Below are 53,999 nucleotides of genomic sequence, written 5' to 3'. Positions count from 1 at the left end.
CGGAGCAACTGGAGGCGGTTGCCCGCGATATCGGCGAGCACACCGTGCTGGCTCGCGCCGGCGGTGCGCCGACCCTGGCGGTGGGTATCGCGCAAATCCTGCACCAGGTGCTGCCGGGTGAAAACACCATGGCCTTCTGGTACCACTTCGCGATCCTGTTCGAGGCGCTGTTCATCCTTACCGCAGTAGACGCCGGGACCCGTGCCGGGCGCTTCATGCTGCAGGACCTGCTGGGCAGCTTCGTACCTGCACTCAAGCGCACCGAATCGTGGGGGGCAAACCTGCTCGCCACTGCTGGCTGCGTGGCCATGTGGGGCTACCTGTTGTATCAAGGGGTGATCGACCCGTTGGGCGGCATCAATACCCTGTGGCCGCTGTTCGGTATCTCCAACCAGATGCTGGCGGGTATCGCCTTGATGCTCGGCACCGTTGTGCTGATCAAGATGAAGCGTCAACGCTACATCTGGGTCACACTGCTGCCGGCCGTCTGGCTGCTGATCTGCACCACCGCCGCAGGCCTGATCAAGCTGTTCGACCCGAACCCGGCAGTTGGTTTCCTGGCCCTGGCCAACAAGTACAGCACCGCGCTGGATGCCGGGCAGGTGCTGGCCCCGGCCAAGGACATCGGCCAGATGCAACACGTGATTTTCAACGCCTACACCAACGCTGGCCTCACCATCCTGTTCTTGCTGGTGGTCTTCAGCATCCTGTTCTTCGCCCTCAAGGTTGGCTACGCCGCCTGGGGTCGCAAGGAGCGTACCGACAAGGAAACGCCGTTCCAGGCGTTGCCTGACGCGTAATCGAGAGGACTGCAGTTATGTTCAACGACCTGGGTCGACTGGGTAAATACCTGGGGCAGGCAGCCCGCCTGATGGTCGGCATGCCCGACTACGACAACTACGTCGAGCACATGCAGAAGACGCACCCGGACAAGCCGGTCATGACGTACGAGGAATTTTTCCGCGAACGTCAGGAAGCGCGATACGGTGGCAAGTCCGGGCCCAAGTGCTGCTGAACCTGGGGGCTGGCGCGGTCCTGTAGGAGCGGCCTTGTGTCGCGAAAGGGCTGCGGAGCGGCCCCAGGTTTCCAGCTTTGCAGCAAATATCGCCGGGGCCGCTTTGCGGCCCTTTCGCGACACAAGGCCGCTCCTACAGGGATCGCGCCACCTTCCAAATTCCCACTGCACAGGAGATGTTCTGCGTGCAGACGCCTATTCCCGTAACCGTACTCACCGGCTTCCTGGGTGCCGGCAAGACCACCCTGCTCAAGCACATGCTCAAGGCCGAGCACGGCCTGAAGATCGCGGTGATCGAAAACGAATTCAGCGAGGCCGGCATCGACAGCCAGCTGCTGGGCGACGAGCCGGTGCAGGTGATGACCCTGGCCAACGGCTGCGTGTGCTGCAGCATCCATGGCGACCTGACCCGCGCCTTGTACCTGCTGCTCGAACGCCTGGACGCCGGCGAAATCGCCTTCGACCGCCTGGTGATCGAATGCACCGGCCTGGCCGACCCGGCGCCGGTGGCACAGACTTTTTTCATTGATGAGGAACTGCGTGAGCGCTATATCCTCGACGGTATCATCACCCTGGTCGATGCCGCTCATGCCGAGGTGCACCTGACCCAGGCCATTGCCCAGGCCCAGGTCGGCTTTGCCGATCGCTTGCTGCTTAGCAAGACCGACCTGGTCGAGCCCGCTGCGGTCGAAGCTCTGAGCGACCGCCTGGTGCGTATCAATGGCAGGGCCGCTATTCGCACCGTCGACCACGGCCGCGTCGACCTGGCCGAGCTGCTGGATGTGCGGGGTTTCAACCTCAACCCCGACCTGGGCGCGAACCTGAAACCCACGTTACGCCCAGTACTCAAGCCTGCCATCCCGGACCGCATCTCTACCCTGGTGCTGCGCACAGAAACCGCGCTGGATATCGACCGCCTCAGCGCGTTCATGAACGAGCTGCTGGAAACCCACGGCAAACAGCTGTTGCGCTACAAAGGCGTGCTGAATATTGCCGGCGAAGACCGCAAGCTGGTGTTCCAGGGGGTGCTCAAGCTCTACGGCTTCGACTGGGACGCCGAATGGGCCGAAGGGGAAACACGCGAAAGCGTCATGGTATTCATTGCCGACGAACTGCCCGAAGCTATGATTCGGGCTGGGTTCGAGGCGTTGGCTGCGGGCTGATCCGGCGCGGCGTCTGCGCGGCGAACCACTGCGGCCATGAGCTGCGGTGGCGGGTTTGGACCTCGATGCACGGGATCAGGCGCTCGGTCAGTACGGCGGTTTGCCGCACCGCCTTGGCAGTGCGGTACTTGATGCTGTGTATGCACTCGCGGTCGCCGAACTCGCAGCGATTCAGCGCGGTCCCCCCGCAGGGGCCGTTGGCCAGGCCCTTGGGGCAGGATTCCGGACAGATATACAAGGTATCTTCCAGGCGGCAGGTGCCGCAGGTGTCACAACCCAGCAGCGGGCGCTTCACGCTGCGCTCCACACTGTGCAGCACTTGTGCGCCCAGGCGCGTTGCCCATAGTGGCTGGCTCACCGCCCAACCAAAAGCCTTGCTCAAGGCGTTGCCGCGGCTGAACAGCAGTGAATGCATGCCATGCATGAGGTGATAGCGCGCTTTCTCCTTGAATGAGGCATCGATCCGCGACTCGCCCGCGCGCCATGCGGCCTGCGGCGGATGGAAACTGACTGCCGGCAGACCGGGCAGCTGCCAGCTTTCGTGCCAGGCGGGTGCCCACTGCTCCAGCGTGTGGACCTGCGTTTGCCAGTGCTCGATGCGGGCCTCCAGGGCCAGCAATTGCTTGAGCTCATGAATTCCCGACAAGTGCACCCCGGCGTAGCCCATCAGCTTCACACCGATGATCTGCAAGGCCAGGCGGTCGACGCTGCGCGCCTGGGTAAACGCCTTGGACTGTGCCGCTTCGGCTTCGAGCATGTCACGCATGGACGGCGACACGGTCACGCCCGCCACGTGGTCGAGCATGGCCGCACGCCCATGGGTCAGGCTCATCAGGCAGGCGAGCATTGGCTTGGGCGAGGCCTGGCGGTTCATCCAGTGCATGGCTTCCTGATGCTTGTCGGCATCGAAGCCCAGTTGCAGGGTGAGAAAGTCGGCACCCGCCGCCAGTTTTTTCTCGGCCTTGAAATACTGGGCGCCGCCTTCTTCTTCGCAGTACTTGAACGGGTTGATCGCGGCGCCAAGCAACCAGTGTGGGCAAGCCTGACGGGCGATCTGCAGTGCGGCGACCGACTCCAGATAGCGTACCGGCCGCTGGCCTGGCTGGTGGCCGGGCAGGCGGTCGCCCGTGAGCAGCAACAGCTGGTCAAGGCCGGCAGCGTCCATGCGTTGCAATTGCGCGAGCAGGTGCTGGCGCTCGCGGTCCTTGCCGGAAAAGTGCGGCAGCACCGGCAGTGGCTTGCTGAACGAGGCGTGGGCGTCGAGCGGCGACATGTCCAGCGGGCTGCCGACACGGTCGCCAATGGCCACGGTCATCGGCCAGCCGCACAGGTGCGCACGGGCCATGATCGCCTCCATGGCGGCGAAGCGTTCTGCGGAAGGTTTGGGGACGAACTCCATGACGCAGACGAAGTGTTGTTCGCGCAGCGCGGTTTTCAGCAGGCTCATGGGGCCGGGCACCTGGTTTGGTCAGGGTGGCATTGTGCGGCAGAAGACGGGTCAGGTCATGTCCGGATGCGCAGGGTGGTGCTCTGAATGAGACACACAGGCCCGTACCGGTCGTGAAACATGATCATGAGAAATTCTTGAGTTCATCTCAAATTTAATGAGTTTGTTTCAAAAGGCCATCCGCCGGAAAATTCTCTTATTCATTTATGCAGGCTAAGGGACAACACATGGCACTGGCACACAACCTGGGCTTTCCACATATCGAAGGTGACCTCGAGCTGCGTGCGCGCCACTGGCAGATGCAGAAAGACGCCGGCATCGAGCTGCTGTCACTCGGCAACACGGCATGGGGCGATCACGTGCTGGCCACTGGGGATCAGCCGTTTGCCCTGAACTGGGAGCATCTCTTCGAAGAAGTGGAGCAAGCCAAGGCGCTTGGTCATACGGTCAAGCCGGTGCTGATCGGCCCTTTGACCTACCTGTGGCTGGGCAAGACCCACGGCGGCGACTGCGACAAGCTGGAGCTGCTCGATCGCCTGCTGCCAGTGTATGACCAGGCCCTCAACCGCCTGGCTGCCCTGGGCGTCGAATGGGTGCAGATCGATGAGCCGATCCTCGCCCAGGCGCTGCCACAGGACTGGAAAAACGCCTACGAGCGCGTCTACAACATTCTTCAGCGCGCTCCGCTGAAAAAGCTGATCGCCACTTACTCCGGTGGCCTGGATGGCAACCTCGGCCTGGCCGCCAACCTGCCGGTCGATGGCCTGCATATCGACCTGGTCCAGGCCCCTGAGCAGTACCCGACCATCCTTGATCGCCTGCCGACCTACAAGGTGTTGTCGCTCGGCCTGATCGACGGCGCCGATGCCGCACCTTGCGACCGGCAAACGACCTTGAGCCTGCTGCGTGATGCTCACGAGCGCCTGGGTGAGCGGCTGTGGCTGGCGCCCTCCTGCTCGCTGCAGCGCAGCCCGGTGGGGCTGGCCGTGCAGAAATGTCAGCAAGTGGCGGCGCTGGCGGCGGAGCTGCAGCAGAACCGCATCGCGGCTTGATCATGGGTGGCCAGGGCAGGCTACGTAAAACCCTTGGAATGCCGGCTCAAATCAATCCGGGATCAACGCTCGATCGCCAGAGCCACCCCTTGGCCACCGCCAATGCACAGGGTAGCCAGGCCTTTCCTGGCATCGCGCTTGATCATCTCGTGCAGCAAGGTCACCAGCACCCGGCACCCGGACGCCCCAATCGGGTGGCCGAGGGCAATCGCCCCGCCATTCACGTTGACCCGCGAAGCATCCCACTCCAGTGCCTTGCCCACGGCCAGCGCTTGCGCGGCAAAGGCTTCGTTGGCTTCGATCAGGTCCAGATCGGCCAACTGCCAGCCGGCTTTGTCCAGGCAGCGCTGGGTGGCCGAAACCGGGCCGATACCCATGATCGCCGGGTCTACACCGGCGCTTGCATACGCCGCCACCCTGGCCAGCACCGGCAAGCCCAACGCCTTGGCTTTGCTGGCACTCATCAGCAGCACGGCGGCGGCGCCGTCATTCAGGCTGGAAGCATTGCCTGCGGTGACGCTGCCATCCTTCTTGAACGCCGGGCGCAGTTTGCCCAGGGATTCGGCGGTGGTGTCCGTGCGTGGTTGTTCGTCACGGGCAAACACCTTTGGGTCGCCCTTTTTCTGCGGTAGCACGATTGGGGTGATTTCGTCATCGAAACGGCCAGCCTCGATAGCCGCCACCGCTTTGCGCTGCGATTCGGCGGCGAAGGCATCCTGCTGTTCACGGCTGAGGCCGTACTTGGCCACCAGGTTTTCGGCGGTGATGCCCATGTGGTAGTCGTTGAACGCATCCCACAGGCCATCGGTGATCATGCTGTCGATCAGCTGGCCATGGCCCATGCGCTGACCGGTACGGGCCGAGGGCATCACGTAAGGGGCCAGGCTCATGTTCTCCTGGCCACCGGCAATCACCACCTCGGCGTCACCGCAACGGATGGCCTGGGCCGCCAGGTGCAGGGCCTTGAGGCCCGAGCCGCAGACCTTGTTAAGGGTCAGGGCCGGCACGCTGAAGGGCAGGCCGGCCTTGATCGCGGCCTGGCGTGCAGGGTTCTGCCCGGCGCCGGCGGTGAGCACCTGGCCGAGGATCACTTCGTCGACCTGTGCCGGGTCCAGCCCGGTCTGCTCCAGCAGGCGCCTGATCACGGCGGCGCCGAGGTCTACCGCAGGCACAGTGGCCAGGGCGCCCTGGAAGCTGCCGATGGCGGTACGGGTTGCGGCGACGATGACCACGTCGTTCATGTTGTTGTTCTCCGTGCGATGGGCGTAATGCTCCAAGCATCGGCGGCTTTGGCTTATTTGTTAAGTTTGTTTTTCTTTGCGATTGATGTGAAAAACAAATGAATGGGCGCAATATGGCCACCCCATCTACGCTAATGGATGTGCTGTTTCAACCCAACTGAATGGAGCATATGCCCATGCGCATACTGATCGCTCTGACCCTCCTGATCGGCAGCAGCACAGCATTCGCCGCCACCCAGTGCACCACCGCTGAAAAGAGCACCTGGCAAGACCAGGGCAAGTTTCAGCAGCAGCTCAAGGAGCAGGGTTACAAGATCAACAAGTTCAAGGTCACCAAAGGCAACTGCTACGAGATCTATGGTTTCGACAAGGATGGCCGCAAGGTCGAGATCTACCATGATCCGGTGAGCGGCAAGGCAGTGAAGACCGAGTACCACGATTGAACAGCGCTGGCACGGTGCAGCTGTGGGACCCGCTCCTGCGGCTGTGCCACCTGTCGATCGCGGCCGTGTTCTTTGCCAACTACTTTTTCAACGAAGAGGGCGACGACTGGCATCAGTGGCTGGGCTACTACGCGTTGGCCTGTGTGCTCCTGCGCCTGGTCTGGGGTTTCGTCGGGCCGCGCAGTGCGCGCTGGGTCGATTTCTGGCCTACCCCGGCGCGGTTGGCATGGCATGCCCGGGCGCTGCTGCGTGGGGAGCCTTGCCACCGCCTGGGGCATTCGCCGATCGGCGCACTGGTGATGCTGCTGATGCTGGCCGGCATTGCCGGGCTTGGCCTGACCGGCTGGGCATCGCAGGAGGTGGATGCGCTGTGGGGCGCCGACTGGCCCAACGATGTACACAGCTGGCTGGCCAACGCCGTGCTGGCGCTGGTCTGCGTGCATGTGTCGGCGGCCATCTACGAGAGCGTGCGTCTGCGCGAGAACCTGCCGTTGTCGATGATCACCGGGCGCCGACGGCACCGCGATTGACTGTGCTAGACAGCCGGGCATTGATGGGTAACACAGTGAATCCCGCCACCCCCGGCAGCAATGGCATCAATGTCCAGCTGTACGATATCCCGCCCCGGATACAACGCCGCCAGCAGCGCCCGTGCTTTCTCATCCGCCGGCGCATCGCCAAACTGCGGCGCAATGACAGCGCCGTTGATCACGAAATAATTGATGTACCCCGCCGCAAAGTCATCATTGCCTTTGCTGAACCTGTTGCGTCGACCGCGCTGCGGCGGCGACACCACGTGTACCTGCAGTTTGCGACCTTCGGCATCGGTAGCCCGTTGCAGAATCGCCAGGTGCTTGCGCGTCACGGCGTAGTCATATGAATCCGGATCGTTGTCCAGGTTGGCAATCACTACCCCTGGCCGCACGAAGCGGGCATAAAAATCCACATGTCCATCGGTGATGTCTTGCCCGGCGATGCCCGGCAACCAGATGACTTTGCTCAGGCCCAGGCGCGCCTTGAGCTCGACCTCGACCTCAGCCTTGCTCCAGCCTGGGTTACGGTTGGCATTGACCCAGCTGCTCTCGGTCATGATGCCGGTCCCGTGCCCATCCACTTCAATGGCGCCACCTTCACCCACCAGTTCGCTGCGCTGGTAGCGAGCGCCAGCCAGGGTGGCAACGCGCTTGGCCAGTCGGGCATCGTTGCGGTGGCGCTGCTTGTTGCCCCAGCCGTTGAAGTTGAAATCCACCGCCGCCAGGGCGCCGTCATCATCGACGACGAAGTTGGCGCCGCTATCGCGCATCCATATGTCATCCAGCTCGCACTCGACAAAGCTTGTGCGGTGGCTGGCGCAGTGCTGCTCGGCCAGCTTGCGTTGGCTGGCCCGGCAGAACACCGTCACCGGCTGATAGCGGGCGATGGCTTGGGCAATCCGACCGAGGGTGGCTTGCACGTCGGCGGTGAAGTCCTCCCAGATGGCATCCTGGGCACCAAAGGCGATGAAGGCTCGCTGCTGTGGCTCGCCTTCGTCCGGCATGAACCAGCGCCCCGGTTGTTCAGCGCGGGCCAGGGCCAGCGGCAGGCCAAGGCCGGCGCCAAGGCCGGCAGCCAGCGACAGTTGCAGTACGGTTCTACGGGTTGGCATGGATCAGTCCTGTGCAGTCTTGAAACGCGTCCACACGCGCATGCGTGCACGCATGTCGGCCTGTGGGATATCGCGGCCCGGGATCAGCCGGGCATAGGTGGCTTGGTCGAGGTAGATGTCGGGGTTGTCACGCATCCGCGGGTCCACGGCCTGGCGCGCCTTGGCGCTGGCGGTGGGGTAGCCGGTGAAATTGCTGATGGCAGCCATGTTTGCCGGGCGCATGACGAAGTTGATGAAACGATAGGCGTATTCCGGGTGCCTGGCATCGGCAGGGATCGCCATGGTATCCATCCATACCGTGGTGCCCTGGCGGGGCACGCGGTACTGGAAGTCGAGGTGCTTGCCGGCGCCCTCGGCGGTGCGCTGCGCCTGGATCACATCGCCGCTGTAGCCCAGCGACAGGCACAGGTTCTCGTTGACCAGTTCGGTCACCGGTTGCGACTGGAACTTGCGCACGTACGGGCGGATGGCCTTGAGCAGTTCGCTGGCGGCAGCCAGGTCCTCACGCTTGGCACTGCGTGGCTCGCGGCCCAGGTAGTTGAGGACCACGGCCAGCACCTCGTCGGGCGAGTCGATCACCGAGATGCCGCAATCGGCGAACTTGGCAGCCAGCTCGGGCTTGAACAGCAGGTCGAGGTTGTCCAGCGGCGCATCGGGCATGCGCTCGCGTACTTTGTCGGCATTCACCGTCAGGCCGATGGTGCCCCAGGTGTAAGGGACGGTGGCCTGGCTGGCCTTGGGGTACTGGGCATGCAGTTTGCGCAGGCCTGGCTCGATGTCGTCCAGCGCTTCCAGGCGGCTGTGGTCCAGCGGCTGCAGGCTGCCGGCGCGCATCAGGCGCTCGGCCACGGTATCACCGGGGAACACCAGGTCGTAGCCGCTGCGCCCCGACATCAGCTTGGCTTCGAGCACCTCGCTGCCGTCCATGACGTCGTAGATCACCTGAATACCGGTTTCGGCTGTGAACTGCTTGAGGGTGTCCTCGGCAAAATAGTCTGCCCAGTTGTACAGGCGCAGCACGGGCTGCTCGGCCTGGGCCTGGCTGGTGCAGGCGACCAGCGCCAATGCGGCTAGAACGTGGCGTTTCATGCTCAGGCCCTCAGGGTGTGTGGGTGCGTGCCATCCAGGGTCAGCAGCGGGGCGTACATTTCTGGGCGGCGATCACGGTAGATGCCCCAGCTCAGGCGGTCCTCGCGCATGCGCTGCAGGTCCAGGTCGTGCAGCCAGATGCCACTGCTGTCGCGGTCGGCCTCGGCAAGCATGGCGCCCTTGTGGTCGCAGATGAACGACGAGCCATAAAAGCGCATGGCCAGCGATGTGTCGCTGGCTGCGACTTCCTCGCCAACGCGGTTGGCCGCGACCACCGGTAGCAGGTTGGCGGCGGCGTGGCCGCGCATGGCCACCTGCCAATGGTCGCGTGAGTCCAGTTCGGCGCAGCCGGGCTCGGAGCCGATGGCGGTGGGGAACAGCAGCACTTCGGCGCCCATCAGTGCCAGGCAGCGGGCCGTCTCGGGAAACCACTGGTCCCAGCAGATACCAATGCCCAGGCGGCCGAAGGCGGTGTCCCAGACTTTGAAGCCGGTGTCACCGGGGCTGAAGTACTCCTTTTCCTGGTAGCCGATGGCATTGGGGATGTGGGTCTTGCGGTAAACGCCGAGCAGGCGACCGTCAGCGTCGGCCACGCTCAGCGAGTTGAAGAAGGCATTGCCGGCGCACTCGTACCAGCTCAGCGGCAGTACCACGCCCAGCTCGCCGGCCAGCGCCGCGAAGCGCTGCAGGATCGGGCTGTCGGGGTAAGGCTGCGCCAGGGCCTGGTGCTGGTGGTTTTGTTCGATGCAGAAGTACGGGGTGGCGAACAGCTCTTGCAGCAGGATCACCTGGGCACCTTTGGCGGCGGCCTGGCGTACCAGTTGCTCGGCGCGCTCGAGGTTGTCGGGCAGGTTCCAGCTGCATGGCATTTGCGTGGTGGCCACGCGCAACAGGCTCATGGCTGCACCTGCGGCTGTTGCTGGGTGATGCAATGGATGCCACCACCGCCGTGGGCGATGTGGTCGATACGCACGGGCACGATCTCGCGGCCAGGGAAGGCGTGGGCCAGTTGCGCAGCGGCCTCCTGGTCGGCGGCGATACCGTAGGCGGGCATGATGATCGCGCCATTGGCGATGTAGAAGTTGGTGTAGGAGGCACAGAACACCTCGGCGCCCGGATCGACAGCATCGCTGGCCTCGTACAGGTCGAGCAGTTCGAAATGGCGGCCCCGGGCATCGGTGGCGAGCTCAAGGGCGCGGCGGTTTTCGCGCACCACTTCGGCGTACACCGAATGCGCGTCATGGGTAGCGTCGACCAGCAACACGCCTGGGCGGGCGAATGCGCAGACGCCGTCGACATGGCCGTCGGTCATGTCGCCGGTGACGTATTGCGGGTCACCCGGCAGCCAGATGGTCTTGCTGATACCCAGGTACCGGGCGAAGCAGGCCTCGAACTCAGCCTTGCTCACGCCTGGGTTGCGGTTGGGGTTGAGCAGCACCGACTCGGTGGTGATCAGCGTGCCTTCGCCATCAACATGAATTGCACCGCCCTCGTTGCACAGCGGCGTGCTGAAGCCGTCCAGACCCAGCTGGTCAAGGATGCGCCGACCCAGGCTGCGGTCATGGCCATGTTGCGACTTGCCGCCCCAGGCATTGAAACGCCAGCTCAGCCCGGCCAGGCCATGCTGCGGGTGCCAGATGAAGCTTGGGCCGCTGTCACGGCACCAGCTGTCGTCCACGGCCAGTTCGATCAGTTCGATATTGGCGCTGCACAGGGCACGCGCGCTTTCCAGGGCCGATGGGTCGACCACCATTTTTACCGGTTCGAAGCGGGCGATGGCGGCTGCGACCCGTGCATAGTCACGCTGGACGTCGGCCAGGGTCACCCGCCAACCGGCTTCCCACAGCCCTCGGTTGTGCGGCCAGACCATCCAGGTTGCAGCGTGGCGGGTCCATTCGGCGGGCATGCGCCAGCCGCTGTCGGGGGACAGGTGCATAGTGAACTCCAATCTATTAAGGATTTTTATCAACGAAGCCCGCCGTCGCGGGTGTTGATGTCCATGCTATGGCTAGGATTGCTTGGCGACAAACGATAGATTTAGCGCATATCTGATTAGCAGGGCTTATCAATAATGCTTAAACACTGGCCACCCCTGAATGCCCTGCGCGGTTTCGAGGCCGCAGCGCGGCTGGGCAGTTTTCACAAGGCTGCCGAGGCGCTGAACCTGACCCAGTCGGCCATCAGTCAGCAGATCCGCAGCCTGGAAACCTACCTTGAGCAGCCGTTGTTCCATCGCAGCGGGCGTAGCGTGAGCCTGACCGATGCCGGGCACGACCTGCTCAGCACCACGCAGTCGTTGTTGCAGCACCTGGCCGTGGGCATTCGCCGGCTGGACCAGTACCGCAAGCCCAACCAGCTGGTCGTCAATACCAGCCCGGCGTTTGCCAGGCACTGGCTGCTGCCGCGCCTGGCCGACTTTCACCAGCGTTGCCCGCAGGTCGACCTGTGGCTGTTCACCAGTTTCGAGGTGCCGGACATGGCCACCGAGACCATCGACCTGGCCATCCGCGACGACCTCAGCGCCCAGGCCGAATGCAGCTTCAGCGTGTTGCACCAGGACCTGCTGTACCCGGCCTGTCACCCTTCGCTGCTGGCGGCAAGCGCGCGCACCACCTTGCACGGCGAGCGGGAAATGGACTGGAGCCACTGGCAGCTGGAAGGCGGGGAGGATGTGGGGCAGCAGGGCAAGGGGCTGAATTTCTCCGACCCCGGGCTGTTGCTGGATGCCGCCAGCGAAGGGTTGGGGGTGGCTCTGGTCAGCCAGCTGCTGGCGCGGCGGGCGGTGGAGGAGGGGCGGTTGCAGGCGTTGTCGGTGCAGCGGGTGCGCGGGCCGGCGTGGGCCTGCCTGGTGCACCGGGATAGTCAGGATGACCTGTTGGCCAGGCAGTTTCTGGATTGGTTGAGGGGGGCTTTGGCCTAAGCGTGAGTTTGCCTGCACGGGCCCCATCGCCGGCAAGCCAGCTCCCACAAGTACCCAGCGGTGCTGAAGGTCTGCGCCGTCTTTGTGGGCGCTGGCTTGCCGGCGATGGGGCCGGTGCAGGTAAACCACTGTTTTGCATCCCTTGGATCACCCCGTAATATGTGTCGGATAACCTGCGGGGGTAGTCTCACCCTCTGATCAATCGGAATCGCCCAAGGTGGCGCTTCCCTGCATAAACCTGACGAGGTACAGACATTGGCCATCATTCATCCTAAGGTTCGCGGTTTCATCTGCACCACGACTCACCCGAAGGGCTGCGAGCTCAACGTCCGTGACCAGATCGAAGCCACCCGCAAGCTGGGCGTGCGCGAGGATGGCCCGAAGAAGGTCCTGGTCATCGGTGCTTCCAGCGGCTACGGCCTGGCAGCCCGCATCACCGCAGCCTTCGGCTTCAAGGCCGACACCCTGGGCGTGTTCTTCGAAAAGCCAGGCACCGAGACCAAGGCCGGCACCGCTGGCTGGTACAACTCCGCCGCCTTCGACAAGTTTGCCAAGGCCGAAGGCCTGTACAGCAAATCGATCAACGGTGACGCGTTCTCCGACGAAGCCCGTGCCAAGGTCATCGAGCTGATCAAGAACGAAATGGGCGGCAAGGTCGACCTGGTCATCTACTCGCTGGCCTCGCCAGTGCGCAAGCTGCCGCAGAGCGGTGAAGTGATCCGCTCCGCGCTCAAGCCGATCGGCCAGCCGTACAAGTCGACCGCCATCGACACCAACAAGGACACCATCATCGAGGCCAGCATCGAGCCGGCCACCGAACAGGAAATTGCCGACACCGTTACCGTCATGGGCGGCCAGGACTGGCAGCTGTGGATCGACGCCCTGGCCGGCGCCGACGTGCTGGCCGAAGGTGCCCGTACCGTGGCCTTCAGCTACATCGGCAGTGACATCACCTGGCCGATCTACTGGCACGGTGCGCTGGGCCAGGCCAAGCAGGACCTGGACGAGACCGCCCTGCGCCTGAACCAGAAGCTGGCCGGCGAAGTGAAAGGCGGTGCCAACGTGGCCGTACTGAAGTCTGTGGTCACCCAGGCCAGCTCGGCCATTCCGGTGATGCCGCTGTACCTGTCGATGGTGTTCAAGATCATGCAGGAGAAAGGTGTTCACGAAGGCACCCAGGACCAACTGGACCGCATGTATCGCGACCGTCTGTATCGCGCCGATGGTGCGCCGGCCGAAGTCGACGAAAAGGGCCGCCTGCGTCTGGACGACTGGGAGCTGCGCGACGACGTACAGAACGACTGCAAGGCCCTGTGGCCGCAGGTGACCACCGAGAACCTGTTCCAGCTGACCGACTATGCCGGCTACAAGAAGCAGTTCCTCAACCTGTTCGGCTTCGAGCGCGCTGACGTCAACTACGACGAAGACGTGGCCACCGATGTGAAGTTCGACTGCATCGAGCTGTAATCCTTTCAGCCTGTACCGGCCAACAATCCCATGTGGGAGCGGGTTCATCGAGGCGTCGAACCGCCGCGAAATGGCCGGTACAGGCTGTATGATTTTTGCTAGTTTTGGCGCACAACAACAGGGAATGCGCCATGAGTAGCCACACCCAACCCGCCACCCCGTTTCGCCAGGCCACAGCCGACGGCTATAACCTCGGCGGGTTCCGCTGGCGCCACGCCAAGCCTGACCCCCAGCGCCCGCTGGTGATCATCAACGCTGCCACTTCGGTACGCTGCCGCTATTACTCCCGTTTTGCCGACTACCTGTTCGCCCAGGGCTGCGATGTGCTGACCTACGATTACCGTGGCATCGGTGAATCCCGCCCAGCTTCGTTGCGTGGCTTTCAGGCGACCTGGAGCGACTGGGGCCAGCTGGATTTCGAAGCCATGCTGGCGCATGCAGCCGCCCATTTCCCCGGCCAGCCGGTGGACGTGGTTGGGCACAGTTTCGGTGGTTGTGCGGTGGGCCTGGCGCCGTCGGCGGGGCAGATACGGCGGGTGGTGATGGTGGGGGCGCAGTTCGCCTACTGGCGCGATTACGCAGCGGGCCAGCGCTGGCAGCTGTTGGGCAAGTGGCATGTGGTGATGCCGCTGCTGACCCGGGTGTTCGGCTATTTTCCCGGCAAACGCCTGGGTTGGCTGGAGGATACGCCATCCGGCGTGGTGCAGGACTGGACCACCCGTACCCCGCGCTATGAGCAACGCCCCAGCGGGCGTGGCCTGGCTGCGCTACCGTTCGCCCAGGTGCGGGCGGCGACGCTGGCTATCAGCTTGACTGATGACCCGTTCGGCACGGTGGCGGCGACCGAGCGGTTGCTGGGCTATCTGCAGCATGCCGAACGCCGGCACCTGCGCATCGCCCCTGTGGATATCTCGGTGAAGGACATCGGCCATTTCGCGTTTTTCCATGACCGGTTTCGCGAAAGTTTGTGGCCGGTGGCGTTGCAGTGGTTGCAGGCTGGAGGGTTGGAAGGTGGGGTGCCAGGAAGGATCATGAGCTGATGCTGCTGGCTCTGGCCTCATCGCCGGCAAGCCAGCTTCCACAGGGCTTGCCTCAGCCTGAGGTCAGTGAGATGCCCATTGGAGCTCTGTGTTGCCCAACATAGACTGGCTGGCGCGATTCCTGTGGGAGCTGGCTTGCCGGCGATGGGCTGCAAAGCAGCCCCGGCAATCTCAAGCCTTGCGCGACAGCGGCTGCGCTGCAAACTTGACGCCCGCCAGCCCATGCGTGATCAGCGCACGGATATTTCCATGGTCGCTACCCTCAGGCGTGGCCAGCACATCACGGTAATGCTCGCCAAAGGCCAACAGCGCTTCCTGGTCGCTCAGGCCTTCCAGCACGGCCAGGCCCAGGGTCTTGCACGACCCTTCGTTTTGCCCTGCAGCGTTCTCCACGCCGCCATTGTTGAAGGCCTGCGGCTGGTAACTGTAGTGCTCGGCAATGAATGCCAGGGTGTCGGCAAACAGGTGTTGGCCGCCGGCCAGGCTGGCGCGCAGGGAGTTCAGATCAGTCACGAGGTTTTCCTTTTTCAAACGCCGCGTGTTGCTCGGCGCTGGCTTCTTTCTGGTGTTGGGCTTTCCACTCGGCGTAAGGCATGCCGTACACCGCTTCGCGGGCGTCATCCAGGCTCAGGTCGAGCTGACGCTCGTCAGCCGCGGCCTTGTACCACTTGGACAGGCAGTTACGGCAAAAACCGGACAGGTTCATCAGGTCGATGTTCTGCACGTCGGTGCGTTTCTGCAGGTGTTCGACCAGGCGCCGGAACGCGGCGGCCTCGAGTTCGAGCTGTTGTTGTGGGGTCATGGGGCTTCTCTCAGGTCATGCGGTTCTTCAGGTGGCGGCCACCGTTGATGACCACCTGGCTGCCGGTGCTGTACTGGCTGGCGAGCAGGTACTTGACCGTCTCGATCAGCGGGCCGGCACCGGGTTCGAACTGCAGCAGGGCCTTGTTCAGGGTCTGCTGGCGGTAGGCTTCGTCACCCCCTTCCTTGAGGATCAGCAGCCCGGGCAGGATACCGTTCACATGCACCTTGGGCGCATATTTTTCGGCGAACGACAGCACCATGTTCTGCAGCGCGGCCTTGGTCGCGGCGTAGCCAATGTGGCTTTTGCTGCCGCGCGAAGAAGTCTCGTCGCAGATATGGATGATATCGGCCTTGTCCACCTTGGTCAGCAGCTCGCCCAGGGCCAGGTTGAGGTGGTAGGGCGCTTCGACGTGCAGGCGGAACATGGTCTCGAGGTTGTCCAGGCCGTCATCGAGCCACAGCGAGGCGTTGTGGATGATGGCGCGCAGGCCGTCGTAATGGTTGTGCAGGTGGTCGATCAGCGCGAGGCGGTCGGCCGCCTGGCACAGGTCGGCCTGGAACTGCACGATGTTCGGATGCGCTGCTGCTGGCTGGGTGCTGCGGCTGGCACTGACCACCGTATGGCCGGCCTGGGCCAGTTCAAGGGCCAGGGCCAGCCCGACGCGCTGGCTGGCTCCGGTTACGAGAATGGGGCTGTTCATGTTCGGGCTGGTCAACTTGTCTGTCCGTTGGTTGCTGCCCAGCATACCCGAACTGTTTGGCGCATGGGTGGCCTGCCCTCGGCGGCTCGGTTCAGCAGGCTGATGGCTGTGTCCTGTGGCCGTTGCTGTCGTAGTAGACTAGTTGTTCAACTTACCCACCCAGGGTGCCCGAGCAGATGAACGAACAGGGACGTGATCCGCTGATCGAGATGGCCATGGAGCAGCAGGAGCTGTTTCCGATCCGTGAAGTTTCTCGCCTGACAGGCGTCAACGCTGTGACCCTGCGCGCGTGGGAGCGCCGCTATGGCCTGATTCAACCAACCCGTACCGACAGTGGTCACCGTCTGTACTCCCAAGCCGATATCGACGACATCCGCCGTATTCTTGGCTGGCTGGAGCGCGGTGTGGCGGTGAGCAAAGTGGGCAGTATCCTCGCCCGCGGCCATGCCCTGGCCGGGCAGGCAGGCCGTGCGACAGACACTTGGCTGCACTGGCAGCACCAGGCTCGCCAGGCGGTGCAACGTTTCGATCAGGCGCGCCTGCACCGCCTGTTCGATGAGGTGTTCGCCGCGAGTACGCTGGATCAGGTGTTTGCCGAGGTGTTCATGCCGGTATGGCAAGACCTGGTGGTCGACCAGCGCGGCTACGGGCAGGCCAGCGAGTGGCTGTTCCTCGACCAGTTCCTGCGTTGCCGGGTGTTTGCCCGCCTGCAGCTTGCCCATGTGCCGCGCAGCCGCACGGTGCTGCTGGCACCTTTGCCGGGTCAATGCCACGAACTGGAATTGCTGGTGACCAGCCTGACCCTGGGCTGCGAAGAAATTGGTGTGGCGCCGCTCGCGAGCGGGCAGCCGCTGCAGGAGCTGGCGCTGGTATGCGAACGCCTGAAACCGGACGCCTTGGTGCTGTTTTCCCATCAGTCACCCACAAGCGAAATCACCCGGCGCCTGACGCGCCTGGCGGCGGTGCTGGAATGCCCGTTGTTACTGGCCGGTGAAGCGGCGGAAGCGGCACAGGACAGCTTGGCGGGCAGCCCGGTCGCCTGCCTGGGTGCGCAAAGTAGCGTGATGCGTCAGCGTTTGCGGCAGTTCCTGGCCGGTCAGCTTGATACCTGATTGTGCAGTTCAGGGTGTGCCCGGCGATGGGCCTGGAGAATATAGTCGCGCAGGCGCTCGATTTCTTCGGCTGGGCCTTGGCTGAGGTCGTAGGCCGCCAGGTCCGGGCCAATACGTCGGCCCAAAGTGCCGTGCAGTTCGATAGGGGTGATGTCGCCCGGGGCGAAGCGCAGTTCGAAACGGGCGGGTGCCGTTGGCAGGTCACGCACTTCCAGTAGCACACCTTTGAACGAAATATCGCGCACCCACAGGCCGCTTGCCTGGTCATGGGCATCGAGCAGCGCGCTCGGCTGGTCCATCGACAGGCGCCAAGGGCGCATCATGGGGCCGTCTTCGTAGATTTCCGGTGAGCCCAGTTGCAGGTGCAGCGCGTGGAACTCGTCCTCCACCAGTTGCAGTGGGAAGCTGATCTGCTGGTTGTTGAACTGGGCCTGCAAGGTCACCTGCTCGTTGGCCACCAGGCGGGTGAGCAAGCTTTGGATTTTGCGGTCGCCATTGACCAGCAGGCTCGACATGGAGTCGGCCAGGTTCAACTGCGGCGAATGCTGCATGTTCTGAATGAAGTCCAGCTCGTCCTGGGTCAGGAGCGGGTCTGCTTGCATGATCGAACTCGGTGGTGGCGATTTCTTCAACTGGGTTGACCGTGAATGGGGCGCTTGGTTCAGACACGCTCGTCGGATTGTAGACGAGCGCGCAGCTCCGCCAGTTCCCGTTCCAGCTCGATCTGCCGGCTGACGTCTTTCTGAATGCCGATGAAGTAGGTTCGCTGGTCGGCGTCATTGCGCACCGGGGTGATCGACAGCTCATTCCAGAAGGCGCTGCCGTCCTTGCGATAATTGCGCAGCACCTCGCGGCAGGGGCGGCCTTCGGCCAGGGCCTTGCGGATACGCGCACGGCCAAGCTGATCGCGGTCGTCGGCCTGCAGGAAACGGCAATCCTGATAGAGGATCTCGTCACGGCTGTAGCCGGTCAGGCGTTCAAACGCCGCGTTCACGTAGATGAGGATGGTGTCGTCGCCCTCCTGTTCGGCGACCACGATACCGTCATTGGACGCATTGACCATGGATTGCAGCAACTGCGCGTTGATCATGTTCTGGCCCTGAGCAATGAGGGTGCGAAGAAGGGCGGAGATGGCGACTTTGGTAGAGGCGGCCTTTTGCCATTGCTGGATGCTAGTATCCTACGTTTTCACTCAGTTTCGGAATCCTCTACCCGATGAAAGTCGCCATTATTTCCGGATCGGTCTATGGCACCGCCGAAGAAGTCGCCCGCCATGCCGAATCGCTGCTCAAGGCTGCGGGCCTGGAGGCCTGGCATGCTGCGCGTGCCACCCTGCAGGACCTTGAGGGGTTTGCCCCGCAAGCCTTGCTGGCCGTGACCTCGACCACCGGCATGGGTGAATTGCCGGACAACCTCATGCCGTTGTACAGCAGCATTCGTGACACCCTGCCTGCGGCCTGGCGTGGTTTGCCGGGCGCGGTGATCGCGCTGGGCGATTCCAGCTATGGCGATACCTATTGCGGTGGCGGTGAGCAGATGCGCGAGCTGTTTGCCGAGTTGGGCGTGAACGAAGTGCAACCCATGCTGCGCCTGGATGCCAGCGAGACGGTCACCCCGGAGACCGATGCCGAGCCTTGGCTGGCTGAGCTTGCTCAAGCGTTGCAGGCCTGATTCGAAGCTTCACGCGCATGCTGCGGTGACCGTTCGTGCCACTGACTCGCCAAGTCATCAAGCTGGCTGGCAACGCAAGTTCCAGCCCGCGGGCTGCTGGCTAGACTCAGCCTCGACATAGAGAGCACATGTAAGTGCCGAGGTGACATGCAATGACCGCAGCCTTGCCCTATTCCGTCAACACCACTTCACCGGGACCGCTCTGATGCCCATGGCCGAGATTCCATTGTGCGTCTGGCGTACCCGGGGACAGAGTTTCATCTTCCGGGGCCAGAGCATCCGCTACTGGACCGCGGGGCAAGGAGAGCCCCTGCTGCTTCTACACGGCTTCCCCACCGCCAGCTGGGACTGGCACTACCTGTGGGGGCCCTTGACCCAACGCTTCCGGGTTATCGCCTGTGACATGCTCGGCTTTGGCGATTCGGCCAAACCGGTCGATCACACCTACAGCCTGATCGAGCAGGCAGACTTGCAGCAGGCCCTGCTCGGTCACCTGCAGGTCGACCAGCCTGTGCATCTGCTGGCCCACGACTACGGCGGCAGCGTGGCTCAGGAGCTGCTGGCGCGCCACCATGAACAGCGCGCCGATGTAGCCAGTTGCGTGTTTCTCAACAGCGGGTTGTTCGCCGAAAGTTGCCGCACGCTGCTGATTCAGAAGCTGCTGCTCAGCCGGTTTGGCTGGCTGGTAGGGCGCTCGTTCGGGCGTGACGACCTGGTGCGCAACGTGACCCAGATCTACGGCCCGTGCACTCACCCCAGTGAAAGTGCGCTGGATGATTTCTGGAGCCTGATCGTCGCCAACCGGGGCACGCGCATCCTGCACAAGCTGGTGGGGTACATGTCCGAGCGCAGTGTGTACCGCGAACGCTGGGTCGGGGCGATGCAGCGCACGAGCGTGCCACTGCGCTTGATCAATGGCGTGGTCGACCCGCTGTCCGGCGCGCACATGCTCGAGCGTTACCAGCAACTGGTGCCGCAGCCGGACACCGTGCAGTTGCAGGGCATCGGCCATTACCCGCACACCGAAGCGCCCGTGCAGGTGCTGCGCCACTATCTGGCCTTTCGGGAACGGGTGCCTGGCTGCTTCCAGCAGAAGATGGCCTGGTCCTGATCCGGCCTCATCGCCCTGGGTTATTGCCGGGCATTCAGCCTGGGTGAGCTTGATTGCCCCCCTGTCGCTGGCGGCGGACACTCGGCTGACCTGAACCAGCCTGGAGCCGTGCGCATGAGCGAGCCTGTCCATCTGCAAGATCGCGTGGTGATCGTCACCGGGGCCGGTGGCGGCCTGGGCCGTGCCCATGCGCTGTTGTTCGCCGCGCGCGGCGCCAGGGTTGTGGTCAACGACCTCGGTGGCTCCACCCACGGGGAAGGTGCCAGCGCTTCTGCCGCTGACCGGGTGGTGGAGCAGATCCGCGCCGCCGGTGGCAGCGCCATCGCCAACCATGACTCGGTCAGCCACGGCGCACGCATTGTCGAGCAGGCCCTGGACAGCTTCGGCCGTGTCGATGTGCTGGTGAACAATGCCGGCATCCTGCGGGACAAGACGTTCCACAAGATGGACGACAGTGACTGGGAGCAGGTCTACCAGGTGCATGTCGAAGGCGCCTTCAAGGTCACCCGCGCTGCCTGGCCACACCTGCGCGAGCAGAACTGGGGACGAGTGATCTTCACTGCGTCCACCTCCGGCATATACGGCAACTTCGGCCAGGCCAACTACGGCATGGCCAAGCTGGGGCTGTACGGGCTCACCCGCACCCTGGCGATCGAAGGGCGCAAGCACGGGATCCTGGTAAACGCCATCGCCCCCACCGGTGGCACGCGCATGACCGAAGGGCTGATCCCGCCGCAGATATTCGAGCGGCTCAAGCCGGAGCTGGTAAGCCCGCTGGTGGTGTACCTGGGTAGCGAGCAGTGCCAGGGTACGGGTGAACTGTTCGAGGTCGGTGGCGGGTGGGTGGGGAAGGTCCGGTGGGAGCGCAGCCTGGGCGTGGGCTTTGACCCGCGCGAAGGGTTTACCCCGGAGCAGGTGGCGGAGCAGTGGGCACAGATCGGTGATTTTGCAGGGGCGGTGCACCCGCAGGACAGTTTGCAGGCGCTGCAGCAGATGATGGATAACCTGCAGAAGTATCCGTTGGGCTGAGATTTGTACTGCCTGTTTTCAAGGCAAATAAAAAAGGCCGCTGCAAACCGCAGCGGCCAATCGAGACGTCAGATCAAGGAGCTTCAAAATCTACGTCGGTGAACCTCGCAGGCCTGAAGGGCGGGGGGAGAAGCCCTTCATGCCGGCCAGTGAGTTAAGAATAAGCGGTTGATCCTGCGGGAAAAATAGCCGCTTATGACATTCACCTTTACGTATCGGGCAATAGTGACGCTGGCGCTCAGGCGGCGGGTGAGTAGCCCATGCGCCAGCTGGTTTCACGCGCTGCCGCCAGCAGCCGTTGCGCCGCCGGGCCATGCTCGTCGGCATGGAATATCGACGTCGGCCCGACCACCGTCATCACCGCAGCGATCTGCCCCATGGCATTGAATACCGGGGCCGAGAGGGCATCGACACCTGGCATCAGCAGGCCATGCACATGGTGCAGGCCACGCGCGCGAATGCCTGCCAGCACCGGCTGGTAGTCATCGGCGCCATGCTGCAGGGCGGCCAGCTCGCGGTCACGTAGCTCCACGGTTTCACGCTCGGGCAGGTAAGCGGCGAACACCAGCCCGGTCGATGATGTGAGCAGCGGCAGCACCGAGCCCATCTGCGTCACCACGGTAACCGCGCGTACTGCCGGCTCGATAGTGACCACCGTCGCGCCCTGGTTGCCCCACACCGCAATGAAGCAGCTCTCGTTCAACTCGTCGCGCAATTGCGACAGCGGCAGCGCGGCAACCTTCAGTACATCGATGCTGCCCAGTGCCGCCAGCCCCACGCGCAACGCTTCGCGTCCAAGGCCGTAATGGTTGGTGGCTGCATCCTGTTCGGCAAAGCCGCTGGCGATCAGTGCCTGCAGGTAGCGGTGCACCTTGCTTGCAGGCATCTGCACATGTTCGGCCAGACGTGACAGCGAGGTGGAGGGGGACAGCTCGGCAAGGGCCTTGAGGATGTCGGTGCCGACCTCCGCCGAGCGAACTTTCTGCTTGCCGTTGTCGGTGGGGGAGCTGGCTTTGGCCATGGACATCTTCTTCCGGATTCTTCAAGTGGGCCTTTATAGCTTGACGCCAGTCGCGTAGCAAATTACGTTATTCGTAATCTGATTACGATAAAAACAATGCAGCCGCGCTGCCACCCCGTCACGGGCCAGCAGCCAGCTGCCAGCAACGGCTCGGCCAGAGCCCGGAGGCATCGATGAATCGCGATATGTCACCCGACCTTCACTATCTCAGCGGCTTCGGCAACGAGTTTGCCAGCGAAGCGCTGCCGGGGGCCTTGCCGGTCGGGCAGAACTCGCCGCAGAGGGCGCCCTATGGGCTGTATGCCGAGTTGCTCTCGGGTACGGCGTTCACCATGGCCCGCAGCGAGCTGCGCCGCACCTGGCTGTATCGCATTCGCCCGTCTGCATTGCACCCGCGTTTCGAACGCCTGGCGCGCCAGCCGCTGAGCGGGCCGCTGGGTGACATCAACCCCAACCGCCTGCGCTGGAGCCCCCAGCCGATCCCCGCCGAGCCGACCGATTTCATCGAAGGCTGGCTGCCCATGGTGGCCAACGCAGCGGCGCAAAAGCCGACCGGCGTGAGCATTTACATCTACTGCGCCAACCGCTCCATGGAGCGCGTGTTCTTCAACGCCGACGGTGAACTGCTGGTGGTGCCGGAGCATGGCCGCCTGCGCATCGCGACCGAACTGGGCGTGATGCAGGTCGAGCCGTTGGAGATCGCGGTGATCCCGCGCGGCATGAAGTTCCGCGTCGAACTGCTGGACGGCCAGGCCCGTGGCTATATCGCCGAAAACCACGGCGCCCCACTGCGCCTCCCGGACCTTGGCCCGATTGGCAGCAATGGCCTGGCCAACCCGCGTGATTTTCTCACCCCGGTGGCGCACTACGAAGAGGCCGAGGGACCGGTACAGCTGGTGCAGAAGTATCTCGGCGAACACTGGGCCTGCCAGCTGCAGCACTCGCCGCTGGACGTGGTTGCCTGGCACGGCAGCAACGTGCCGTACAAGTACGACCTGCGCCGCTTCAATACCATTGGCACGGTCAGTTTCGACCACCCGGACCCGTCCATCTTCACCGTGCTGACCTCGCCAACCAGCATGCATGGCCTGGCCAACATGGACTTCGTGATCTTCCCACCACGCTGGATGGTGGCCGAGAATACCTTCCGTCCACCTTGGTTCCACCGCAACCTGATGAACGAGTTCATGGGCCTGATCAATGGTGCCTACGATGCCAAGGCCGAAGGCTTCCTGCCGGGCGGTGCCTCGCTGCACGGGGTGATGAGCGCCCACGGCCCCGACGCCGAAACCTGCGAAAAGGCCATTGCCGCCGACCTGGCGCCGCACAAGATCGACAACACCATGGCCTTCATGTTCGAGACCAGCCAGGTGCTGCGCCCGAGCCTGCAAGCCCTCGAATGCCCGCAACTGCAGGCCGACTACGATAGTTGCTGGGCCACCTTGCCGAGCACCTTCACCCCGAACCGGAGATAACCCATGAACCACACTGCCAATGCCCGTAGCTGGGTCGAGCACGCCAACGGGCACAGTGACTTCCCGCTGCAGAACCTGCCGCTGGGCATATTCAGCCGGCCTGGGGAGGCCAGACGCTGTGGCGTGGCCATCGGCGATGCCGTTCTCGACCTGCAAGCGGTGCTGGCCGCAGGCCTTTTCGACGGTGAGGCCAAAGCCGCTGTCGAAGCCACCTGTGGCGGCGCGCTGAACGCATTCTTCGCCCTTGGCCGCGGTGCCCGCGTCGCCCTGCGCGAGCGCCTGCAAGCGCTGCTTGGCGAGCACAGCGAACACCAGGCGCAGCTGAAGGCTGCGCTGTATCCGGCCAGCGAATGCCAGCTGCATGTACCTGCGCAGATCGGCGATTACACCGATTTCTACGTCGGCATCGAGCACGCCAAGAACGTTGGCAAGCTGTTCCGCCCCGACAACCCGCTGCTGCCCAACTACAAGCATGTGCCGATCGGTTATCACGGCCGCGCCTCGACCATTCGCCCGTCCGGCACCGACGTGCGCCGGCCCAAGGGCCAGACCTTGCCTGCCGGGCACACCGAGCCGAGCTTCGGCCCTTGTGCGCGCCTGGACTATGAGCTGGAGCTGGGTATCTGGATTGGCCAGGGCAATGACATGGGCCAGGCAATCCCGGTGGGCGATGCCGCCGAGCACGTGGCCGGCCTGTGCCTGCTCAACGACTGGTCGGCGCGCGATATCCAGGCCTGGGAATACCAGCCACTGGGCCCGTTCCTGTCCAAGAGCTTCATCACTACCGTTTCCCCCTGGGTGGTCACCGCCGAGGCGCTGGAACCGTTCCGCTGTGCCCAGCCGGCACGCCCTGAAGGCGACCCGCAGCCACTGTCGTACCTGCTGGACAAGCGCGACCAGGCCGCCGGTGCATTCGATATCGAACTCGAGGTACTGCTGCTGACCGAGCGCATGCGTGAACAGGGCGTTGCCCCCCACCGCCTGACCCTCAGCAACACCCGCAGCATGTACTGGACCGTGGCGCAGCTGGTTGCGCACCACAGTGTCAACGGCTGCCAGCTGCAGCCAGGCGACCTGTTCGGTTCGGGCACGCTGTCGGGGGCCACGCCAGGTTCGTTCGGCAGCCTGCTGGAGATCACCGAAGGCGGCAAACTCCCGGTGGAGCTGGCCAGCGGCGAGGTGCGCAAGTTCCTCGAGGATGGCGACGAGATCATCCTGCGTGCCCGTTGCACCCGCGAGGGTGTGGCCAGCATCGGCTTCGGCGAATGCCGCGGCACGGTCATCGCAGCCAACTGAGGAGGCAGGGGCATGGAGCTGTACACCTATTACCGTTCCACCTCGTCCTACCGGGTGCGCATTGCCCTGGCACTGAAGGGGCTGGCCTGCCAGTCCCTGCCGGTCAACCTGCTGCAGGGTGAGCAGCGCGGCGAGGATTATCTGGCCATCAACCCGCAAGGCCGTGTACCGGCATTGCGCACCGATGGCGGTGAGCTGCTGGTGCAGTCGCCGGCGATCATCGAGTACCTGGAAGAGGTTTATCCACAGCCTGCATTGTTGCCGGCCACGGCCGAGGCGCGCGCCAAGGTGCGTGGGGTGGCGGCAATCATCGGTTGCGACATTCACCCGCTGCACAATGTCAGTGTGCTCAACCGCTTGCGCCAGGCTGGCCAGGACGAGGGCCAGGTCAACCAGTGGATTGGCCAGTGGATCAGCCAGGGGCTGACGGCAGTGGAACAACTGATTGGCGATCAGGGCTTCTGCTTTGGTGATACGCCAGGGCTGGCGGATGTCTACCTGATCCCGCAGCTGTACGCGGCCGAACGCTTCAACATCGACCTTGGCAGCTTCCCACGCATCCTGCGGGTTGCCGGGTTGGCTGCAGGGCACCCGGCGTTCGCCAAGGCTCACCCCGCCCAGCAGCCGGACAGCCCGGCTCAGTGAAGTGAACGGTTCGCCGCCGGAAGCTTGCCGATACGCTCGGACAGCTTCAGGCGCTGGACCGGGTCTTCGCTGAGCAACAAGGCATGCTCCAGGTCGAAGCGCTCGGCCTGTGGGCAATCCAGGTGCTTGTAGAGCGAAGCGCGGGTCATGTAGTCGCTGACTTGCACCGGGCCCAGCTGCATGACCCGCTCGGCATCGATCAACGCCGCCAGGTGGTTGTCGTTGCTGATGTGCAACTGGCGCAGGTTGCGTGACAGGCGTTGCAGCATCTGCAGCGGGCTGGCACTGCACAGGTGCTCGGCGGTGAGCGCCACGTGCGGGCCGAACTGCCGCGCCAGCAGTTCGCGGCAATCGCTGGGGTACAGGCGCCGACCGCCGCAGGGGTCGAGCAGGTGGTCGGCACCCGGCACGCGCAGCAGAAAGTGGCCGGGGAAGCCCACGCCTTCCAGCGGTATGGACAGGCGCCGGGCCAGCTCGAGGGCGAGGATGGCCAGGGTCAGCGGCTGGCCACGACGCCGCTGCAGCACCTTGTCCATCATCGCGGCATGTGGGCGCAGTGGGTGATACTCATCCTGCTGGAAACCCAGCGCATTGAGCTGGCGCAGCAGCGGCTGGGCCAGTTCGCACAGGGGCAGCATCGGCAGGTTGGCGCTGACTTCGCGCTGCAGGGCATGCAGCATGACAAGGCTGGCCGCAGGCTCGACGTTACGGTCGTGCTCGGCGGCAATCCACAATGCGGCTTCCAGCAGGGCGACAGGCTCGCGTTCCAGGCAGGCCAGGCAGGCTTGACGTGGCTTCATGGGGCTTCTCCACACACGCTTGAGTATTAGCCGTGGCGCGCGGTTTCGTCCAGTGGTCCGGCGGCAGTGCCGGCGCCGGCGGCATGCCTATACTGGTAGGAGCACCTCGTGGGGGAGCCTGTCGATGTTCGCACTGATGCAAAGCACCCGTACCCAGTCGCTGCATTTGTTCACCGACCCGCCCACGGGCCTCAAGGCCGTGGTGGCGATTCACAGCGAGCAGCTGGGCCCAGCCATGGGGGGGTGCCGCTACCTGCCTTACGCCGATGACGAAAGCGCCATGACCGATGCCATTCGCCTGGCCCAGGGCATGAGCTACAAGGCGGCGCTGGCCGGCCTGCAACTGGGCGGCGGCAAGGCGGTAATCATGCGCAACCCCCATGTGGAAAACCGCGCTGCGCTGTTCGAGGCCTTTGGCCGTTTCATCGATACCTTGCAGGGACGCTTCATCATCGCCGTGGACAGCGGAACCTCGACCCTGGACATGGACTGCATCGCCCAGAGCACGCCCCATGTGACCAGCACCACCGCCTCGGGCGACCCCTCGCCGCACGCGGCGATGGGGGTATTTGCCGGCATCCGTGCAACCACTTCGTTCCGGCTGGGCAGTGATGACCTGAGGGGCCTGCGGGTGGCGGTGCAAGGGTTGGGCAATGTGGGGTATGCGTTGGCCGAGCAACTGCATGCGGTTGGCGCGGAGCTGCTGGTCAGCGACCTGGATCCAGGGCGGGTACGGCTGGCTATGGAGCAGTTCGATGCCAAGCCTGTAAGCAACGATGCGTTGATCAGTACCCCATGCGACATCTTCGCCCCGTGCGGTGTAGGGCCGGTACTGAACGGGCAGAGCGTGATGCAGCTGCGTTGTGCGGCAGTGGCGGGGGCGGCGAACAACCAGTTGACCACCTTGCAGGTGGCCGACCAGCTGGAGTCGCGCGGGATACTGTATGCACCTGACTATGTGATCAATGCCGGTGGGCTGATCTATGTGGCGCTTACCCACCGTGGCGAGGACTTGGGCACCATCACCGCGCACCTTGCGGGGATACCTTCACGGCTCACCGAGGTGTTTGGCCATGCGCAGGCCGAGAAGCGTTCGCCGGCGCGGGTGGCGCAGATGCTGGCAGAGCGGTTGTTGTACGGCTGAGGGTTGATACCGGCTTGGCTGGCCTCTTCGCGAGTGAACCCGCTTCTAACGCATTACCTGCAGGAGCAGCCTTGTGCTGCGAAGAGGGCATTACTGCCTACACAAACCTGTTGCCCTGCTGGCCCCTTCGCAGCACAAGGCTGCTCCTACAGATCCTGTGCATGCTTTGAGATCTGCGCCGCCGATATCACTCGGCTGCACCACCTTCGAGCAATTCGGCCAACGCGTCCGGCTGGCTCTTGAAAGCCCGGGCGAACACATCGCGGTTCTTGGCCATGTAGATACCGGCTTCCTCGACCTGCTGCTCGGTCAGCGAGGGCACTGCCTTGTGCAGCACCTCGGCCAGGCGCTCGGCCAGTTCGAGCATCTTGTCGTGACGGTCTGCTTCGGCCTTATCCATGAACAAGCGCTCCGGGTCGCGGCTGCTGCGGTACACCACTTCGACGGCCATTCATCACCTCTATGCCTTTTTGCTGGTTGTGTTGCTTTTACTGTATCCATATACAGTAATGGCATTTGCCATCGCTGCGCAACCTGATTCTTCCGGCAAAAGCCTGCTGCACAGGTGCCTTGCGGCAATCGGTCGCCTTCCAACGAAGGGGCCTGGCCCTTTAACTGCATGGCACAAGCGTCACACCGCTGACGCATCATCCTTCAAGACGTATCGGGGAATGGAACATCGTGGACATCAAATGGGCAGAAAAGCTGCGCAAGGGCCTGCACGGTTCGGCAGACTCGCTGGGCAACCTGTGTGTCGAGGCCTTCCACTACCTGGCGCTGTTCGGCATTGGCGCGATCACGGCCTATGCGGCGGTGGTGACCTTTCTGGACATGCTCGGCAAAGGAGGAGTGAGCGTCGATGACATCCTGCTGCTGTTCATCTACCTGGAGCTGGGGGCAATGGTCGGTATCTACTTCAAGACCAACCACATGCCGATCCGCTTCCTGCTATATGTGGCGATCACCGCGCTGACCCGCCTGCTGATCGGCGATGTCTCGCACCACAAGGCGCCGGATGTGGGCCTGTTGTACGTGTGCGGCGGGATTCTGCTGCTGGCGTTCGCGATCCTGGTAGTGCGCTACGCCTCGTACCGCTACCCCTCGACCAAGGTGCTGGATGCCCACGGCAAGGAAGTGGAGGAGGGCAAGTAGCCCTCAGTTGGCGATGAAATGGCGCGGCTCATGACCCGCATCGCGGGTCAGCGCGGCCAGCACCTGCATGGGGTTCTGGCCCAGTTCGATGGCCAGGCCCAGGCGGATGCTGTCGATGACCCGTTGCAGGCGCACCGGGTCGTTGCGCTGGGCCTGGGTGATGAGGCGCTTGGCGACCACCCCGGCGTCGTCGGACAGCGTCAGCATGATGCTGCCGTCGAGGTCTGCGATGCTCAGGTTGACCCGGTATTCGGGGGCGAAGGCGGCACTGATGCGGGCAAATGGATTGATCATGGTCTTGCTTCTGCAGTGAATGACTGCAGGGTTGACCGGGAAAATTGCCTATTGGTTCAGCACCTTTGATCGGTACCAATGAAAACGCCCGGCACATGGCCGGGCGTTTTCTGCAACGTTGATCAGGCGTCTGGGTCGCTCAGTTCGAGGACGCCGCGCTTGCTGCGCAGCTTGCCGTAGAAGTGTTCCAGTGCGTGATTCAGCTTGGTCGCGGCACCATCCACCGCCTGGTCCAGCGAGGTGGCGGTATGGGTCACGGAAATCGGTTGGTGGCCTTTGGGGCGAGCCTCCATCTGGCAGCGTTTGTCATGCGGTCCGGGCTTGACGCCGTTCTCGTCGCGCAGGTGCACCTCGATGCGGGTGAGGTCGTCTTCGTAACGTTCCAGCGAGTTCTGCAGCGTGCTGCGGACCCACTGGTCGAGCCGGGCGTTGCCTTCGAAATGGTTGCTGCTGTTGACCTGGATTTGCATGATTCAATCCTTATTCAGCTTGCTCGCATGGAGGCGCGTCCAGGCCCTTGAGACCCTTGGAATTTCTGCGCCTCTTGACTCTAAGGTCAGGCAACCGTGCAACGATTTCAACCCCTTGGTGAAAATAAATTTCTTGTTGCAAATGGGCCGTACAGCCGCGCCATCCAATAGGTCAGGGTCCTATTCATTCGGTCAGAACGCCAGCGGGATCTGCACATACAAGGTCCGCAACTCAGCCACCTACTGCCCGTCATGGGGCTTTGCTTATGAGAATTGAAATCATTATTATTGCACCCCCGAAAACGTCTGGACTCTCGCCATGACGCGCAAAACCGCTGGCCTGTCGCTCAGCTATCGCCTGGCCGTGACCTCCCGCAGCCTGGCCGCATTGCTGGGCGGCTACCTGCTGGCGTCCATGGCCAGCGCCTGCATTGCCCTGGTGGCGCCGCTGCCAACGGTCGATGCCACGCTCACCGGGCTGCTGCTGTCGTTCGTCTTCTACGTGCTGGCGTTCATCTGGTGCTTCGCCTGCCGCAGCGCCTGGCGTGCCTGGCTGGGGGTACTGGCGCCAAGCCTGCTGCTGGGGATGATCAGCGGCGTCGCCTACTGGATGAAAAACCCATGAAAGAAGGCTTCCGCCAGGCCATGGCCTGGCTGCACACCTGGACCGGCCTGATCTTCGGCTGGCTGTTGTTCGCCATCTTCCTCACCGGCACGCTGTCGTATTTCAAGGAAGAAATCACCCACTGGGCACAGCCCGAGGTGCGCAGCCATGCACTGGACCCGACACGCAGCCTGGAGGTGGCCCAGCGGTACCTGCAGGACAACGCCGGGCATTCGGCCAGCTGGTTCATCCGCATGCCCAACGCACGCGAGGCGGCCTTGAGCGTGGGGTACCGCGACCCCAACGGCGGGCCGCGCGGCTTCGCCCGCAAAACCCTCGATACCCAGACCGGCCAGCCGGTGGAGGGACGTGACAGCCGGGGTGGCGAGTTCTTCTACCGCTTTCATTTCCAGCTGCAGATGCCGTACCCGTTCGGCCGTTGGCTGTCGACCTTCTGCGCCTTCATCATGCTGTTGGGGCTGGTCACCGGCATCATCACCCACAAGAAGATCTTCAAGGAATTCTTCACCTTCCGCCCCGGAAAGGGCCAGCGCTCCTGGCTGGACGGGCACAACGCCATTGGCGTGCTGGTGCTGCCGTTCCACCTGATGATCAGCTACAGCAGCCTGGTGCTGTTCATGTACATGGTCATGCCGGCGGGCATCATGGCCAGTTATGGCAACAACACCGACAAGTATTTCAACGACCTGTTCGGCCGCAACGACGCGCCCAAGGCCGCCCAGCTGGCCACGCCCCTGGTAGCGCTGCCCAGCCTGTACGCCAAGGTGCAGGAACTGCAGCCGGGCGCGCGTATCGGCAATATCCAGGTGCAGAACCCGGGCGACAGCAATGCCCGCGTCACCTTTACCCAGTCCGCTGCCGACCACGTGGCCTACCGGCGCAGCGCCAACTGGACCTTCGATGGCGCCAGTGGCGTCTTGTTGAGCCAGGGCAAGCCGGAGAGCGGGGCGATGATGACCGCCTTCAGTTTCGCCGGCCTGCACATGGGCAACTTCGCCGGGCCGTGGCTGCGCTGGCTGTACTTCTTCTTCGGCGTGGCGGGCACCGCGGTGATCGGCACCGGGCTGGTGATGTGGCTGGGCAAGCGGCAGCTCAAGCATGCCAAAGGCGCACACGTGCCGGGCGAGCTGCGCCTGGTCGAGGTGCTCAATATCGCCAGCATGAGCGGCCTGCTGCTGGCCGTGGCGGGGTTCTTCTGGGCCAACCGGCTGATCCCGATGGGCGTCGACGGTCGCGCCGACTGGGAGGTAAATGCCTTCTTCATCGGCTGGGGCCTGTCACTGGTGCATGCCGTGCTGCGCAGCGGGCGCCGGGCCTGGGCTGAGCAATTGGCGCTGGGCGCGCTGGCCTTTGCCTTGCTGCCGCTGCTCAACGGCCTGACTACCGAGCGCGGCCTGAACCACTCGCTGCAGGCGGGGGACTGGGCCATGGCCGGCTTCGACCTGACGGCACTGGGCACTGGCCTGTTCCTGGCCTGGCTGGCCGGCAAGATGCTGCGCAGCCCCAGATCTTCGGCCAAGCGGGCCCCGCGTGCGGCCAAGACGCCGGGCACTGAAACAGCGGAGGCGAGCTGATGCTGGGTAACGCATTGATCGCCTTCGCAGGGTTCGTCGCCCTGTGCCTGGCCATGGAAAAGCACTTCAACGACCTGCTCGGGCGCAAGCCACGCCCCGGCCAGCTGCGCCTGTTGCGCGTTGCCGGTTGGCTGCTGCTGATGCTGTCGCTGATCCTCAGCGTGCAGCTGCGCGGCTGGGGCCATGGCCTGGTGGAGTGGACGGCGGTGATCATGGCCGGTGCGACCCTGTGGGTGTTTGGCCTGCCCTACCAGCCGCGCCTGCTGCTGGGGCTGGCCGCGGCCAGCGTGGTGCTGGGCCCGCTGCTGGCCGTGTTTGCCGTGTGACCCGATGAGCGAGCAGCGCGATAGCAACGAGGCGGGCGCCGACAGCGCCGGCGGGCGGGCCCGCTTCGTCCAGGTGTTCCAGGCCCAGCGCGCACGCATGGAGGCGATGGTCAGCCGCCGGGTGGGTTGTCGGGCCACGGCATCGGACCTGGTCCAGGAGCTGTTCCTGCGCTTCTGGCGCCGCCCGGAGGTCAAGGTCGAGGCGCTGGACACCTACCTGCTGCGTTGCGCTGGCAACCTGGCCATCGACCACCTGCGCAGCGAGGGCAGCCGCGAACGCGTGGCCGAAGCCGCCTGGTCGATGGATGAAGCGAGCATGGCCCGGGCGCCGGAGCAGGCCGTGGCAGTCGATCACGACCTGCAGCGCATCGAGGCCGCCTTGCGCGCTTTGCCCGAACGCACCCGGCAGATATTCCTGCTGAACCGCATCCATGGCTGCAAGTACGGCGAGATCGCCAACGCCATGCAGCTGTCCCGGAGCGCCGTGGAAAAGCATATGATGCGCGCCCTCGAAGCGTGCAAGGCGAGTATTGCCGAGCCCGCGTCCACCCCACGCCGGCCAGGGAGCGCCCGTCGATGAGCCGTTTACCCCCGATCACCGAGGCGCAATCCCAGGCTGCCCTGCAGTGGCTGAGGCGTATCAACGAGCAGCCCGGGCAAGCCGAAGGGGCGGCGTTCAAGCGCTGGTTGCTGGCCGACCCTGGCCACCGTGCCGCCTATGCCCAAGCCCAGGCGCTGTGGCAGAAAAGCGCTGCCCCGGCAGCGCGTCTGGCCGAGGAAGAGCATGAAAGCCTGCAACGCTACCTGGACGCCATGGCAACACCGCCGGCCATGGGCCGCTGGTGGCAGCGGGGCGCAGCGCTGGCAATGGCGGCCTGCCTGGTGATGGCAGTGGGTGTCGCCGGTGGCTGGCACCCGGGGTACTGGCTACAGGACCTGCAAGCTGACTACAGCAGTGCCGGGCAAATCCGCCAGGTGACTTTGGCAGACCAGTCGCAGGTGACGCTGGATGCGGGCAGCGCGATTGCGGTCGATTTCGTGAAGGGGGAGCGCCGTGTGCGCTTGCTGTACGGTGCCGCATTCTTCCAGGTCACGCATACTGGCGAGCCTTTTCTGGTGGAGGCTGCCGGTGGCGAAGTCCGGGTGCTCGGTACGCAATTCGAGGTACGTGAGCAGGGCGAGGGTGCCCAGGTCACCGTGCGCAGCGGGCGCGTGGCGGTTAGCCCGGCACAGGGCGCCGCAGCGCGTGAGCTGACGGCCAACCAACAAGTGGCCTACGCCGCAGGTCGGGCGGGCGCCCCCCTGGCAGTGGACAGCGACAACCGCCTGGCCTGGCGCCAGGGCTGGCTTAATTACTATCAGGCCCCGCTGGCGCAGGTGATTGAAGAGCTGGGGCGCTATCACCCAGGGCGCATCCTGTTGCTCAACGAAGAACTGGGGCAGCGCAAGGTCAGCGGCAGTTTTCCGGTAGCCGAGCCGCTGCAAGCGCTGGGTTCGCTGGGCAAGGTAATGGGGTTTTCGCAGCAGACAGTGCTGGGGCGGTTGACCCTGATCCGCTAGTCGCCTGCACCAACAAAAAATATTTTCAGGCAGCGGGTGAGGTAACAGGACGTGGCATCCGTGTAATGAGTGGAAGTGCGATTCATTCGCAGTAATATCCCTCTCACAGGTCAGCGTCCATGAAGTTCACCCCGTGTTGCGTTCCCCTCTGGCTCGGCCTTGCTGCGTTCCCGGCCATGACTGTCGCGCCCCTGGCCTGCGCCGCCGAGCAGCAGGTATTCGCCTTCGCCCAGCCGGCGCAGCCCTTGTCCCAGGCACTCAACGCGTTCAGCCGCACGACTGGCCAGAGCGTTGTCTACACCCTGGAATTGCCAGGCGTGCAAGCGCCGGCCCTGCATGGCAGTTACCCTGCCGCGCAGCCGCTGCAACTGCTGCTGGGCAGCTCCGGCCTGGCCTGGCGCCGTATCGATGGGCGCACCCTGACCCTGGAAGCGCTGGACACCTCGGGCGCTCTCAACCTGCAGGCCACCACCGTAACCTCGCAGCTGGACAGCTTCAGCTACCAGCCCCCGGCCAGTGCCTCGATCATGCGCGGGCAGGGGCCGAACCAGGACATCCCCCAGGCAATCAACGTGGTGCCGGCCCAGGTCATTCGCGACCAGGCCCCGCGCAACCTCGATGACGCCCTGGCCAACGTCAGCGGTATCACCCAGGGCAACAATTTTGGTGGCACCTCGGACACGGTGATGAAGCGCGGCTTTGGCGATAACCGTGACGGTTCGATCATGCGCGATGGCATGCCCATCGTGCAGGGTCGTAGCCTGAACGCCAGCACCGAGCGGGTCGAAGTGCTCAAGGGCCCGGCCTCGCTGCTGTACGGCATCCAGGACCCGGGTGGGGTGATCAACGTGGTCAGCAAGCGCCCGCAGCTTGAACAGTACAACGCCCTGACCGTGCGCGGCTCGACTTACGGCAGTGGCAAGAACGGCAGCGGCGGTGGGCTCGACAGCACCGGCGCGCTGGGCGACAGCAACTTTGCCTACCGCCTGATCGTCGACCACGAAGACGAGGATTACTGGCGCAACTACGGCGTGCACCGCGAGTCGCTGCTGGCACCCTCGCTGGCCTGGCTGGGCGAAGACACGCAAGTGGTGCTGGCCTACGAGCACCGCGAATTCCTTTACCCGTTCGACCGCGGCACGGCGTTCGGCAGCAACGGCCACCCGCTCGACATCCCGGCTACGCGGCGCCTGGACGAGCCGTTCAACGACATGGAAGGGCGCTCCGATCTGTACCGGCTGGAAGTCGACCACCAGCTGGCGGATGACTGGAAGCTGCATTTTGGCTACAGCTTCAACCGCGAGACTTACGACGCAAGCCAGGTGCGGGTCACCGGAGTGAATGAAGCCAAGGGCACCTTGACCCGCAGCATCGACGGCACCCATAACGCCATGAGTCGCGACCAGTTCGCTACCTTGAGCCTCAACGGCAACGTCGAACTGGCAGGCCTGCAGAATGACCTGTCGTTCGGCATCGATCATGAAGACCGCAAGGTCTTCCGTGGCGATCTGATCCGCCAGACTGCGCAGTCCACCTTCAGCTACACCAACCCGGTATACGGCCAGGAAGTGGAGGGCACCAGCGTGCGTGCCAGTGACAGCGACCAGACCGACAAGCTGCGTACCGATGCGCTGTTCCTGCAGGATTCACTGCACCTCGACGAGCACTGGATCCTGGTCGCCGGTGCCCGCTTCCAGCAGTTTGACCAGTATGCCGGCCGGGGGCGCCCGTTCACGGCCAACACCGACAACAGTGGTCAGGCCTGGGTGCCGCATGCGGGGGTGGTGTACAAGGTCGACGAGCAGTTGTCGTTTTATGGCAGCTACAGCGAATCGTTCAAGCCCAACTCCAGCATTGCGCCGTTGACCGGGGGCGTGGTACTGGATTCCTCCGTCGCGCCGGAGGAGGGCAAGGCGTGGGAAATCGGGGCCAAGCTGGATATCCCCGGCAGCCTCACCGGGACATTGGCACTGTTTGATATCACCAAGCGCAACGTGCTGGTGGCCAATTTCGATACGGGCACCGGTGAAACGGTCTACAGCAACGCGGGTGAAGTCAGCTCACGGGGGGTCGAGCTTGACCTCAGTGGCCAGCTCAGCGACCGCTGGAGCCTGATCGGCAGCTATGCCTTCACTGACGCCAAGGTGACCAAGGACCCGGCCCTGCAAGGCAACCGCCTGCAGAACGTGGCCAGGCACAGCGGTTCGCTGTCGGCGGTGTACGACTGGGGCCAACTGTTTGGCGGCGACCGGCTGCGGGTAGGGGCAGGGGCGCGCTATGTAGGTGAACGTAGCGGCAACTCGACCAACACCTTCGACTTGCCGTCCTATACCGTGGCCGATGCCTTTGCCAGCTACGAGACCCGGTTCGACGAGCACAAGGTGTTGTTGCAGCTGAACGTGAAGAACCTGTTCGACAAGGTTTACTACAGCTCGGCGGTGAACCAGTACTTTGTGGCTATCGGCGATGCGCGACAGGTCAGCTTGTCCAGCACCTTCGAGTTCTGAGCCGGCCCGTACGGCCTGCAGGGGGCGCTTTAGCCGCGAATGGCCGCACGATATTCACCCGGTGTTGCAGCGAAAGCCTGGCGGAACCGGTTGCTGAAATGGCTGGCGCTGGCAAACCCGCACATCAGGGCGATCTCGCCCAATGGCATCACCCCCAGGCGCAGCAACTGGCACGCCTGGTGTAACCGCCGCGCGAGCAGGTACTGGTGCGGCGGCAGCCCGAAACTGCTGCGGAACATGCGCGCAAAGTGGTATTCGGAGAGGTTGCAGCGCAAAGCCAGTTCGCCGAGCGTGATGGGCTGGTCCAGGTGCGCTTCGATGTAGTCGACCAACTGCCGGCGCAGGTTCGGCGCCAGGCCGCCTTTCAACCGCAGGCCATGGCGCAGCCCGACCTGGCTGAGCAGCGCATGGTCGACGATTGCGTGCGCCAGGCTGCTGGCCAGCAAGCGCTCGCCAGGCTCGTCCCAGGCCAGTCCGATCAGCTGGCGAAAGCGTACGGCCTGTTGCGGGTCGTCGAGAAAGGTCGCTTCCTGCAACTGCAGTTCGCGTGGCTCGCGGTCGAGCAGGCGCACGCAGCCCAGGGCGAACTGCGCCTCGCTGACGTACAGGTGCGCCAGGCGAATGCCGCCGTTCACCACCCAGTTCGACTCATGGCCGGCCGGCATGATGCACAGCTTGCCCGGTGCGCCCTTGTCGGCCGGGCGCTGGCGGCGGAAGGTGCCGGTGCCGTCGGCGATGTAGCACGACAGGGTGTGATGGCTTGGCGCCTGATAGTCGCGGGCATCGTCGCGGTTGCTCCACAACGCCGCCGCCAGCCCGTCGCCCAGGTGCGCGCTCAACTCCAGGCAGGCGTGGGGCGAGGCTTGCATGGCGGTGAACACTTGCAGTTGGGTGAGTGGGGTCATGGGCGGGCTCCTCTTGCCAGCCATCGTACTGCGGCTTGGGCCGGCTTACAGCCATCGGCGGGACAAATGCGCAAGTTTGTGCAAGCGCTGGGGGCTCGCCGGGGGAACACTGGAATGCCGCCGCGAGTGCTGCGCCCTCGATCGCCGGCAAGCCAGCTCCCACAGGGACAGCGCCCGGCTTGAGCTTGATGCTGTACCTGTGGGAGCTGGCTCGCCGGCGATGGGCCGCACAGCGGCCCCGGGATGTCTGGTCGTTCGCTTTAGGAGCCCCACCGATGAACCTGTCGCTCTACCTGCTCACCGTACTGATCTGGGGCACCACCTGGATCGCCCTGAAACTGCAACTGGGCGTGGTCGCCATCCCGGTCTCGATCGTCTACCGCTTTGCCTTGGCCGGCCTGATCCTGTTCGCCTTGCTGCTGCTCACCCGCCGCCTGCAGCCGATGAACCGTCGTGGCCATCTCATCTGCCTGGTCCAGGGCCTGTGCCTGTTCTGTGTCAATTTCATGTGCTTTCTCACCGCCAGCCAATGGATCGCCAGCGGCCTGATCGCCGTGGTGTTCTCCACTGCCACCCTGTGGAACGCGCTGAACGCGCGGGTGTTCTTCGGCCAGAAGATCGCCAGCAATGTGCTCGGCGGCGGCGCCCTGGGGCTGCTTGGCCTGGGCTTGCTGTTCTGGCCGGAGCTGGCCCACCACGCGGCCAGCCGCGAGACCTTGTATGGCCTTGGCCTGGCGTTGCTCGGCACGCTGTGCTTTTCAGCGGGCAACCTGCTTTCGAGTATGCAGCAGAAGGCCGGGCTCAAGCCGATGACCACCAATGCCTGGGGCATGGTCTATGGCGCGACGATGCTGGCCGTGTATTGCGTTGTCAGCGGCGTGCCTTTCACCATGGAATGGAACACGCGCTATATCGGCTCGTTGATGTACCTGGTGATACCGGGGTCGGTGATCGGCTTCACCGCCTACCTGACCCTGGTTGGCCGCATGGGGCCGGAACGGGCGGCTTATTGCACGGTGCTGTTCCCGCTGGTGGCGTTGAATGTGTCGGCGGTGGTCGAGGGGTACCAGTGGACGCCGCCAGCGTTGCTTGGGCTGGTGGCGGTGATGGCGGGGAATGTGCTGGTGTTTCGCAAGTCCAAGGCCAGGGTGGCTGAGCCTGTCGTGATGGCTAAATAGGTGGTGCATTGCCTGCACCGGCCTCTTCGCGGGCATGCCCGCGAAGCGGCCGGTGCAGGCAGTAGCGAACTATCAGTCCTTCCACACCTGCGGGTTCACCAGGTCCCGCGGGCGTTCACCCAGCAGCGCCGCACGCAGGTTGTCCATCGCCCGGTTGGCCATGGCCTCGCGGGTTTCGGCTGTGGCCGAACCGATATGCGGCAAGGTCAGCGCATTGGGCAGCTTGAACAATGGCGAATCGCTCAACGGCTCTTTTTCGTACACATCCAGGCCGGCCCCGCGAAGGGTACCGTTCTGCAACGCTTCGATCAGTGCCGCCTCGTCCACCACCGGCCCACGGGCGATGTTGATCAGGAAGGCGCTTGGCTTCATCAGCTTCAGCTCGCGGGTGCTGATCAGCTTGCGGGTGGCATCGGACAGCGGCACCACGATGCACACGAAGTCCGCTTCGGCCAGCAACTGCTCAAGGCTGCGGAACTGCGCGCCCAGCTCTTGCTCCAGCGCGGGCTTGCGGCTGTTGCCGCTGTACAGGATCGGCATGTTGAAACCGAAGCGGCCACGGCGCGCCAGCGCTGCGCCGATATTGCCCATGCCGACGATACCCAGGGTCTTGCCATGCACATCGCTGCCGAAGTGGGCCGGGCCCACCGTGGCCTGCCAGTTGCCGGCCTTGGTCCAGGCATCCAGCTCGGCGGTGCGGCGGGCGCAACCCATGATCAGCGAGAAGCCCAGGTCGGCCGTGCTCTCGGTGAGCACGTCGGGGGTGTTGGTCAGGGCGATGCCGCGTTCGTTGAAGTAGTCCAGGTCGTAGTTGTCGTAGCCGACCGAAACGCTGGAAACCACCTCGAGCCTGGCCGCACCTTCGAGTTGCGCGCGGCCGAGCTTGCGGCCAACCCCGATCAGGCCGTGAGCCTCGGGCAGGGCTTCGTTGAACTGGGCATTGATGTCGCCGAGCTTGGGGTTCGGCAGGATCACGTTGAAGTCTTGCTGCAGGCGCTCGGCCATGGCCGGGGTGATACGGCTGAAGGCCAGGACGGTTTTTTTCATCGGGCAACTTCTCTGCAAGGTGGAATCAATGGTTAGCAACCTACCATTGTCCACCCCGGCAATGCAGCAGCTTTTTAGTTGGCGATCAGCACCTGATGGGTTTTCAGGTCTGCCTCATGCGCCGCCAGAATCTCCGGCAGTGAATTGCGCAGGTACTCGACCCAGGTCTTGATCTTGGCGTCCAGGTACTGGCGCGATGGGTAGATGGCATACAGGTTCAGTTCCTGCAGCCGGTATTCGGGCAGTACCCGCACCAGGCTGCCGTCACGCAACCCTTCGATGGCTGAGTAGATCGGCAGCACACCTACGCCCATGCCACTGCGGATCGCGGTTTTCATGGCGTCGGCGGTGTTGACCATGAACGGCGAGCTGGTGATGTTGACCATTTCCTGGCCTTCCGGGCCGTCGAACAGCCACTTTTCCAGTGGGATGACCGGGCTGACCATGCGCAGGCAGGCGTGCTTGAGCAGGTCGACGGGCTTTTGCGCCGCGCCGTGGCGGGCGATGTAGCCGGGCGAGGCGCAGACGATGCTGTAGGTGATGCCCAGGCGCTGCGACACGAACCCCGAATCGGGCAGTTCGGTGGCCAGCACGATGGACACGTCATAGCCCTCGTCGAGCAGGTCTGGCACGCGGTTGGCCATGGTCAGGTCGAAGGTCACGTCGGGGTGCGATTCGCGGTAACGGGCGATGGCGTCGACCACGAAGTGCTGGCCGACCCCGGTCATCGAGTGCACCTTCAACTGCCCGGCCGGGCGCGCATGGGCGTCGCTGGCTTCGGCCTCGGCTTCTTCCACGTAGGTAAGAATCTGTTCGCAACGCATCAGGTAGCGCTTGCCGGCTTCGGTCAGCGCAATGCGCCGGGTGGTACGGTTGAGCAGCCTGGTTTGCAGATGGGCTTCCAGGTTGGAGACCGCCCGCGACACGTTCGCGGTGGTCGTGTCCAGTTGCGCGGCAGCGGCAGTGAAGCTGCCGAGCTGGGCGACGCAACTGAAAGCACGCATGTTTTGCAGGGTGTCCATGGGTCACTCTCGATATAGAGGACAAAAGTGTGTCACGAAGTAACGTCGAAGTTATGAAAAGTTGTCTTCGACCAAAGGCGGATTATCGCTGTTTTGGTAACAAAGATTCGCAGGAATCTGCGCTTATCGCCAGTGCTGCCGCCCCCTAGAATTGCCCGGCCCCTCTTCACTTCCTCGGGAAATCGCAGCTGTGCCGCGTCGCATCATCAGAACGCTCAACGCGTTCAGTGCCTGTGCCCTTGCCCTCACCTTGAGCGGCTGTATCGGAACCTGGGGCATTGCCCCGCAAAGCAAGACGCTGCAAGCCAATACCCTGACCCCTGATGCGGCCATGCGTGAAGCCGCAACCGACGCCCACTGGCCCGACCAGCAGTGGTGGCACGCCTATGGCGACCCCCAGCTGGACCGCTGGATTGCCTTGGCCGTAGCCGGCAGCCCAAGCCTGGCCATGGCTGCGGCGCGGGTGCGCGAAGCCAAGGCCATGGCCGGCGTGGTCGAGTCGGCGGAGCAGCTCCAGGCCAACGGCCAGGCCACGCTCAAGCGCCATAACTGGCCGGAAGACCAGTTCTACGGCCCTGGCGCGTTGTCGGGCGCCAACACCTGGGACAACAATGCCGCCATCGGCTTCAGCTACGCCCTCGACCTCTGGGGCCGTGAGCGCAATGCCAGCGAGCAGGCCGTGGACCAGGCGCACATGAGCGTAGCCGAAGCCCGCCAGGCGCAGCTGGAACTGCAGAACAACGTGGTACGGGCCTATATCCAGCTGAGCCTGCACTTTGCCCAGCGCGATATCGTCAAGGCCGAGCTTGCGCAGCAGGAGCAGATCCTGGCCCTGGCCAAGCGCCGCCTGGATGCCGGCATCGGCACCCACTTCGAGGTCAGCCAGGCCGAAGCGCCGCTGCCGGAAACCCACCGCCAGCTCGACAGCCTCAACGAAGAAATCGCGCTCACCCGCAACCAGCTGGCCGCCCTGGCCGGCAAGGGCCCAGGGCAGGGCGCGCAGCTACAGCGCCCGAGCCTGACCCTGGCTGCGCCGCTGAAGCTGCCCTCGAACCTGCCTGCCGAACTGGTCGGCCAGCGCCCCGACGTGGTCGCCAGCCGCTGGCAGGTGGCTGCCCAGGCGCGTGGCATCGACGTCGCCCACGCCGGCTTCTTCCCTAATGTCGACCTGGTCGGCAGCCTGGGCTTCATGGCCACCGGCGGCGGCCCGCTGGAGTTCCTGACCGGGCGCAAGTTCAACTACAACGTCGGCCCGGCCATCAGCCTGCCGGTGTTCGATGGTGGCCGTCTGCGTTCGCAGTTGGGCGTGGCATCGGCTGGCTACGACGTGGCCGTGGCGCGCTACAACCAGACCGTGGTCGGTGCGCTGAAGAACATCTCTGACCAGCTGATCCGCCGCGAGTCGATGCAAGAGCAGTCGCACTTCGCCGCCGAGTCCGTCGCCGCCGCGCAGAAAACCTACGACATCGCCATGGTTGCCTTCCAGCGTGGCCTTACCGATTACCTCAATGTGCTCAACGCGCAGACCTTGCTGTTCCGTCAGCAGCAGATACAGCAGCAGGTGCAGGCCGCCCGCCTGATCGCCCATGCCGAGCTGGTGACCGCGCTGGGCGGTGGCCTGCAGGCCGGCCAGGACGTACCTGATGAAGACCGCCAGGCGGCGCCGAAAACCCCGGCCAGCCTGGCCATTTTCGACAAGCAGCCGGACAACGCCGAATGAGCACTTCCAGCCTGCCCGTGCGCTGGCTGCACAGCCTGGAGTGGCGCCGGGGTTTCTTTGCCTGGGCGCGCACCGACGGTGTTACCTGGGTGTACATTTTCAAGGTCCTGGCGGCGGCGTTCATCACCCTGTGGCTGGCCATGCGCCTGGAGCTGCCGCAACCGCGCACGGCGATGATCACCGTGTTCATCGTCATGCAGCCGCAAAGCGGCCACGTGTTCGCCAAGAGCTTTTACCGGGTGCTCGGCACCTTGGCCGGCTCGGCGATGATGGTGGCACTGATTGCCATCTTCCCGCAGAACACCGAGCTGTTCCTGCCCAGCCTGGCACTGTGGGTGGGCTTGTGCTCGGCCGGTGCCATGCGCTACCGCACATTCCGTGCCTATGGGTTTGTGCTGGCGGGCTACACGGCGGCGATGATCGGCCTGCCGGTTCTGCAGCACCCCGACCAGGCGTTCATGGCTGCGGTGTGGCGGGTGCTGGAAATTGCCCTGGGCATTCTCGTATCGACCTTCGTCACCGCCGCGATCCTGCCGCAGTCGGCCAGTGCCGCCATGCGCAACGCCCTGTACCAGCGCTTTGGGGTGTTCGCCGGGGTGGTGGTCGAGGCCTTGCGCGGTGACAGCCAGCGCGATCGTTTCGAAACCAGCAACGTGCGCTTCGTCGCCGAGGCCGTGGGCCTTGAAAGCCTGCGCAACGTCACCGCCTTCGAAGACCCGCACATGCGCCGCCGCAGTGGCCGCCTGGTGCGCATGAACAGCGAGTTCATGGCCATCACCACGCGTTTCAATGCCCTGCATCGCTTGCTGGAGCGCCTGCGCAACCGTGGCCCGCTGCAGATCGTGAGCGCCATCGAGCCGGGCCTGAACACCCTGGTAGAACTGCTGCAGCCGTACGTGGGCCGGGCGCTGACCGACGCCGACGCGCTGCGCCTGACCCTGGAGCTGGCCGCCTACAAGGAAGGCCTGCAAGCCCAGGTGCGTGGCCTGCGCGCCGAGTACCTGGCGACCGCGCCCAGCGATGCCGACCTGCTCGACTTCCACACCGCGTTCGAGCTGCTGTACCGCTTCGTCGACGAGATGTACAGCTACGCCGAAACCCATGCCTCGCTGGCCGTGCACAGACACCAGCGCGAGCAGTGGGACGAGCCCTACGTGGCCCAGACCAGCTGGCTGGTATCGCTTGCTGCAGGCGTGCGCGCTTCGGCAGTGCTGTTGCTGCTGGGCAGTTACTGGCTGCTCAGTGACTGGCCCAGCGGCGCGATGATGACCCTGATCGCCACGGTCACCGTGGGCCTGTCGGCGGCTTCGCCGAACCCCAAGCGCATGTCGTTCCAGATGGCCTGCGGCACGGCCATCGGCGCCTTCGTCGGCTTCTTCGAAACCTTCTTCGTGTTCCCCTGGATCGACGGTTTCCCGCTGCTGTGCATGGTGCTGGCGCCGGTGTTCGTGCTGGGCGCGTTTCTTTCCTCGCGGCCGGCCTATGCCGGCTACGGCATCGGCCTGCTGGTGTTCTTCGCCATCGGCTCGGTGCCGAACAACCTCACCGTGTATGACCCGTACACCTTCATCAACGACTACATCGGCATGGTCATCGGCATGTTCGTCTGCGCCGCCGCCGGGGCAATCATCCTGCCGCCCAACAGCCGTTGGCTGTGGAGCCGCCTGGAGCAGGAACTGCGCGAGCAAGTGCTGTTTGCCATCAGCGGCCGCCTGCGCGGCCTGGGCTCGGCCTTTGAAAGCCGCACCCGCGACCTGCTGCACCAGGCCTACGGCCTGGCGGCCGGCAAGCCGCAGGTGCAAAGCCAGTTGATGGGCTGGATGTTCACCGTGCTGGAAATCGGCCACGCCATCATCGAGCTGCGCAAAGAGCAGGCCCGCGCGCCGGTGCACCCGGCCTACGCCGAGTCGCAGCCCTGGCGCCAGGCCATTCGCGTCATGGGCCGCGCCCTGGCCCGGCTGTTCCTGCAGCCCAGCGCCAGCAACCACGAACGTGCCCTGGTGGCGGTGGACCACGCCATCGCCCGGGTACAGGCGACCGACGAGCCCTTTGCCCGGCACTTCGACACTTCGGTGCTGCGCCGTGCGCAAAGCTACCTGCACTTCATCCGTTCTTCCCTGCTCGACCCACAGTCGCCACTGGCACCGGCGAAAGGACTGCAAGATGCCCCGTGAGATCGCCTTCCATGGCGTGTACATGCCCACCATGACCTTGATGTTCCTGTTTGCCCTGGGCCTGGCCTGGGGCCTGGACCGGTTCATCGCCAGCCATGATGGCTACCGCTTCTTCTGGCACCCGGCGCTGCTGCGCCTGAGCCTGTTCGTCTGCCTGTTCGGCGCCCTGGCGCTGTCGCTCTACTGGTGAGAATCCTTCGATGAAAAAGTTCTTCAGCCTGATCGCCACCCTGCTGGTGCTGACCGCTGCCGTGGTGATCGGTCGCCAGTTGTGGCTGCACTACATGACCACGCCGTGGACCCGTGACGGCCGCGTGCGCGCCGACATCATCAACGTTGCCGCCGACGTGCCCGGGTATGTGGTGGACGTGCCGGTCAAGGACAACCAGCGGGTGAAAAAAGGCGACCTGCTGATCCAGATCGACCCCGAGCACTACCAGTTGGCGGTTGACCAGGCCAAGGCGCTGGTCGCCTCGCGCAAGGCCACCTGGGACATGCGCAAGGTCAACGCCAAGCGCCGAGCCGACATGGACAACCTGGTGATCTCCCGGGAAAACCGCGACGACGCCAGCAACATCGCCAACTCGGCTCAAGCCGATTACCAGCAAGCCCTGGCCGAGCTGGCGGCGGCCCAGCTGAACCTCAAGCGCACGCATATCGTCGCCACGGTGGACGGCTACGTGACCAACCTGAATATCCACAAAGGCGACTACGCGCGCACCGGTGAAGCGGTGATGGCGGTGGTCGATGAAAACTCGTTCTGGGTGTACGGCTTCTTCGAGGAGACCAAGCTGCCGCACGTGAAGGTGGGTGACCCGGCCGAATTGCAGATGATGAGCGGCGAGCGCATCAAGGGGCATGTGGAGAGCATCGCCCGTGGCATCTACGACCGCGACAACCCCCAGAGCCGCGAGCTGATTGCCGACGTCAACCCGACGTTCAACTGGGTGCGGTTGGCGCAGCGGGTGCCGGTGCGTATCCACATCGATGAAGTGCCGGAAGGTTTTTTGCTGGCGGCGGGGACGACGTGTACGGTGGTGGTGAAACCGAGCGAGGGGTGAATTCTGCTATTCGGGCCTGACATGCACAGACCCGCACTCTCGCAGCAATTGATCCCAGTCATCTGGTGGATGGCCAGTTAGCAGCATCTTCTGAAAGACTTCGTAAGCGTCATCGCTGCTGTCGTAGGCCCGCTTGCTCGATTCATCATTGACCCAAGCCAGCACGATGATCCGACTGGCGGTGTGATAGCGAAAGAACAAGCGGTATTGCTGGAAGAACTTCGCTCTGAACCAGTGCTTGTGGTCACCGCCCAACGGTGCGCCCTGCCTGTACTCAACTTTGGTCGGGTCCTGGGGGATCACATCGAATGCCAAGCGTTTGATTGCCGCCAGCCGCTTATAAGCATTCTTCTTGGCGTAACCAGCTGGGTCTTTCTGCATCTGAGCCTGAACCTGGGCGCTCAGCGCGTCCAGCTTGGCCAGGAACAGTGGGTGAGCAAATACAGTCCATCCATGAATAACAAAAGGCTTCCTGTTCGCATCACTCATTCATCATCCGCCGACAGAGGTTGATCAAGGTCGACCTCCGCGTCGCCGACAAGCTTGTCGAGACGAGCGATGAGGCCTGCATCGACAACCTGCAGCCGTTGAGGATTGGTAGCGATGTCGTGCGCCAGGAAATCCAGGAACTGGCCCAGCACCGGATCGTCCTCGGTTGCCTCTGCGCGGGTGAGTATCACCCCACCGTCAGGGCGAATCGAGTAATGGATCTTGTCACGCTTTTTCAAACCCAGGGCGCGCCGTACGGTTTCGGGAACGGTGGTTTGGTAGCGATCAGTCAGCGTGGACTCGACTTCGAAGGTGGTAGCCATGGGCACTGTCCTTTGTGTTGCAGCAGTACTCCAAGGTAATGCGATTGCATTACCTGGTCAATGCAATTGCGTTTCCGGGTGATGGCCGGTCAGGCGGGCCCTACCAAAACCGGCATTTCAATGCGGTCGATCACCTTTGCGCTGATCGACGGATCGAGCAGCCGCCCCAGCCGCGACAGGTGCCGGTGACCCATGATGACCAGCTCGCAGTTCAGCTCCTGTGCCTTGGCGATGATGGCGTCGACCGGCTGCCCGGCCACCATGCAGCCCTGGCTGGCGAAACCGGCCTGTTGCAATTCGCGTACTGCCTCGGCCACGGCGTGGTCGGCGTGTTGCTGTTCCTCGCAGGCAGCGGGGTATTCCTCCAGCTCCTCGGCGGTGTAGGGCGCGGGTCTGTCGTGCACGGCGAAGGTGGAATCGATGGCCAGCAGCACGTGCAGTTCGTGCTCGCCTGGGCGGCAGTAGCGACGGGCCAGGGCGAGCAGGGCAGTGGCGGCGGGGGAGGCGTCGATGGCGATCAGGACGGGGTTGGGCATTGGGGATCCTTGTAAAGGCTGGCGGAGTGATTGCCTGTTCGGGCCCTTTCGCGGGTAAACCCGCTCCCACAAAGACCACACAGCTTTCAAATATTGTGGTGTACCTGTGGGAGCGGGTTTACCCGCGAAAGGGCCGAACCTGCCAAAGGTCATTCTTGGCCAGATCGACTTACGGGATAAATGCCCCACGGCGCACGGGCGCATTGCGTCTGGTGCAATCCTGCAACCTGCTACCATCGCCCTTCCCAGCGCAGTAACGGATAACCGCCATGCAACTCCCGGACATGAACCTGCTCGTCGCCCTCGATGCCCTGCTCGACGAAGGCAGTGTGGTCGGCGCGGCGCAGCGCATGAACCTGAGCCCGGCGGCGATGAGCCGGACCTTGGGACGGATCCGCGATGCCCTGGGCGACCCGATCCTGGTACGTGCCGGCCGTGGCCTGGTGCCGACCCCACGGGCGCTGGCCCTGCGCGAGCAGGTGCATGGGCTGGTGGAGCAAGCCGGGCAGGTGTTCCGCAGCCGCGACGCGGTCGACCTGGCAAACCTGGACCGGGCCTTCAACATTCGCACCAACGACCTGTTCATCGCCCTGTACGGCGCCCAGTTGCTGCGCATGATGCTGGCCCAGGCGCCGCGCACGGTGTTGCGCTTTGTACCGGAAGGCAGTGGCGACGATGACGCGGTACTGCGCAACGGTCACATCGACCTGATCATCAGCTCGGCCATTGAACTGGGCCCGGAGATGAAAGTGCAGAGTTTGTTCAATACCTATTTCGTCGGCTTGGCGCGCGAGGGACACCCTATTTTCGAGGCGCCGATCACACCGCAGCGCTTTGCCGCGTATCCGCAGATCAGTGTGTCACGGCGCGGTCGGGCCAATGGGCCGATCGACGTGGCGCTGGCCAACCACAAGGTGGAGCGGCGGGTGGCGCTGATCACCACCAGTTTCCACTCGGCGATGTTCTCGCTGCCGGACTCCGACCTGATCCTGCCGATACCCGCCAATATCCTCAACAGCGTGAACCGTCTGAAGCTGCCATTGCGGTCTTTCGAAATACCCGTGCCGCTGGAAAAGGTGAATGTGAAACAGGCGTGGCACCCGCGATTCGACAACGATCCGGCGCATCGGTGGCTGCGCCAGACGCTGAAGGCGTGCGGTAGCATGGACCCATGATCAGGGCCTTTCATGCCCGCTATGATGTCCCGATTGCGTTTGACGCAACATAAACCTACCGAGAATTCAGTTTTCGTCAGCATTCGACGTTCTTAGACTTGCTCCAGTCGTGATTTTGTTGCTGGAGATGTCTGTCCATGAGTTCCCTGTCCGCCCCCTCTGCCGCGATTGGCGCTGCCGCCCCCGCGCCGGCCGCGCCTGCGCAGACGGCGTTCGGCCTGCAGGTCGTGGTTGGGCTGTTCGGTGTACTGCTGGCCGTGCTGTGCGCGGGCCTCAATGAGTCGGTGACGAAGATTTCCCTGGCCGATATTCGCGGCGCCATGGGCATTGGTGCCGACGAAGGCGCCTGGCTGCTGGCGGTGTACAGCGCCGCCTCGGTCTCGGCCATGGCGTTCGCGCCGTGGCTGGCCACTACCTTCTCGCTACGGCGCTTCACCATGAGCGCCATCGGCGTGTTCGCCGTGCTGGGTCTGCTGCAACCGTTCGCCCCCAACCTGCACAGCCTGATGCTGCTGCGCGTGCTGCAAGGTTTTGCCTCTGGCGCCTTGCCGCCGATGCTGATGAGCGTGGCCCTGCGCTTCTTGCCGCCGGGTATCAAGGTGTACGGCCTGGCCTGCTATGCCCTTACCGCCACTTTCGGCCCTAACCTCGGCACGCCACTGGCTGGCCTCTGGACCGAGTACGTCGGTTGGCAGTGGGCGTTCTGGCAGATCATCGTGCCGTCGGCGCTGGCCATGTTCTGCGTGGGCTGGGGCTTGCCGCAGGACCCGCTGCGCCTGGAACGTTTCAAGCAGTTCGATTGGCGCGGCGTGCTGCTCGGCCTGCCCGCCATCAGCTGCATCGTGCTGGGCCTGTCGCTAGGCGACCGCTGGGGCTGGTTCGATTCGCCACTGATCTGCTGGCTGCTGGGTGGCGGCCTGCTGTTGCTGGTGCTGTTCATGTACAACGAGTGGTCCGAGCCGCTGCCGTTTTTCCAGTTACGCATGCTCTCGCGACGCAACCTCAGTTTTGCCCTGGTGACCCTGGCCGGCGTGCTGATCGTGTTGTCTGGTGTAGGTAGCATCCCGTCGGCTTACCTGGCGCAGATCCAGGGCTACCGGCCGGTGCAGACCAGCCCGTTGATGATGCTGGTGGCCATGCCGCAGCTGATCGCCCTGCCGCTGACCGCCGCCCTGTGCAATATCCGCGCGGTGGACTGCCGCTGGGTGCTGGGCATCGGCCTGGCGATGCTGGCGGTGTCCTGTGTCGGCAGCAGCCTGCTGACGTCGCAGTGGATCCGTGGCGACTTCTATCCGTTCTACCTGCTGCAGGTGTTCGGCCAGCCGATGGCGGTACTGCCGCTGCTGATGCTGTCCACCAACGGGATGACCCCGCAGGAAGGCCCGTTCGCCTCCAGCTGGTTCAACACCGTCAAAGGCCTGGCTGCAGTGGTCGCCGGTGGCCTGCTGGACGCCGTTGGTACGCTGCGCCGGCACTTCCATTCCAACCACCTGGTGGACAGCCTGGGCAACGCCCCGCTGGTCGATGACAGCAGCGCAGGGCTGGCCAAGCGTATCCACGACCAGGCGCTGGTGCTGACCTCCGCCGACCTCTACCTGGTCATGGCCTGCATTGCAGTGGCCCTGATCTGCCTGATTCCTTTCGTGCCTACCCGGGTCTATCCGCCGCGTGCGGTGGCCTGAACCCTGGATGAATTCGAGAACCGCTGAAATGACCAACAACCGCAAAACCCTGTTCATCGGCGCGGTGCTTGCCGTCGCTGTCCTGGCCGGCATCATCGGCCCCTGGATGTTTGGCAGCGACCACCGCCAGAGCACCAATGACGCCTATGTGATCGCCGACTACACCGTGGTCGCACCGAAGGTTGCCGGGTTCATCAAGGAAGTGCTGGTAGAAGATAACCAGCAAGTCAGGGCTGGCCAGTTGCTGGCGACCATCGATGCCCGTGACTACCAGGCCGCGCTGGATGCCGCGCAGGCGCAGTTGCTGGTGGCCAAGGCGCAAAGCGCCGATGCCCGTGCCACCCTCGAGCGCCAGGCGGCGCTGATCGCCCAGGCCGAGGCGGCGGTGAAAGCGGCGCAGGCCGAAGCGGCGTTCGCCGATCATGAAGTCAACCGCTACAGCCGCCTGGCCGAGCAGGGTGCCGGTACCGTGCAGAACGCCCAGCAGGCGCGCAGCGGCGTCGACCAGGCCCGCGCGCGGCTGGCCAATACCCAGGCGGCATTGGTGGCAGCACGCAAGCAGGTGGACATCCTTACCGCCCAGGTGGCCAGCGCCGATGGCCAGTTGAAGCGGGCTGAAGCGGGCGTTGAAAAGGCCCGGCTCGACCTGTCCTATACCCGCATCAGCGCGCCGGTGGACGGCATGGTCGGCGAGCGCGCCCTGCGTGTCGGTGCGTACGTCAATCCAGGTGCCCGCCTGCTGTCGGTGGTGCCCTTGCAGCAGGCCTATGTGGTCGGCAACTTCCAGGAAACCCAGTTGACCCACGTGCAGCCGGGCCAGCCGGTGAGCATCAGCGTCGACACGTTCTCCGGCGAAAAACTGCAGGGGCATGTAGAAAGCATCGCCCCGGCCACCGGCGTCACCTTCGCCGCCGTCAAGCCGGACAACGCCACCGGCAACTTCACCAAGGTGGTGCAGCGTATCCCGGTGAAGATCGTTTTCGATGACGGCCAGCCGCTGCTCGCGCGCCTGCGTGTGGGCATGTCGGTGGAAGCGACCATCGATACCCGTGGCGACAAGCTGGACGGCAAAGAGGTAAGCGCACGATGAAACCGGCATTACGCTTGAGCCCGTTGTTGCTGGCCGTGCTGATGGCCGGCTGCACCATGGGCCCGGACTTCCTGCGCCCCGACAGCCAGGCGCCGCAACAGTGGGCGCCGTTGCAAGGCGAGGCAGCGGCCAGCCAGCCGCAGGCCGAGCCACTGGAACTGCGCTGGTGGGAAACCTTCCACGACGCTCGCCTGAGTGCACTGATCCAGCGCGTATCCGAGCGCAACCTCGACCTGCAGATGGCCAGTGCCCGCCTGCTGCAAAGCCGTGCCTTACGCAGCACTGTGGCCGCCGATGAAGTGCCGTCGGTAGACGTGAACGCCGGCTACAGCCGCGCCCGCAACAGCGCCGAGGGCCTGAGCGACCCGTCGGGCAAGGCAGGCAAGCAAGCCTTCAACCTTTGGCAGGGTGACCTGGTAGCCGGCTGGGAGCTGGACCTGTGGGGCCGCGTGCGGCGTCAGGTCGAGGCCGCCGATGCCACGGTCGAAGTGGCCGAGAACGATCGGCGCGGGGTGTTGCTGGCGCTGCTGTCGGAAACCGCCGGCAACTACATCCAGTTGCGTGCCGTGCAGCATACCCTTGATGTGACTCGCGACAACCTCAAGGTCGCCCGGCACAGCCTGACGCTGTCGGAAAATCGCCAGGCGGAAGGTGTCGCCACTCGCCTCGACGTGGCCCAGGCCAGTGCCCAGGTGGCCTCGATCGAGTCGCGCCTGCCAAGCCTGGAAGCGCGGCGCGATGACTTGATCAACGCCCTCAGCCTGCTCGCGGCCGAACCGCCGCGCAGTTTGCAGGCCGAGTTGCTGCCGGCTGGCGAGCTGCCTGCGCCGCAGCAGAAGTTCGCCATCGGTTTGCCGTCCGAGCTGGCCGAGCGGCGCCCGGATATCCGCCAGGCCGAGGCGCGCCTGCATGCCGCCACCGCCAGCATTGGCGTGGCCAAGGCCGACTTCTACCCCAGTATCCGCCTGTCGGGCAGTGTCGGTTTCCAGGCCATGCAGTTGTCCGATTTTGCTGGCTGGGACTCGCGCCGTTTCGCCTTCGGGCCGCAGCTTTCGCTGCCGATCTTCGAGGGTGGCCGGCTCAAGGGCACGCTGGAATTGCGGGAAGCCCAGCAGCAGGAGGCGGCGCTGAACTACCGCAAGGTGGTGCTTGGCGCCTGGCATGAAATTGACGATGTGCTACGCCTTTACAACGCCAGCCAGTTGCGTCGGGATCATTTGGCCGAGGCGGTGCGACAGAACCGCATCGCCCTGGAAACCGCCCAGCGCCAGTATGTGGAAGGCGCGGTGGACTTTCTCAATGTGCTGACGGTGCAAGGGGCGTTGCTGGCCAGCGAAGAGCAGTGGATCGACAGCTCGGCGGCGGTGTCGCAGGCGTTGGTAGGGCTGTACAAAGCGTTGGGTGGTGGCTGGCAGGCATTCGACGAGCAGCCGGTGAAGAAAGCGTAAAAGCCGGGGCCGCAAAGCAGCCCTGGCGATTCCCCAGACAATTGAGGAGGCACAGATGCAGATTTCCTTGAACGGCAAGCGCGCCATTGTCAGCGGCTCCACCGCCGGCATTGGCCTGGCCATCGCCATCGGCCTGGCCGAGGCGGGGGCCGAAGTGGTGGTCAACGGCCGCACTCAAGCCCGGGTCGATGAAGCCCTCAACGCCATCCGCGAACGCCTGCCACAGGCGCGCATCATCGGTATCGCCGCCGACCTGAGTACCCGCGACGGTGCGCGAAAACTGTTCGGCCAGGTGCCGCACAGCGACATCCTGATCAACAACCTCGGCATCTTCGAGCCCAAGCCGTTCTTCGAGATCGAGGACGAGGAGTGGCAGCGGTTCTTCGATGTCAACGTGCTCAGCGCGGTGCGCCTGTCTCGCCACTACGCCCAGGGCATGGCCGAGCGCAAGTGGGGTCGGGTGGTGTTCCTGTCCAGTGAGTCGGCGCTGCAGATCCCGACCGAGATGATTCATTACGGCATGAGCAAGACCGCGCTGCTGGCGGTGTCGCGTGGCCTGGCCGAGACCTTGGCCGGTAGCGGGGTGACGGTGAACGCGGTATTGCCTGGGCCTACCCGCTCGGAAGGTGTCGGCGACTTCTTTGCCAAGCTGGCCGGGGAGCAGGGTGTGTCGACTGAGCAACTGGAAGCGAACTTCCTCGCCGAGCACCGGCCGACCTCGCTGCTCAAGCGCCTGGCGACGGTGGAAGAGGTGGCCAATATGGTGGTGTACCTGGCTTCGATGCAGGCCAGTGCTACCACCGGGGCTGCCTTGCGGGTGGATGGTGGAGTGTTACGCTCCATCGCCTGATTCTTTGTTGTCTGTGCCGCCCTCTTCGCGGGTAAACCCGCTCCCACAGGGATGACACAGCTCTGTGGGAGCGGGTTTACCCGCGAAGAGGGCGGCATAGGCAACCACGCCCTCAGAGCGGTCGCAGCAGCCCAAAACGCTTGCGCAAAGCCCAGTCCAGCAACCGCCGTGGCAGCAATCGGGCCATCACCGGCAACGCTGTACTGCCGTTACCCAACCGCACCAGCGCCGGCACCGGCGACTTGCTTACCGCCGTCAACACCCCTCTGGCAAACACCGCCGCCGAAGTCGGCTTGTCCTGCGAAGCCCGCGCCCGTGCCTGCACATGCTCGCGCAACGGCCACCACGGCGACCCTGCCACAAGTACCTGCTCCGCCTGGCGTTGGGCGTTGCTGGCGAACTGCGAGGCGATCGCCCCCGGCTGCACTTCCATCACTTGCACGCCGAAAGGCGCCAGCTCGAGGCGCAAGGCATCGCTGAGCGCATGCACGGCTGCCTTGGAAGCGCAGTAGGCGCCAGCGAAGGGAGTGACCAGCACCCCTGAGACGCTGCCGATGTTCACCACCACCCCGCGTGAGCGGCGCAGTAGCGGGAACAGTGCCCGGGTGACACCGACCACGGCAAACACGTTGGTCTCGAATTGCTGGCGCAGGGCGTCCACGCCGCCGTCGAGCAACGGGCCCATGGCGCCGTAGCCTGCGTTGTTGATCAGGATGTCGAGGGTTTCGAGTTCGTCGGCCAGGCGGGCCAGGGCGTCGCTGTCATTCACGTCCAGCTGCCGGGCGCTGAAGCCGGCGGCGCTCAGTTGCTCGACATCTTCTGGCTTGCGCGCGGTGGCCCAGACATGGTGGCCGGCATCGCGAAAGGCGTCGGCCAGGGCGCGGCCGATGCCGCTGGAACAACCGGTGATGAGGACGGTGGGCATAGGTGGAGGCCTGTTGTCAGGGAGATGATTTTCCTGCATGGGCCCTTTCGCGGGTGAACCCGCTCCCACAGGTACCCCACAGTATTCAAGACCTGCGTTGTCCCTGTGGGAGCGGGTTCACCCGCGAAGAGGTCTGCACATGTGATAAGTCAATTGGCAAATGTACCCTGCAGGTGCTCGGCACGAAACTCCAGGGTTTGCGGACGATACCCGGAGCGCAATGGCGGCAATGGCAGGCAGTCCTTCCACTCGGCCCCCGGCTGCAGGTCACCTGGCCCACGGTAACGCGGGGCATTGTAGGTGTTCTCGGCCAGGTTCACGGTGTCGCCCGGGGCATACGCCGCCACGCGCCAGCGCAGCTCTGTGAGCGGCGCCTTGTTGCCGTTCTTCATGTGTACCTGCAGGGCACGGTCCGCCGGGCATTGCTCGGGGGCATAACTCAGGCGCAGGTCCAGGCGGGCCAGTTGCGAGGCTTCGCGGTTGTCCTGCCAGATGACGAACAGGGCCACCAGGCCCAGGCCGCACACGGCAGCCA

General features: G+C 64.2%; 58 protein-coding genes (2 of these 58 running past the window's edge). 34 read left to right on the top strand and 24 right to left on the bottom strand.

Features of this window, described 5'->3' with window-relative positions:
* The 3 genes from AC5O5I_RS24025 to yjiA all read left to right on the top strand — a co-directional run.
* On the top strand, positions 1-800 hold the end of the coding sequence (locus AC5O5I_RS24025) for a carbon starvation CstA family protein (RefSeq protein ID WP_494511681.1). The gene continues 1,267 nt to the left of window position 1, outside the view; the window shows 800 of its 2,067 coding nt (coding positions 1,268-2,067); its start codon lies off the left edge, out of view; it ends in the stop codon at positions 798-800.
* Between the two features lie 17 nt (positions 801-817).
* Entirely contained in the window at positions 818-1,015 is a 198-nt protein-coding gene (locus tag AC5O5I_RS24020; protein ID WP_016713459.1) for a YbdD/YjiX family protein, read from the top strand.
* Between the two features lie 185 nt (positions 1,016-1,200).
* Positions 1,201-2,178, top strand: coding sequence for a GTPase (gene yjiA / locus AC5O5I_RS24015; protein ID WP_494511680.1), 978 nt, complete (start codon positions 1,201-1,203; stop codon positions 2,176-2,178).
* Here the strand turns inward: yjiA and AC5O5I_RS24010 are convergent.
* Positions 2,138-3,625, bottom strand: coding sequence for a methylenetetrahydrofolate reductase C-terminal domain-containing protein (locus tag AC5O5I_RS24010; RefSeq protein WP_494511679.1), 1,488 nt, complete (start codon positions 3,623-3,625; stop codon positions 2,138-2,140). The genes yjiA and AC5O5I_RS24010 overlap by 41 nt on opposite strands.
* Positions 3,626-3,852: 227 nt before the next feature.
* Between AC5O5I_RS24010 and AC5O5I_RS24005 the strand changes: the two genes are divergently transcribed.
* Positions 3,853-4,677 carry a 5-methyltetrahydropteroyltriglutamate--homocysteine methyltransferase gene (locus tag AC5O5I_RS24005; protein WP_494511678.1) on the top strand — a complete coding sequence of 275 codons (825 nt, stop codon included), beginning with the start codon at positions 3,853-3,855 and terminating at the stop codon, positions 4,675-4,677.
* 62 nt (positions 4,678-4,739) lie between these two features.
* Here the strand turns inward: AC5O5I_RS24005 and AC5O5I_RS24000 are convergent, their stop codons facing one another.
* Positions 4,740-5,918, bottom strand: coding sequence for an acetyl-CoA C-acetyltransferase (locus AC5O5I_RS24000; protein ID WP_494511677.1), 1,179 nt, complete (start codon positions 5,916-5,918; stop codon positions 4,740-4,742).
* Positions 5,919-6,094: 176 nt separating this feature from the next.
* On the opposite strand from AC5O5I_RS24000, the gene AC5O5I_RS23995 reads away from it, so the two are divergent.
* Both AC5O5I_RS23995 and AC5O5I_RS23990 read left to right on the top strand, forming a co-directional pair.
* Positions 6,095-6,361, top strand: a complete 267-nt coding sequence (locus AC5O5I_RS23995; RefSeq protein ID WP_172232661.1) for a PepSY domain-containing protein — start codon at positions 6,095-6,097, stop codon at positions 6,359-6,361.
* Complete coding sequence (locus AC5O5I_RS23990) at positions 6,358-6,891, top strand: cytochrome b/b6 domain-containing protein (protein WP_172232664.1); 534 nt, start codon at positions 6,358-6,360, stop codon at positions 6,889-6,891. The genes AC5O5I_RS23995 and AC5O5I_RS23990 overlap by 4 nt, the downstream gene beginning before the upstream one ends.
* A 5-nt stretch (positions 6,892-6,896) precedes the next feature.
* On the opposite strand, the gene AC5O5I_RS23985 is transcribed toward AC5O5I_RS23990, so the two are convergent.
* From AC5O5I_RS23985 to AC5O5I_RS23970, 4 genes are read right to left on the bottom strand one after another with little or no spacing between them, the layout of a single operon-like run.
* Positions 6,897-8,006: an agmatine deiminase family protein gene (locus AC5O5I_RS23985; RefSeq protein ID WP_494511676.1), complete on the bottom strand. Its 1,110-nt coding sequence runs from the start codon at positions 8,004-8,006 to the stop codon at positions 6,897-6,899.
* A 3-nt stretch (positions 8,007-8,009) separates the two neighbouring features.
* The gene (locus AC5O5I_RS23980) at positions 8,010-9,095 is read right to left on the bottom strand and encodes an extracellular solute-binding protein (RefSeq protein ID WP_494511675.1); all 1,086 of its coding nucleotides are present in this window, start codon (positions 9,093-9,095) and stop codon (positions 8,010-8,012) included.
* Positions 9,096-9,097: 2 nt separating this feature from the next.
* A complete protein-coding gene (gene aguB / locus AC5O5I_RS23975; protein WP_494511674.1) occupies positions 9,098-9,994 on the bottom strand; it encodes an N-carbamoylputrescine amidase in 897 nt (298 codons plus the stop codon).
* Positions 9,991-11,031 carry an agmatine deiminase family protein gene (locus AC5O5I_RS23970; RefSeq protein ID WP_494511673.1) on the bottom strand — a complete coding sequence of 347 codons (1,041 nt, stop codon included), beginning with the start codon at positions 11,029-11,031 and terminating at the stop codon, positions 9,991-9,993. Before AC5O5I_RS23970 ends, aguB begins: the two co-directional genes overlap by 4 nt.
* Before the next feature lie 135 nt (positions 11,032-11,166).
* Between AC5O5I_RS23970 and AC5O5I_RS23965 the strand changes: the two genes are divergently transcribed.
* The 3 genes from AC5O5I_RS23965 (at position 11,167) to AC5O5I_RS23955 (ending at position 14,522) form a co-directional block, all read left to right on the top strand.
* Positions 11,167-12,015 carry a LysR substrate-binding domain-containing protein gene (locus AC5O5I_RS23965; RefSeq protein WP_172228466.1) on the top strand — a complete coding sequence of 283 codons (849 nt, stop codon included), beginning with the start codon at positions 11,167-11,169 and terminating at the stop codon, positions 12,013-12,015.
* Between the two features lie 255 nt (positions 12,016-12,270).
* Complete coding sequence (gene fabV, locus AC5O5I_RS23960) at positions 12,271-13,482, top strand: enoyl-ACP reductase FabV (RefSeq protein WP_494511672.1); 1,212 nt, start codon at positions 12,271-12,273, stop codon at positions 13,480-13,482.
* Positions 13,483-13,613: 131 nt separating this feature from the next.
* On the top strand, positions 13,614-14,522 hold the full coding sequence (locus tag AC5O5I_RS23955) for an alpha/beta hydrolase family protein (RefSeq protein WP_172228470.1): 909 nt from the start codon (positions 13,614-13,616) through the stop codon (positions 14,520-14,522).
* A gap of 171 nt (positions 14,523-14,693) precedes the next feature.
* Here the strand turns inward: AC5O5I_RS23955 and AC5O5I_RS23950 are convergent, their stop codons facing one another.
* The 3 genes from AC5O5I_RS23950 to folM are packed head-to-tail and all read right to left on the bottom strand — an operon-like array spanning position 14,694 to position 16,072.
* A complete protein-coding gene (locus tag AC5O5I_RS23950; RefSeq protein ID WP_172228472.1) occupies positions 14,694-15,035 on the bottom strand; it encodes a HopJ type III effector protein in 342 nt (113 codons plus the stop codon).
* On the bottom strand, positions 15,028-15,324 hold the full coding sequence (locus AC5O5I_RS23945; protein WP_172228474.1) for a DUF1244 domain-containing protein: 297 nt from the start codon (positions 15,322-15,324) through the stop codon (positions 15,028-15,030). Before AC5O5I_RS23945 ends, AC5O5I_RS23950 begins: the two co-directional genes overlap by 8 nt.
* A gap of 10 nt (positions 15,325-15,334) precedes the next feature.
* A complete protein-coding gene (gene folM, locus AC5O5I_RS23940) occupies positions 15,335-16,072 on the bottom strand; it encodes a dihydromonapterin reductase (RefSeq protein ID WP_172228476.1) in 738 nt (245 codons plus the stop codon).
* Between the two features lie 131 nt (positions 16,073-16,203).
* On the opposite strand from folM, the gene AC5O5I_RS23935 reads away from it, so the two are divergent.
* Complete coding sequence (locus AC5O5I_RS23935; RefSeq protein WP_172286414.1) at positions 16,204-17,139, top strand: MerR family transcriptional regulator; 936 nt, start codon at positions 16,204-16,206, stop codon at positions 17,137-17,139.
* Here the strand turns inward: AC5O5I_RS23935 and AC5O5I_RS23930 are convergent.
* Complete coding sequence (locus tag AC5O5I_RS23930; RefSeq protein WP_494511671.1) at positions 17,124-17,741, bottom strand: hypothetical protein; 618 nt, start codon at positions 17,739-17,741, stop codon at positions 17,124-17,126. The genes AC5O5I_RS23935 and AC5O5I_RS23930 overlap by 16 nt on opposite strands.
* A gap of 59 nt (positions 17,742-17,800) precedes the next feature.
* Positions 17,801-18,229 (bottom strand): PAS domain S-box protein, encoded by a 429-nt coding sequence (locus AC5O5I_RS23925; RefSeq protein WP_172228482.1) that lies wholly within the window; start codon positions 18,227-18,229, stop codon positions 17,801-17,803.
* 125 nt (positions 18,230-18,354) lie between these two features.
* Here AC5O5I_RS23925 and AC5O5I_RS23920 point away from each other — a divergent pair, with 125 nt between their 5' ends.
* From AC5O5I_RS23920 to AC5O5I_RS23910, 3 genes are all read left to right on the top strand, one after another.
* A complete protein-coding gene (locus AC5O5I_RS23920) occupies positions 18,355-18,810 on the top strand; it encodes a flavodoxin (RefSeq protein WP_172228484.1) in 456 nt (151 codons plus the stop codon).
* A gap of 205 nt (positions 18,811-19,015) precedes the next feature.
* On the top strand, positions 19,016-19,921 hold the full coding sequence (locus tag AC5O5I_RS23915) for an alpha/beta fold hydrolase (RefSeq protein ID WP_494511670.1): 906 nt from the start codon (positions 19,016-19,018) through the stop codon (positions 19,919-19,921).
* A gap of 114 nt (positions 19,922-20,035) precedes the next feature.
* Complete coding sequence (locus tag AC5O5I_RS23910; protein WP_494511669.1) at positions 20,036-20,950, top strand: SDR family oxidoreductase; 915 nt, start codon at positions 20,036-20,038, stop codon at positions 20,948-20,950.
* A gap of 238 nt (positions 20,951-21,188) precedes the next feature.
* Here AC5O5I_RS23910 and AC5O5I_RS23905 read toward each other — a convergent pair whose 3' ends face one another.
* Entirely contained in the window at positions 21,189-21,971 is a 783-nt protein-coding gene (locus AC5O5I_RS23905; RefSeq protein WP_494511668.1) for an IclR family transcriptional regulator, read from the bottom strand.
* Between the two features lie 173 nt (positions 21,972-22,144).
* Here AC5O5I_RS23905 and hmgA point away from each other — a divergent pair, with 173 nt between their 5' ends.
* From hmgA to maiA, 3 genes are read left to right on the top strand one after another with little or no spacing between them, the layout of a single operon-like run.
* A complete protein-coding gene (gene hmgA, locus AC5O5I_RS23900) occupies positions 22,145-23,446 on the top strand; it encodes a homogentisate 1,2-dioxygenase (RefSeq protein WP_494511667.1) in 1,302 nt (433 codons plus the stop codon).
* Between the two features lie 3 nt (positions 23,447-23,449).
* Positions 23,450-24,742 carry a fumarylacetoacetase gene (gene fahA / locus AC5O5I_RS23895; protein ID WP_172286791.1) on the top strand — a complete coding sequence of 431 codons (1,293 nt, stop codon included), beginning with the start codon at positions 23,450-23,452 and terminating at the stop codon, positions 24,740-24,742.
* Positions 24,743-24,754: 12 nt separating this feature from the next.
* Positions 24,755-25,387 (top strand): maleylacetoacetate isomerase, encoded by a 633-nt coding sequence (gene maiA, locus AC5O5I_RS23890; protein ID WP_494511666.1) that lies wholly within the window; start codon positions 24,755-24,757, stop codon positions 25,385-25,387.
* Here maiA and AC5O5I_RS23885 read toward each other — a convergent pair.
* A complete protein-coding gene (locus AC5O5I_RS23885; protein ID WP_494511665.1) occupies positions 25,381-26,187 on the bottom strand; it encodes a SirB1 family protein in 807 nt (268 codons plus the stop codon). The genes maiA and AC5O5I_RS23885 overlap by 7 nt on opposite strands.
* A gap of 124 nt (positions 26,188-26,311) precedes the next feature.
* Here AC5O5I_RS23885 and AC5O5I_RS23880 point away from each other — a divergent pair, with 124 nt between their 5' ends.
* Positions 26,312-27,331 (top strand): Leu/Phe/Val dehydrogenase, encoded by a 1,020-nt coding sequence (locus AC5O5I_RS23880; RefSeq protein WP_172286793.1) that lies wholly within the window; start codon positions 26,312-26,314, stop codon positions 27,329-27,331.
* A gap of 187 nt (positions 27,332-27,518) precedes the next feature.
* Here AC5O5I_RS23880 and AC5O5I_RS23875 read toward each other — a convergent pair whose 3' ends face one another.
* Entirely contained in the window at positions 27,519-27,782 is a 264-nt protein-coding gene (locus AC5O5I_RS23875; protein ID WP_016489064.1) for a YebG family protein, read from the bottom strand.
* A gap of 230 nt (positions 27,783-28,012) precedes the next feature.
* On the opposite strand from AC5O5I_RS23875, the gene AC5O5I_RS23870 reads away from it, so the two are divergent.
* A complete protein-coding gene (locus tag AC5O5I_RS23870) occupies positions 28,013-28,483 on the top strand; it encodes a phosphate-starvation-inducible protein PsiE (RefSeq protein ID WP_172220830.1) in 471 nt (156 codons plus the stop codon).
* Between the two features lie 3 nt (positions 28,484-28,486).
* Here the strand turns inward: AC5O5I_RS23870 and AC5O5I_RS23865 are convergent, their stop codons facing one another.
* Both AC5O5I_RS23865 and AC5O5I_RS23860 read right to left on the bottom strand, forming a co-directional pair.
* The gene (locus AC5O5I_RS23865) at positions 28,487-28,777 is read right to left on the bottom strand and encodes a DUF3509 domain-containing protein (RefSeq protein WP_172220827.1); all 291 of its coding nucleotides are present in this window, start codon (positions 28,775-28,777) and stop codon (positions 28,487-28,489) included.
* A gap of 122 nt (positions 28,778-28,899) precedes the next feature.
* Positions 28,900-29,247, bottom strand: coding sequence for an HPF/RaiA family ribosome-associated protein (locus AC5O5I_RS23860; RefSeq protein WP_172220824.1), 348 nt, complete (start codon positions 29,245-29,247; stop codon positions 28,900-28,902).
* A 319-nt stretch (positions 29,248-29,566) separates the two neighbouring features.
* On the opposite strand from AC5O5I_RS23860, the gene AC5O5I_RS23855 reads away from it, so the two are divergent.
* The 6 genes from AC5O5I_RS23855 to AC5O5I_RS23830 all read left to right on the top strand — a co-directional run bounded on the left by AC5O5I_RS23855 (position 29,567) and on the right by AC5O5I_RS23830 (position 35,839).
* Positions 29,567-29,872: a DUF3649 domain-containing protein gene (locus AC5O5I_RS23855; RefSeq protein ID WP_172220821.1), complete on the top strand. Its 306-nt coding sequence runs from the start codon at positions 29,567-29,569 to the stop codon at positions 29,870-29,872.
* On the top strand, positions 29,869-31,446 hold the full coding sequence (locus tag AC5O5I_RS23850) for a PepSY-associated TM helix domain-containing protein (protein WP_494511664.1): 1,578 nt from the start codon (positions 29,869-29,871) through the stop codon (positions 31,444-31,446). Before AC5O5I_RS23855 ends, AC5O5I_RS23850 begins: the two co-directional genes overlap by 4 nt.
* A complete protein-coding gene (locus AC5O5I_RS23845; protein ID WP_172220816.1) occupies positions 31,446-31,772 on the top strand; it encodes a DUF3325 domain-containing protein in 327 nt (108 codons plus the stop codon). Before AC5O5I_RS23850 ends, AC5O5I_RS23845 begins: the two co-directional genes overlap by 1 nt.
* Before the next feature lie 4 nt (positions 31,773-31,776).
* Positions 31,777-32,352, top strand: a complete 576-nt coding sequence (locus AC5O5I_RS23840; protein ID WP_494511663.1) for an RNA polymerase sigma factor — start codon at positions 31,777-31,779, stop codon at positions 32,350-32,352.
* Entirely contained in the window at positions 32,349-33,332 is a 984-nt protein-coding gene (locus AC5O5I_RS23835) for a FecR family protein (RefSeq protein WP_494511662.1), read from the top strand. The genes AC5O5I_RS23840 and AC5O5I_RS23835 overlap by 4 nt, the downstream gene beginning before the upstream one ends.
* A gap of 119 nt (positions 33,333-33,451) precedes the next feature.
* Positions 33,452-35,839, top strand: a complete 2,388-nt coding sequence (locus tag AC5O5I_RS23830; RefSeq protein WP_494511661.1) for a TonB-dependent siderophore receptor — start codon at positions 33,452-33,454, stop codon at positions 35,837-35,839.
* Positions 35,840-35,868: 29 nt separating this feature from the next.
* Here AC5O5I_RS23830 and AC5O5I_RS23825 read toward each other — a convergent pair whose 3' ends face one another.
* Complete coding sequence (locus tag AC5O5I_RS23825; protein ID WP_172220805.1) at positions 35,869-36,744, bottom strand: helix-turn-helix transcriptional regulator; 876 nt, start codon at positions 36,742-36,744, stop codon at positions 35,869-35,871.
* A gap of 275 nt (positions 36,745-37,019) precedes the next feature.
* Between AC5O5I_RS23825 and AC5O5I_RS23820 the strand changes: the two genes are divergently transcribed.
* Positions 37,020-37,922 (top strand): DMT family transporter, encoded by a 903-nt coding sequence (locus AC5O5I_RS23820; RefSeq protein WP_172220802.1) that lies wholly within the window; start codon positions 37,020-37,022, stop codon positions 37,920-37,922.
* A gap of 72 nt (positions 37,923-37,994) precedes the next feature.
* Here AC5O5I_RS23820 and AC5O5I_RS23815 read toward each other — a convergent pair whose 3' ends face one another.
* Complete coding sequence (locus AC5O5I_RS23815; protein WP_172220800.1) at positions 37,995-38,969, bottom strand: 2-hydroxyacid dehydrogenase; 975 nt, start codon at positions 38,967-38,969, stop codon at positions 37,995-37,997.
* 74 nt (positions 38,970-39,043) lie between these two features.
* Positions 39,044-39,991: a LysR family transcriptional regulator gene (locus tag AC5O5I_RS23810; protein ID WP_172286798.1), complete on the bottom strand. Its 948-nt coding sequence runs from the start codon at positions 39,989-39,991 to the stop codon at positions 39,044-39,046.
* Between the two features lie 190 nt (positions 39,992-40,181).
* Here AC5O5I_RS23810 and AC5O5I_RS23805 point away from each other — a divergent pair, with 190 nt between their 5' ends.
* Genes AC5O5I_RS23805 through AC5O5I_RS23790 form a run of 4 tightly spaced genes read left to right on the top strand, consistent with a single transcriptional unit; the run spans position 40,182 to position 44,946 of the window.
* Complete coding sequence (locus AC5O5I_RS23805; RefSeq protein WP_172220794.1) at positions 40,182-41,711, top strand: efflux transporter outer membrane subunit; 1,530 nt, start codon at positions 40,182-40,184, stop codon at positions 41,709-41,711.
* On the top strand, positions 41,708-43,885 hold the full coding sequence (locus tag AC5O5I_RS23800; RefSeq protein WP_494511660.1) for an FUSC family protein: 2,178 nt from the start codon (positions 41,708-41,710) through the stop codon (positions 43,883-43,885). Before AC5O5I_RS23805 ends, AC5O5I_RS23800 begins: the two co-directional genes overlap by 4 nt.
* Entirely contained in the window at positions 43,875-44,075 is a 201-nt protein-coding gene (locus tag AC5O5I_RS23795) for a DUF1656 domain-containing protein (protein ID WP_008097766.1), read from the top strand. Before AC5O5I_RS23800 ends, AC5O5I_RS23795 begins: the two co-directional genes overlap by 11 nt.
* Before the next feature lie 10 nt (positions 44,076-44,085).
* On the top strand, positions 44,086-44,946 hold the full coding sequence (locus AC5O5I_RS23790) for an efflux RND transporter periplasmic adaptor subunit (protein ID WP_172287861.1): 861 nt from the start codon (positions 44,086-44,088) through the stop codon (positions 44,944-44,946).
* 6 nt (positions 44,947-44,952) lie between these two features.
* Here AC5O5I_RS23790 and AC5O5I_RS23785 read toward each other — a convergent pair whose 3' ends face one another.
* The 3 genes from AC5O5I_RS23785 to AC5O5I_RS23775 form a co-directional block, all read right to left on the bottom strand.
* Complete coding sequence (locus tag AC5O5I_RS23785) at positions 44,953-45,435, bottom strand: type II toxin-antitoxin system YhaV family toxin (RefSeq protein WP_494511659.1); 483 nt, start codon at positions 45,433-45,435, stop codon at positions 44,953-44,955.
* Positions 45,432-45,758 (bottom strand): type II toxin-antitoxin system PrlF family antitoxin, encoded by a 327-nt coding sequence (locus AC5O5I_RS23780; protein ID WP_172220782.1) that lies wholly within the window; start codon positions 45,756-45,758, stop codon positions 45,432-45,434. The genes AC5O5I_RS23785 and AC5O5I_RS23780 overlap by 4 nt, the downstream gene beginning before the upstream one ends.
* A gap of 89 nt (positions 45,759-45,847) precedes the next feature.
* Positions 45,848-46,294 (bottom strand): universal stress protein, encoded by a 447-nt coding sequence (locus AC5O5I_RS23775; RefSeq protein WP_172220779.1) that lies wholly within the window; start codon positions 46,292-46,294, stop codon positions 45,848-45,850.
* Positions 46,295-46,563: 269 nt separating this feature from the next.
* Between AC5O5I_RS23775 and AC5O5I_RS23770 the strand changes: the two genes are divergently transcribed.
* The 5 genes from AC5O5I_RS23770 (at position 46,564) to AC5O5I_RS23750 (ending at position 52,539) form a co-directional block, all read left to right on the top strand.
* Entirely contained in the window at positions 46,564-47,469 is a 906-nt protein-coding gene (locus AC5O5I_RS23770; RefSeq protein WP_172220776.1) for a LysR family transcriptional regulator, read from the top strand.
* A 137-nt stretch (positions 47,470-47,606) separates the two neighbouring features.
* Positions 47,607-49,151, top strand: a complete 1,545-nt coding sequence (locus AC5O5I_RS23765; protein WP_494511658.1) for an MFS transporter — start codon at positions 47,607-47,609, stop codon at positions 49,149-49,151.
* A gap of 28 nt (positions 49,152-49,179) precedes the next feature.
* Positions 49,180-50,241: an HlyD family secretion protein gene (locus AC5O5I_RS23760; protein ID WP_172220770.1), complete on the top strand. Its 1,062-nt coding sequence runs from the start codon at positions 49,180-49,182 to the stop codon at positions 50,239-50,241.
* Positions 50,238-51,689, top strand: a complete 1,452-nt coding sequence (locus tag AC5O5I_RS23755; RefSeq protein ID WP_172220767.1) for an efflux transporter outer membrane subunit — start codon at positions 50,238-50,240, stop codon at positions 51,687-51,689. Before AC5O5I_RS23760 ends, AC5O5I_RS23755 begins: the two co-directional genes overlap by 4 nt.
* A 55-nt stretch (positions 51,690-51,744) precedes the next feature.
* Positions 51,745-52,539 carry an SDR family NAD(P)-dependent oxidoreductase gene (locus AC5O5I_RS23750; RefSeq protein WP_172220764.1) on the top strand — a complete coding sequence of 265 codons (795 nt, stop codon included), beginning with the start codon at positions 51,745-51,747 and terminating at the stop codon, positions 52,537-52,539.
* 112 nt (positions 52,540-52,651) lie between these two features.
* Here the strand turns inward: AC5O5I_RS23750 and AC5O5I_RS23745 are convergent, their stop codons facing one another.
* Positions 52,652-53,464: an SDR family oxidoreductase gene (locus AC5O5I_RS23745; protein WP_172220761.1), complete on the bottom strand. Its 813-nt coding sequence runs from the start codon at positions 53,462-53,464 to the stop codon at positions 52,652-52,654.
* Positions 53,465-53,613: 149 nt separating this feature from the next.
* Positions 53,614-53,999 carry the 3' portion of a multidrug transporter gene (locus tag AC5O5I_RS23740; RefSeq protein ID WP_172220758.1) on the bottom strand. Its footprint extends 79 nt past the window's final position, so only the last 386 of its 465 coding nucleotides appear in the window; the start codon falls outside the window, past its right edge; the stop codon is at positions 53,614-53,616.

It is taken from the genome of Pseudomonas sp. 9_2_1 (assembly GCF_059295275.1).
Note: the sequence above shows the minus strand (reverse complement) of the source record. Positions and strands in the feature narration are given on the sequence as shown.

Bases quoted from the DNA above. Each gene is read 5' to 3' on its own strand.
- AC5O5I_RS24020 (WP_016713459.1), top strand. From the start codon at position 818: ATGTTCAACGACCTGGGTCGACTGGGTAAATACCTGGGGCAGGCAGCC.
- AC5O5I_RS24010 (WP_494511679.1), bottom strand. From the start codon at position 3,625: ATGAGCCTGCTGAAAACCGCGCTGCGCGAACAACACTTCGTCTGCGTC.
- AC5O5I_RS24005 (WP_494511678.1), top strand. From the start codon at position 3,853: ATGGCACTGGCACACAACCTGGGCTTTCCACATATCGAAGGTGACCTC.
- AC5O5I_RS24000 (WP_494511677.1), bottom strand. From the start codon at position 5,918: ATGAACGACGTGGTCATCGTCGCCGCAACCCGTACCGCCATCGGCAGC.
- AC5O5I_RS23995 (WP_172232661.1), top strand. From the start codon at position 6,095: ATGCGCATACTGATCGCTCTGACCCTCCTGATCGGCAGCAGCACAGCA.
- AC5O5I_RS23985 (WP_494511676.1), bottom strand. From the start codon at position 8,006: ATGCCAACCCGTAGAACCGTACTGCAACTGTCGCTGGCTGCCGGCCTT.
- AC5O5I_RS23980 (WP_494511675.1), bottom strand. From the start codon at position 9,095: ATGAAACGCCACGTTCTAGCCGCATTGGCGCTGGTCGCCTGCACCAGC.
- aguB (WP_494511674.1), bottom strand. From the start codon at position 9,994: ATGAGCCTGTTGCGCGTGGCCACCACGCAAATGCCATGCAGCTGGAAC.
- AC5O5I_RS23970 (WP_494511673.1), bottom strand. From the start codon at position 11,031: ATGCACCTGTCCCCCGACAGCGGCTGGCGCATGCCCGCCGAATGGACC.
- AC5O5I_RS23965 (WP_172228466.1), top strand. From the start codon at position 11,167: ATGCTTAAACACTGGCCACCCCTGAATGCCCTGCGCGGTTTCGAGGCC.
- AC5O5I_RS23955 (WP_172228470.1), top strand. From the start codon at position 13,614: ATGAGTAGCCACACCCAACCCGCCACCCCGTTTCGCCAGGCCACAGCC.
- AC5O5I_RS23945 (WP_172228474.1), bottom strand. From the start codon at position 15,324: ATGACCCCACAACAACAGCTCGAACTCGAGGCCGCCGCGTTCCGGCGC.
- folM (WP_172228476.1), bottom strand. From the start codon at position 16,072: ATGCTGGGCAGCAACCAACGGACAGACAAGTTGACCAGCCCGAACATG.
- AC5O5I_RS23935 (WP_172286414.1), top strand. From the start codon at position 16,204: ATGAACGAACAGGGACGTGATCCGCTGATCGAGATGGCCATGGAGCAG.
- AC5O5I_RS23930 (WP_494511671.1), bottom strand. From the start codon at position 17,741: ATGCAAGCAGACCCGCTCCTGACCCAGGACGAGCTGGACTTCATTCAG.
- AC5O5I_RS23925 (WP_172228482.1), bottom strand. From the start codon at position 18,229: ATGATCAACGCGCAGTTGCTGCAATCCATGGTCAATGCGTCCAATGAC.
- AC5O5I_RS23920 (WP_172228484.1), top strand. From the start codon at position 18,355: ATGAAAGTCGCCATTATTTCCGGATCGGTCTATGGCACCGCCGAAGAA.
- AC5O5I_RS23915 (WP_494511670.1), top strand. From the start codon at position 19,016: ATGCCCATGGCCGAGATTCCATTGTGCGTCTGGCGTACCCGGGGACAG.
- AC5O5I_RS23910 (WP_494511669.1), top strand. From the start codon at position 20,036: ATGAGCGAGCCTGTCCATCTGCAAGATCGCGTGGTGATCGTCACCGGG.
- AC5O5I_RS23905 (WP_494511668.1), bottom strand. From the start codon at position 21,971: ATGGCCAAAGCCAGCTCCCCCACCGACAACGGCAAGCAGAAAGTTCGC.
- hmgA (WP_494511667.1), top strand. From the start codon at position 22,145: ATGAATCGCGATATGTCACCCGACCTTCACTATCTCAGCGGCTTCGGC.
- fahA (WP_172286791.1), top strand. From the start codon at position 23,450: ATGAACCACACTGCCAATGCCCGTAGCTGGGTCGAGCACGCCAACGGG.
- maiA (WP_494511666.1), top strand. From the start codon at position 24,755: ATGGAGCTGTACACCTATTACCGTTCCACCTCGTCCTACCGGGTGCGC.
- AC5O5I_RS23885 (WP_494511665.1), bottom strand. From the start codon at position 26,187: ATGAAGCCACGTCAAGCCTGCCTGGCCTGCCTGGAACGCGAGCCTGTC.
- AC5O5I_RS23880 (WP_172286793.1), top strand. From the start codon at position 26,312: ATGTTCGCACTGATGCAAAGCACCCGTACCCAGTCGCTGCATTTGTTC.
- AC5O5I_RS23875 (WP_016489064.1), bottom strand. From the start codon at position 27,782: ATGGCCGTCGAAGTGGTGTACCGCAGCAGCCGCGACCCGGAGCGCTTG.
- AC5O5I_RS23865 (WP_172220827.1), bottom strand. From the start codon at position 28,777: ATGATCAATCCATTTGCCCGCATCAGTGCCGCCTTCGCCCCCGAATAC.
- AC5O5I_RS23860 (WP_172220824.1), bottom strand. From the start codon at position 29,247: ATGCAAATCCAGGTCAACAGCAGCAACCATTTCGAAGGCAACGCCCGG.
- AC5O5I_RS23855 (WP_172220821.1), top strand. From the start codon at position 29,567: ATGACGCGCAAAACCGCTGGCCTGTCGCTCAGCTATCGCCTGGCCGTG.
- AC5O5I_RS23850 (WP_494511664.1), top strand. From the start codon at position 29,869: ATGAAAGAAGGCTTCCGCCAGGCCATGGCCTGGCTGCACACCTGGACC.
- AC5O5I_RS23845 (WP_172220816.1), top strand. From the start codon at position 31,446: ATGCTGGGTAACGCATTGATCGCCTTCGCAGGGTTCGTCGCCCTGTGC.
- AC5O5I_RS23840 (WP_494511663.1), top strand. From the start codon at position 31,777: ATGAGCGAGCAGCGCGATAGCAACGAGGCGGGCGCCGACAGCGCCGGC.
- AC5O5I_RS23835 (WP_494511662.1), top strand. From the start codon at position 32,349: ATGAGCCGTTTACCCCCGATCACCGAGGCGCAATCCCAGGCTGCCCTG.
- AC5O5I_RS23830 (WP_494511661.1), top strand. From the start codon at position 33,452: ATGAAGTTCACCCCGTGTTGCGTTCCCCTCTGGCTCGGCCTTGCTGCG.
- AC5O5I_RS23825 (WP_172220805.1), bottom strand. From the start codon at position 36,744: ATGACCCCACTCACCCAACTGCAAGTGTTCACCGCCATGCAAGCCTCG.
- AC5O5I_RS23820 (WP_172220802.1), top strand. From the start codon at position 37,020: ATGAACCTGTCGCTCTACCTGCTCACCGTACTGATCTGGGGCACCACC.
- AC5O5I_RS23815 (WP_172220800.1), bottom strand. From the start codon at position 38,969: ATGAAAAAAACCGTCCTGGCCTTCAGCCGTATCACCCCGGCCATGGCC.
- AC5O5I_RS23810 (WP_172286798.1), bottom strand. From the start codon at position 39,991: ATGGACACCCTGCAAAACATGCGTGCTTTCAGTTGCGTCGCCCAGCTC.
- AC5O5I_RS23800 (WP_494511660.1), top strand. From the start codon at position 41,708: ATGAGCACTTCCAGCCTGCCCGTGCGCTGGCTGCACAGCCTGGAGTGG.
- AC5O5I_RS23795 (WP_008097766.1), top strand. From the start codon at position 43,875: ATGCCCCGTGAGATCGCCTTCCATGGCGTGTACATGCCCACCATGACC.
- AC5O5I_RS23790 (WP_172287861.1), top strand. From the start codon at position 44,086: ATGAAAAAGTTCTTCAGCCTGATCGCCACCCTGCTGGTGCTGACCGCT.
- AC5O5I_RS23785 (WP_494511659.1), bottom strand. From the start codon at position 45,435: ATGAGTGATGCGAACAGGAAGCCTTTTGTTATTCATGGATGGACTGTA.
- AC5O5I_RS23780 (WP_172220782.1), bottom strand. From the start codon at position 45,758: ATGGCTACCACCTTCGAAGTCGAGTCCACGCTGACTGATCGCTACCAA.
- AC5O5I_RS23775 (WP_172220779.1), bottom strand. From the start codon at position 46,294: ATGCCCAACCCCGTCCTGATCGCCATCGACGCCTCCCCCGCCGCCACT.
- AC5O5I_RS23770 (WP_172220776.1), top strand. From the start codon at position 46,564: ATGCAACTCCCGGACATGAACCTGCTCGTCGCCCTCGATGCCCTGCTC.
- AC5O5I_RS23765 (WP_494511658.1), top strand. From the start codon at position 47,607: ATGAGTTCCCTGTCCGCCCCCTCTGCCGCGATTGGCGCTGCCGCCCCC.
- AC5O5I_RS23760 (WP_172220770.1), top strand. From the start codon at position 49,180: ATGACCAACAACCGCAAAACCCTGTTCATCGGCGCGGTGCTTGCCGTC.
- AC5O5I_RS23755 (WP_172220767.1), top strand. From the start codon at position 50,238: ATGAAACCGGCATTACGCTTGAGCCCGTTGTTGCTGGCCGTGCTGATG.
- AC5O5I_RS23750 (WP_172220764.1), top strand. From the start codon at position 51,745: ATGCAGATTTCCTTGAACGGCAAGCGCGCCATTGTCAGCGGCTCCACC.
- AC5O5I_RS23745 (WP_172220761.1), bottom strand. From the start codon at position 53,464: ATGCCCACCGTCCTCATCACCGGTTGTTCCAGCGGCATCGGCCGCGCC.